Raw genomic sequence first — 55,159 nt, forward strand, 5'->3', positions numbered from 1 at the left:
ATGCTGTACTGCTGCCAGGTCCTCGCCGAGGTCGGCGACGATCCCCAGCCGTGGCTGGCCGAGGCGGCGCGGCACACCCACCTGCTGTCGCTCGGACGCCCCGGGCGCGTCCTGCTCGGCCGGTCGGCGCAACGCCGCAACGTGCCGCTGCCGCGGGGCCGTTCGGCGCGCGAGGGCCTGAGCGAGGCGGACGTACGGCTGATCGGCATGGTCAGCGAAGGCGCGACCAATCGGCAGATCGCGGCCCGCCTGGCGTGCAGCGAGAAGACGGTGGAGCAGCGACTGGCGCGGCTGTTCCAGCGCACGGGGAGCCGCTCGCGGGTGGAACTGGCGGCGGCCTGGCTGGACGGAAGCCTGGCCGGGCTCAGCCCGGTGCCGGACGGCTCGCCGGGACCGGGGCCACAGTCCGGTCCGGCCGGCGGCTGAACACGCAGGCGGAATCCGCTGTTGTACCGGCAGGGTCACCACGCCGAAGCTGCCAGGCGTCCTGGTACCGGGTGACCAGCCGCCGACCGCCAAGGAGGAGGTAGCGGAGACCTGCGCGGTCACTTCGAACACCACCCGCGGCGGTGAGCCTGGTCTGCCAGAGGTCCGACGCCGCAGGTACCACTCGGGCCGCGCTGCCCCGGCAGTTGCCCAACTGGGTCGTCGTGGACCGCACGGACCTGACCGTCAAGCCCCGTGTGCCAAGGCCGAGACCTCGCGCATGCTCACCGCCTACCGCACTTACGGCTACCGATCCGTCGCCGATGAGATCGGAATCGCCATGCTGGGCAAACCTGCGTAGCGAGTCGTCGCCCCGCTACGGCGATCGCACACCGGGCGAGGAGGACGTCGGTCGGGCCCAAGGCATTCAGTAACGAGACTCTTACGTGGGCACGCATTGGGCACACCGGGTACGCCGCCACCGTTTTGATGATCGGAGCGGCTCCACAGGGGAGGACAGAGGCTCCCTTCCTCACGCAGAGGCACCAGCCGTGCTCGGAACGAGCAATCGCCGGCCAAAAAACAGGAAGTGGGTGCGCCGTGAACGGCGAGGTACGACGGCCGGCTTTTCTTTGGCTCGCCCGGAACGCGGACTCGGTGGACTTCGCCAAGCTCTCCGGAGCCTTTGGGATCTCCAAGGAGACCGTCCGCCGGCATTTTGCGTTCTGGCGGAGCAGGCACTTCTACGCCGCAATCACGGCCGCGCGTACGCCCTGGAAAGGGCGGGCTTCGAGACCAACCTCGACGTCCGCACGCCCCGGAACGGCACGCAGAAATCGCGGATCGCCGCGAGCGGGCCGGCGACCTCCGAGCGGACCATCGTCCCGCTCCTGTGCGGCCGACTTCGCTGCGGACCAGCGGAAACACCCATCCACTCGCGGGCATGAAAGGACACCATTCCGTCCGGGAAAAGCTGGTCACGCGGCATGGCCGCGAGCATAAGGAATTTCGGTGCCCGAGTGGAGATCACACCCGGGCCGGGAACAGGGAAGTGTGCCGTGTACGCCGAGGAACGCCAACGAGGGATTCTTGAGCGTGTCCCAGAAGGGCATACGCGTCAGGTGGCGCCCGTGGAAGAAGTCCGGGTGGCCCTACACACCACGGACGCCGTCGTCCGTACCGGGCTGATCAGCTGTCTGCGGCAGGACCGGCGACTGTCGGAGATCGATACCGCCAAAGCCGGGGAAGCGGATGTCGTGGTGGTGGCCGTGGAGACCGCGGATGGCTCCACCCTGAAGATGCTGCGCGGCCTGCGTGCGGACCCCACCGCACGTTTCCTCGTCATCGTCAAACGGCAGTGGAGGATTGAGATCTCGATAGCGGTCGATTGCGGAGTGCGCGCGGTGCTGTGGCACTCGGGCTTCTCCCCCAAGGGGCTCGCCCTGACGATCCTGACCGTCGCACAAGGAGGCGGATCGTTCCCTTACACACTCCAGGGCGACCTGATGGAGCAGGTCCAGAAAACCCAGCGCGAGATCCTTGCCCCGATGGGTCTGACCCGTTCCGGGACCACCGAGCGGGAACAGCACGTCTTGCGCATGGTCGCCGAGGGCCGCGAGCTGGCTGACATTGCGCAGGAGTTGTCCTATTCCGAGCGCACCGTCAAGAACATCCTCTACGGAGTCATGAAACGCTTCGGGCTCCGCAACCGCGCCCACGCCGTCTCGTACGCGATTCGCACCGGCCTCATCTGACGGGCCGGGCCGCCTGTGCCTCGTCGCGGACACCGTAGCGATCGAGGAACAGGGCGATTCAGTCTTCGGCGACGACGTCGAACGGCGGGATGCTCCCAGGGGTACAACAGCGGCGGCAGTCGTTCACTGCATCGGCCGACTCGGCTTGGGTGAAGCACGCTTTGCCGACGGCACGGGCAAAGACTCTCGTTCGCCTCCACGCCCTCGCGGTACCCAGATCGCGCTTCTCGGCGTCTTCCTGCGGCCGTGAAATTTCCGGTGGTCCGCACCGCATACGGCACCGACTTTTCCTCACGGCCCGTCACAGGACATCGTTGACTGAATAACAGGCCGTCACAGCCCAGAACGGCTGCTGCGCGTCGCCTGTGCCACTTGGGGTTGGAAGAACTGTCCGATCACGGCGCCCTTGTGCTGAGCTGGTCTGCGTGGGGCCCTGACCTGGGCCCCACGGCTGCCGCAGCCCTCAGGTGTCACCGGAGCCGGCCGGTGCGCCCTACGGCACGGGCGGCACGGTGTCCGAGAGGTCGCGCTGGTGCGGTATCGCTATCTCCTCCGGCTTCTGCAACGCCACGGTCCGGGCCGGGGAGGGAATCCTGATGCCCTCGGTCCGGTAGCGCTGGTGCAGGCGCTTGATGAACTCGTGCTTGATCCGGTACTGGTCGCTGAACTCGCCGACGCCGAGGATCACGGTGAAGCTGATCCGGGAGTCACCGAAGGTGTGGAAGCGGACGGCCGGTTCGTGGTCGGGGACGCCGCCGCTGATGTCGGTCATCACGCTCTCGACGACCTCGGTGGTGACCCGCTCGACATGTTCGAGGTCGCTGTCGTAGCCGACCCCCACCTGCACGAGGATCGACAACTTCTGTTCCGGCCGGCTGAAGTTGGTCATGTTGGTGTCGGCCAGCTGGCGGTTGGAGATGATCACCAGGTTGTTGGAGAGCTGACGCACCACGGTGTTACGCCAGTTGACGTCGACGACATAGCCCTCCTCACCGCTGCTGAGCCGGATGTAGTCACCGGGCTGCACGGTCTTCGAGGCGAGGATGTGCACGCCGGCGAAGAGGTTGGCGAGGGTGTCCTGCAGTGCCAGCGCGACCGCGAGGCCACCCACACCCAGCGCCGTCAGCAGCGGGGCGATGGAGATGCCCAGGGTCTGCAGGACGACGAGAAAGCCCATCGCCAGCACCACGATGCGCGTGATGTTGGCGAAGATGGTGGCCGATCCGGCCACGCCGGACCTGGACTGCGCCAGGGTCTTCACCAGACGGGTGATCACCCGGGCCGCGGTGAGCGTGACGACCAGGATGAGCAGCACGGTCAGCGTCCGGTTGACGGTGTGTCCGACCGCCTCCGTCAGCGGCAGAGCGGCGGCCGCCGCCGCCAGACCGGCAGTGATCGCCGCCCAGGGCACCACGGTCCGCAAGGCGTCGACGATGATGTCGTCCCCGCTCCACCGCGTCCTGAGGGCGTGCTTCCCCAGCCACCGCAGGGCCAGGCGCAGCAACAGGCCCGCCGCGATGCCGACGGCGAGCGCGGCCCCTGCGACGATCATGTCGTGCATCGTGAAAGCCCGGTTCACCGGCCGGCTCCCGCTGCCCGGAGGAACGGATCGGCTATCAGCCGGATGTGAAGTGTCGTCACCTGTCACCTGCTTGTCTCTGAGGCTGCGAATGCGCCGGGACCTCCGCGGACACCCCGACGCGAACTGCCATCCTGCCGTATGCGGTTCGGCATGCGGCGGGTGGCTCGGGGAGGAACCCGGCGTGACCGCCTCCCAGGGAGGCGGTCGTTGCCCAGAGTGCTGGTGTGACGGATGAGCAGCGCGAAGGGCGGCTCGCGCGCGTCTCAGTGCGGCTTCTGCGCCAGGCGCAGCAGATGGTCGGCGAGCGCCTGGCCGCCCGCCGGGTCGCGGCTGATGAGCATCAGGGTGTCATCGCCCGCGATGGTGCCGAGGATGTCGTGGAGTTCGGCCTGGTCGATGGCCGAGGCCAGGAACTGGGCGGCGCCCGGCGGGGTGCGCAGGACAACGAGGTTGGCGGAGGCCTCGGCGGAGATGAGGAGCTCGCTGGAGAGACGGCGCATCCGCTCCTCCTTGGCCGACTCCCCCAGCGGTGCCCGCGGCTTGCGGTCGCCGCCCTCGCTGGGCACCGCGTAGATCAGCTCGCCGCCGGTATTGCGGATCTTCACCGCGCCCAGCTCGTCCAGATCGCGGGAGAGCGTCGCCTGGGTGACGGACAGGCCGTCGTCGGCGAGCAGCTTGGCGAGCTGGCTCTGGGACCGGACCGGCAGCCGGTTGAGGATGTCCACGATCCGGCGGTGGCGTGCGGTGCGGGTCTGCGGTACGGCCTGGCCACCGTTGTGCGACTCGTTGTCCTGCAGCTCGGTCATCGTTGTCGTCAGTCTCCGGCTCGTCGTTCCCCGTCGGCCCCTTGGCGGGCCGTGTTCAGGACGGCGGGGAGCTTCCGGAGGAACACTTCCGCTTCGTCGTCGGAGACGATCAGCGGCGGGGCGAGCCGGATGACGTCCGGCGCGACCGCGTTCACCAGGAGACCCGCGTCCTGAGCCGCCTGCTGCACCTGCGGCGCCAGCGGCTCCGTCAAGACGATACCCAGGAGGAGGCCCGCACCGCGGACCTGGCTGACCAATGGGTGCCCCAGGGCCTCGGTCCCGTTCCTCAGCCGCTCGCCGACCCGCTTGACGTTCTCCAGGATGCCGTCCGCCTCGATGGTGTCCAGGACGGCGAGGGCGCCGGCGCAGACGACCGGGTTGCCGCTGAACGTCGAGCCGTGCGAACCCGGCGTGAGCAGCTCGGCGGCCGGGCCGAAGGCCAGCGTCGCGCCGATCGGCAGACCGCCGCCCAGGCCCTTGGCGAGGGTGATGATGTCGGCCTCGACGCCCTGTGCCTGGGACTCCAGCCAGTGTCCGGTCCGGCCGATGCCGGTCTGGATCTCGTCGAGGACCAGCAGGGTGCCGGTGGCGGCGGTGATCTCGCGGGCGGCCTGGAGGTAGCCGGGCGGCGGGACGATGACGCCGCTCTCGCCCTGGACGGGCTCCAGGATGACGAAGGCGGTGTCGGTGGTGACGGCGGCGCGCATTGCCTCGACGTCCCCGTACGGGACGTAGTCGATGTCGCCGGGCAGTGGCGCGAAGGGCGCCTGCTTGGCGGGCTGGCCGGTGAGGGCGAGGGCGCCCATGGTGCGGCCGTGGAAACCGCCGGCCGTGGAGACCATATGGGTGCGTCCGGTCAGCCGGCCGATCTTGAAGGCGGCTTCGTTGGCCTCGGCGCCGGAGTTGGAGAAGTAGACCCGGCCGGGGCGTCCGGCCAGCGCGAGCAGACGCTCGGCAAGGGTCACGGTGGGCTCGGTGACGAAGAAGTTCGAGACGTGGCCGAGGGTGGCGACCTGGTCGGAGACGGCGCGGACCACCGCGGGGTGGGCATGGCCGAGGGCGTTGACCGCGATGCCGCCGAGGAAGTCGAGGTACTCGTTGCCGTCGGCGTCCCACACCGTGGCGCCCTCGCCGCGGACGAGCGGGATACGGGGGGTGCCGAAGTTGTCCATCATGGCGCCCCGCCACCGTCCGGTGAGTCCTGCGTTGGTCACCGGGCCGTGGCTGTGTCCTGCGTCGCTCATGTCGCCCCCTCGATCGTGTTCGCGTCCGGCACGACCATCGTGCCGATTCCTTCGTCGGTGAAGATCTCCAGCAGGATCGAGTGCTGGACCCGCCCGTCGATGACCCGGGCGGTGTGGACGCCGTTGCGGACGGCGTGCAGACAGCCCTGCATCTTGGGGACCATGCCGCTGGCCAGGTCGGGCAGCAGCTTCTCCAGTTCGGTGGCGGTGAGGCGGGAGATCACCTCGTCGCTCTGGGGCCAGTCCTCGTAGAGGCCCTCGACGTCGGTGAGCACCATCAGCGTCTCGGCGCCGAGGGCCGCGGCCAGGGCGGCCGCGGCGGTGTCGGCGTTGACGTTGAAGACGCCGGTGGCCCCGGAGGCAGCGTCCTCCGCGTCGCTGCTGCGGGCGATCGAGGAGATGACCGGGATCCGGCCGTCGTCCAGGAGCGCGTGGACCGCTCCCGGGTCGATGCCGGTGATCTCGCCGACCCTGCCGATGTCCACCCGCTCACCGTCGATGTCGGCGAAGTGCTTGGTCGCGGTCATCAGATGGGCGTCCTCGCCGGTCATGCCGACGGCGAGCGGGCCGTGCTCGTTGAGCAGTCCGACCAGCTCGCGCTGCACCTGGCCGGCCAGCACCATCCGTACGACGTTCATCGCCTCGGGCGTGGTGACCCGCAGGCCGCCCTTGAACTCCGACTCCAGGCCGAGCAGGTCCAGCTGGGCGCTGATCTGCGGGCCGCCGCCGTGCACGACGACGGGGCGCAGTCCGGCGTGCCGCAGGAAGACCACGTCCTGGGCGAAGGCCCGCTTGAGCTCCTCGTCGATCATGGCGTTGCCGCCGAACTTGATGACGACGGTCTTGCCGTTGTGCCGGGTCAGCCAGGGCAGCGCCTCGATGAGGGTGCGGGCCTTGGGGAGCGCGGTGTGCTTGCGGGTGCTCATGCGCGGGCCTCGCTTCTGTCGGCGGGCTGTGAACACAGCACGCGCCTGTGATGGATGCGCTCGCTCATGAGGAGTACGCGCTGTTCTCGTGGACGTAGTCGGCGGTCAGGTCGTTGGCCCAGATGACCGCGGACTCGGTGCCGGCGGAGAGGTCGGCGGTGATGCGTACCTCCCGGTAGCGCATGTCGACCAGCTCGCGGTCCTCGCCCACCGAGCCGTTCTTGCAGACCCAGACGTCGTTGATGGCGACATTGAGCTGGTCGGGCTCGAAGGCGGCGGAGGTGGTGCCGATGGCGGAGAGCACCCGGCCCCAGTTGGGGTCCTCGCCGTGGATGGCGCACTTGAGGAGGTTGTTGCGGGCGATGGAGCGGCCGACCTCGACCGCGTCGTCCTCGCTCGCCGCACCCACGACCTCGATCCGGATGTCCTTGCTGGCGCCCTCGGCGTCCCCGATCAGCTGCCGTGCCAGGTCGTCGCAGACCGTGCGCACCGCCTCGGCGAACGCGGCGGTGTCCGGTACGACGCCGGAGGCGCCGGAGGCGAGCAGCAGCACCGTGTCGTTGGTCGACATACAGCCGTCGGAGTCGACCCGGTCGAAGGTGGTGCGGGTCGCGGCCCGCAGCGCCGTATCGAGTTCGGCGGCCGGCAGCTCGGCGTCGGTGGTCAGGACGACGAGCATGGTGGCCAGGCCCGGGGCGAGCATGCCGGCACCCTTGGCCATTCCGCCGACGGTCCACCCGTCGACGGTGACCTGGGCGGTCTTGTGCACGCTGTCGGTGGTCTTGATCGCGATGGCGGCCTTCTCGCCGCCGTGCTCGGTCAGTTCGGCCGCGGCCCGGTCGATTCCGGGCAGCAGCTTGTCCATGGGGAGCCGCAGGCCGATCAGCCCGGTGGAGGCGACCGCCACCTCACCGGCGCTGTGCCCCAGCGCCTCGGCGGCCTGCTCCGCGGTGGCGTGGGTGTCCTGGAAGCCGAGCGGGCCCGTACAGGCGTTGGCGCCACCGGAGTTGAGGACGACGGCGGAGACCGTGCCGCCCTTGAGGACCTGCTCGGACCAGACGACCGGTGCGGCCTTGACGCGGTTGGAGGTGAAGACACCGGCGGCGGCCAGTCGCGGCCCGTTGTTCACCACGAGGGCGAGGTCCGGGTTGCCGTTCTCCTTGATCCCGGCGGCGATGCCCGCCGCCGTGAACCCTTGTGCTGCCGTGACGCTCACTGCTTCTTCTCCTCCATCGCTTCTCCGGCCCCGCCGGTCACGCCTTGCCGCCCGCTGTCCGCCCGTGTCACGGGGCGACCCCGACCCTCGGGAGCCCGGTCTCCTCGGGGAGGCCCAGGGCGATGTTCATGCTCTGCACCGCGCCGCCCGCGGTCCCCTTGGTGAGGTTGTCGAGGGCGCTGATCGCGATGATCCGACCGGCCGCCGCATCGAGCGTCACCTGGATCTGGGCGGTGTTGGAGCCGTACACGGCGGCGGTCGACGGCCACTGGCCCTCGGGCAGCAGCCGCAGGAACGGCTCGTCGGCCAGCGCCTTCTCGTACGCGGCCCGTACGGCGCCGGCGTCCACGCCGGGCTTCGCCCTGGCCGAGCAGGTGGCGAGGATGCCGCGCGACATGGGAGCCAGGGTCGGGGTGAAGGAGACGCTGATCCGCTCGCCGGCCACCGCGCTCAGGTTCTGGATCATCTCGGGGGTGTGCCGGTGCCCGCCGCCGACGCCGTACGGGCTCATCGAGCCCATGACCTCGGAGCCCAGCAGATGCGGCTTGAGGGCCTTGCCGGCGCCGGAGGTACCGGTGGCCGCGACGATCACGGCCTCGGGCTCGGCGAGCCGGTCCGCGTACGCGGGGAACAGGGCGAGCGAGACGGCGGTGGGGTAGCAGCCCGGGACCGCGATACGCCGGGTTCCCTGGAGCGCGGCGCGGCCCCCGGGCAGCTCCGGGAGGCCGTACGGCCAGGTGCCCGCGTGGGCCGAGCCGTAGAACGCCTCCCAGTCGGCGGAGTCGGTGAGCCGGAAGTCGGCGCCACAGTCCACGACGAGCACCTCGGGACCGAGCTCCTCGGCGACCGCGGCGGACCGGCCGTGCGGCAGCGCGAGGAAGACGACGTCGTGCCCCGCCAGCACCTCGGCAGAGGTCGGCTGGAGCTCCCGGTCGGCCAGCGGCGCCAGATGCGGCTGCAGCCCGCCCAGGCGCTGCCCGGCATTGGAGTGCCCGGTCAGCGCGCCGATCTCCACCTCCGGGTGCCCCAGGAGCAGGCGCAGCACTTCACCACCCGCATACCCGCTCGCACCGGCCACTGCTGCTCGTACCGTCATGGACCTCTCCTCCTTGATGGCATGACTATACGGATAGTGGCAGTTTTATGCAATGACCTGGGGTCGGGCCGGGTCGGGGGGTGAGACTGAGCGGCCGAGTTGGCCCATGAGCGCTTGAGCCGGCCCCGCTGAGGCGCGTTGTTGGCCCGCAGGGTAGCGGTCAGTGCCCTGACCTGCGGAAAGACACACCCTCGTCGATCAGTCGGTGTCCGGTCACCGGGTGCCCCCAGGGTGGTGTCAACCACCGAGACCAGGTGTCACCGTGGGCGAGCCCCGCCCGATGGCTAGTAGCTGAGCGTGGGGAACCAGCTGCCTCGCCCTTGGCGCGTGAGGTCGAGGAGGTGCCACACCGGGCTGAGCAGGTCGATGCCTCGCTGATCGATGTCGTCGGACATCCGGGGGTGCACCGAGTAGAAGTGGCGCACCGACCCGTCGTCGTCGCGGGTGAACACCGACACCGTCGAGTCCTGGTTGCCCTCGGCGTCCTCACTGCCGAGGTCGTACTTGAAGGTGCTGGAACCGGCGCTGAGCAGCCGCAGGTTCGTCCACTGCCGGCTTCGGGCGTGTGCACGGAGTGTCGGCAGGTCGGCCGCGGCGACGATCGCGAAGTCGACGTTCTGCGCGAGGTGGTGGGCGATTCCGTTGAACCCGTCGATCCACATGGTGCACATGGGGCACGCCTGAGCCTGCTGCTTGCCGTACATGAAGTGGTAGATGACCAGGTCGCGTCCGGGCCGCGTGAACAGTTCGCTCATGCGCACGGTCGATACCGGCGCGTCACCGGCCTGCAGATCGGCAGGGCCCTCCTCGAACACATAGTCGTCGACGGCAGGTCCCGGGGGCATTCGGCGGCGCAGGTCGCTGACGCGTTCGCGATGGCGCATCAGCTCGATCTCGGCTTGTCGCAGTTCCTCGCGGGCGTCGGCGTATGCGGCCGGCTCCTCGCTGAGACGGGTTTGCTGCATCGCTACCTCCTGGGCGATGACCGATGTAGCTGACTGGTTTGCCACCCTCTGCAGTGGCCCCCATTGTGTGCTGGTCCACGAGGGCCCGCCAGGCGACGACACGACCGGGCCGGGCCGCGTCTGGGCAGGTCAGGGCCGGTGAGCCGGTGCGGTCTGCAGGCGTGGAGCCCGGCCGGTCCGGGCAGGCGGGTCAGGGAGGACCGCCTGACGTGCCGACGGCGCGGCGGCCGGGCGCCAGAGCGGTCAGGACTTCCTGGGCGGCTCGCTCGCCGGAGCGCACCGCTCCCTCCATCAGGCCGTGCATCAGCGTTGCCGACTCGGTACTGGCCCAGTGGATCCGGCCGACCGGCTTGCGCAGCGCGCTGCCGTAGTTGGTCAGGACGCCGGGCGGGAAGTGGCCCACCATCCCGCCCAGCGACCACTGTTGGGAGGACCAGTCGGTCTCCAGATACTGAGTGGGGTGGCGCGCCTCGGGACCGAACCGCTCGGCCAGCGCGTCCAGCCAGATCTCCCGCCGCGCGGCAGGGGCCAGGCGCTCCAGGCGCAGGGCTCCGGTGCTGAACGCGTAGCTGCTGAGCACTCCGGGGTGTCCCGATCGTGGCGTCTGGTCGATGGTGATCGGGACGGCCGAGTGGGGCGCGAGCGTCTGCCCCGACAGCTGCTGTTCGCGCCAGAACGGCTGGTCATACACCGTGTGGACCCGGATGATCACACCCGGTACGACTCGCTGCAGCAGATGGCTGCACGCGGTGGGAAGCGGCGGGTCGAAGGAGATCCGCCCCGCCAGTACCGGCGGCGTTGCCACGATCACCCGCTGCGCCCGCACGGCGAGCGAGGAGGAAACGATCGTCACAGCGCTGCCGTCGTGGGTGATCCGCTGAACGGGGCTGGACAGGTGCACCCGCTCCCCCAACTGCTCGGCCATGCGCCTCGCCAGTTCGGGGGCTCCGCCGTCCACGAGATGGGATTCGGTTCTGCGCGAGTCGGTGTAGTAGCCGAAACCGCCGCCGCCCCGGGCCAGGGTGAGGGCGCCCAGCAGTGAGACCTCCGCCGGGTCGGCGCAGAACAGCAGATTCATGGTCGCCCTGAGCAGGGTGCGGGCGGTGGGCGAGGGCACGTTGAGCGGGTCGGAAATCCACTGCCCGAGGGTGCGGGCGTCCCACGTACGGGCACCCGGGGCGCGCCACGGGGCGTCCGCCGGGAGGCGCCGCGCCATCAGACGCAGCCGCGACATCGCCAGGCCGAGGGCGATCAGCGTCCGCGGGCCCACGGTGGGGAGGGCACCGTGGTAGCGGTGGTTGACTCCGTCCAGGCGCAGGATCTGATCGCCCCGCTCGTACTGGGGATACACCTCAAGTCCCAGTTCCCGGCAGAGCTGGAACATGCGGTCCTGCCCCTTGCCCAGCCAGGTGCCGCCGGCCGACACCACCGTCCCGTCGGGAAGCTCCCGGTTCCACACCCGGCCGCCCACCCGGTCCCTGGCCTCGACCACCACCACCTCATGGCCGGCTCGGACCAGGCGTCTCGCGGCCGCGAGTCCGGCAAAACCGGCGCCTACCACGCACACGTCCGCCTGCACCTGTTCCATGAGCCACCTCCACGGCTCACCCTCGCCCACCGGGCCCGGCTCCGCCCGGCGTGGTGATCCATAAGGGCGGGCGCGTCCGACAGCGGCGCTGCTGGGCCCCGAGGGCTTGACGCAGACCGATCTCGCGGGCTGCCGATCTTCGACCGTGCGGCGCCGGAGATCGAGCCCGGCGAGGCGAGCGTCTTCAAGCAGTGAGCATTGCAGCGTGGGTTATTCGCCGGCATCGCCGGGCCGGGCGCGAGCGCATCCGCGAAGCCACCCCTTGAAGGGCTCGGAAAACGCTCTGAGCCCGGCTACACCGCCACCGATCTGAACGGGCACACGGGCACGCAGACCGTCGAGGAGGGCGCCGAGATCATCGTCCGCATGGCACAGGTGGCCCTCGACGGGCCGACCGGAGGCTACTTCGACGCCGAGGGCCCCCTCCCCTGGTGAAGGGCCCCCTCTCTGGCGAGCGGAGGGGCACCGGCCCCGGGCGTCCCGCGGTGCCGGCCCCGGGCCGGCGCCCCGTCAGCTGCGGGGCCGTGGCGCCACCGAGCTGTGGGGGGGATGGTTCGGGGTGGCTATCGGGCGGTGGTACGTCCGGCGCGGATCACATGACCGCTGAAACGCATCGGCGTCGGGCGTGGGCTCGCCGAGGTACCGGGCGAGCAGTTGTGGGCCCGCGAGGTCCTCGATGTCGTCCAGCCCCATCGCGCGCAGCTCGTCGGCCATGCGGTCAGGGGTGAAGTAGCTGAGCCAGGGTTCGCCGAGCTCCGCCACCAGCGTTGTTGCGGCCCGGTGCGCGGCGCGCAGCTCTGGTGACATCGCCGGGGACGGTTCGAGGTAGTAGTCGAACACCACATGGACCGGCGCGGTGTGCCCGGCCACGAACCGCAGTGTGGCGAGGACGGCGTCTCGTGTCAGATAGGGCGTGACCCCGAGCCACATGAAGAACGCCGCTCGGGTGCGGTCCAGCCCGGCCGACTCCAAGGCCTCGGCGAGGGTGTCGCGTTCGAAGTCGATCGGGGCGAAGGTCAACGACGGTGGGCGGGCGATGCCGGCCGCTGCCATCTGCTGCCGCTTCCACTCCTGGGTGTCCGGGTGATCCACCTCGAACACCGTCAGGCCGGGGTGGGGGTTGCGGTAGGCGAAGGTGTCCAGGCCGGCGCCGAGGACCACGATCTGCCGGGTGCCGGCGGCCACGGCGGAGGCGAGCGAGTCCTCGGCGAAGCGGCTGCGTGCGGCGACGAACCGGGTGTTGTACCGGGCGACCGGGTCGTCGGGCAGCGGCATCGGCGCATCGGGGCCGAGGTGGAGGATCTTCGACGCCAGCGGGTCGGTGAAGACCCGCCGGGGGTCGGCCTGGTGGCGGGCACGGGCGTGCGCCACCCGCATCGCGGTCCGACTTGGCTGACCGGCTTCCATGAGCCCCCTCAACTTCCTGCGCGGTGACCTGAGTATTTCGTAAGTGACGCCGTCCGTACGGGCTTCGGCCGGATCCGCGCCCGCTGCGGCAGCACGGACGGCAGCCCACTCGGCACGCCCCGAGGGAGCGGGTCAGCCCTCGGGGTGGGAGGCCGCCCAGCCGTGTTCGAGCAGCGCGAAGGCCTCGTCGGCGGCGCGTCGCGGGTCGGGGTGCCGCTGGATGAGCCCGCGGGCTTCCAGGGCGAAACGGGCCAGGGCGGCGCAGGTGATGTCGTCCTCGGGGGCGCCGGCCTCGTCGGCGATGGCCCGTGCCACGGCCGCTTCGTGGCGCATCCACATGCGGTGGGCGTAGTCGCGCAGCGCCGGGGTGTCCGCCACCAGGCGCATGAACGCGGCGAACCGCGGCTCCGCGGCATGGGTCTGCGTCAACAGGACGTGCTCGCGCAGCGCTTGCGGGATCGACTGCCCGGGGGTGCGGTCCCGCACGGCGGCGACGAGCGCTGCCTCGATGTCGTCCTCCTGGTCGAAAACCAGCGCCTCCTTGCTGGGGAAGTGCTTGAACAGGGTGGTCACCGACACATCGGCGGCGTCGGCGACGTCCTTGACGCCGACCCGGTCGTAGCCGCGGTCGAGGAAGAGCTGCAGCGCGGCTTCGGCCAGGGATGTGCGGGTCTGGGCCTTCTTGCGCTCACGGCGCCCGGTCGGTTCGGTCACGGGCACACCGTATCCCGAAGTGGACCCACTGCGAAAGTTTAGTGATTGCGCTTATTTAGTGAGTGTGCTTTCTTGGTGGTGCCGGACATCCCGGCACTCACCCACCTTCCGAGGGGACAGCCCCATGAACTCCGCTCGTGACCCCCGCGTCGCGGTCGTCGGCGCCGGCCTGGGCGGCCTGGTCTGCGCCCGCGTCCTGCAGCGCCACGGCCGCTCCGTCACCGTCTTCGAACGCGAGACTTCCGCCGCGGCCCGCACTCAGGGCGGGACTCTCGACATGCACGCCGGCACCGGTCAGGCCGCCCTGCGCGCGGCCGGCCTGCTCGACCGGTTCCACACCCTCTCCCGTCCCGAAGGCCAGGAGTGGCGGCTGCTCGACCCCGCCACCGCCACCGCCCTGCCCCTTCAGGGGCCCCCGGCGGACCACGGCGAGGACGACCGGCCGGAGATCGACCGGGGTCAGTTGCGCGGTCTGCTCCTGGAGTCCCTCAGCGCGGGAAGCGTGCGGTGGGACCGCGGCGTCAGCGGGGTCACCCCGCTCGGGGAGGGCACCGGCCGCCTGCTCTTCGGTGACGGCACCTCCGAGGACTTCGACGTGGTGGTCGGCGCCGACGGCGCCTGGTCACGGGTCCGCCCGGCCCTGTCGGACGCGACACCCGACTACACCGGTGTCGCCTTCGTCGAGGCCGGCTTCGACGACTGCGACACCCGCCATGCCGGCCTCGCGCGGATGGTCGGCGCCGGCACGATGGTGGCGAAGGCCGGCGGCAAGGCCCTGTTCGCCCAGCGCAACAGCAACGGCCACATCCGCGCCTACATAGCCTTCCGCGCCCCGGAGAACTGGCACCTGGCCGCCGGCGTGGACCTCGATGACACGGCGGCCGTGCGGACGCACCTGCTGACGATGTTCGACGGCTGGGACGAGAGCCTGCTCCGTCTCCTGCGGTACAACGACGGCGGGTTCACCAACCGGCCGCTGTTCGCGCTGCCCGCCCCGCACACCTGGGAGCACGTCCCCGGCGTCACCCTGCTGGGCGACGCCGCGCACCTGATGCCGCCCCTCGGGCTGGGCGCCAACCTCGCCATGCTCGACGGCGCCGACCTCGCCCACGCCCTCCTCGGCGAACCCACCGTCGACGACGCCGTCCGTGCTTATGAGAGCGTCATGCTGCCGCGCTCGGCCGAGGCCGCGAAGGGCTGCGCGGAGGGGCTGGAGCACCTCATTCCGTCGACGGGCGGCTGAGCACGCCCCGCTACTGCTGCGTACGGACGGCGCTCAGCCGTCCGCGGTGCGGGGCACGGGCCCGCCCGGCCGACGGTCGGGCAGCGAGGTCAGGAACGCGGTCAGCCGGGCTGCTCGCCCTGCGCCGCGTTCTTCTCCTTGATCCGCGCCGCCTCCTTCCGGACCTCGGCCTGGGTGGCGCGCTCCTGCTGCAGCCACTCGGGACCGTCCTGCTTCAACGCGTCGATCTGTTCCGTGGTGAGGGGCTCGGTGACACCACCCCGCGCAAGGCCCGAGATGGAGATGCCCAGCTTCGCCGCGACCACCGGCCGGGGGTGCGGGCCGTTGCGTCGCAGGTCCTGCAGCCACTGGGGCGGATCGGCCTGCAGCGCGTTCAATTCGGTGCGCGAGACGACACCCTCCTGGAACTCGGCGGGGGTGGCCTCGAGGTACACACCCAGCTTCTTCGCCGCGGTCGCGGGCTTCATCGTCTGGGTGCTCTGGTGCGACGTCATGGTGTCAAGGGTATCGATCGTGTGCGCTACCTCCGACCACGACCGGTAACCTGTCCACGTGACTGGCTCGGAAGTATCCCCTTCGTTCCGGCTCGCGTACGTCCCGGGGGTGACGCCCGCGAAGTGGGTGCGGATCTGGAACGAGCGGCTGCCCGACGTCCCCCTGACCCTCGTCGCGGTGTCCGCCGCCGAGGCGTTCGACGTCTTGCGGGGCGGTGGCGCCGACGCGGGTTTCGTGCGGCTGCCGGTCGACCGGACGGACCTCAGCGCGATCCCCCTCTACACCGAGACGACCGTGGTCATGATTCCGAAGGACCACGTCGTCACGGCCGCCGACGAGGTGTCCGCCGAGGACCTGGCCGATGAGATCGTGCTGCATCCCCTCGACGACACCCTCGACTGGGAGCACCGTCCGGGACGGCCCGCGAACGAGCGCCCCGCCACGACGGCGGACGCCGTGGAACTGGTGGCGGCAGGAGTGGGAGTCCTCGTCGTCCCGCAGTCCCTCGCCCGTCTGCACCACCGCAGGGACCTCACGTACCGGCCGGTGTCGGACGCCCCGGCGTCACGTATCGCGCTGTCGTGGCCGCAGGAGGAGACCACCGATCTGGTGGAGGACTTCATCGGGATCGTCCGCGGGCGGACCGTCAACAGCTCGCGAGGGCGCCGCCCGAGCCCGGCCCCGGCGCAGCCGAAGGGCAAGCACCCCGATACGGGCGGTGCGCGGCGCAAGCCCGCGGCCGGCACGTCGGCCGGCAAGAGCCCCCGGAGCGGTGCCGGTGCTAAGGGCGGCAAACGCGGCAAGCCTCGCCGCCGTTCGTAGCCCGCACCCGCCGCGGTACGTGCGCTCGGCCGCACCCGGACACCACGGGGCCGCCGCCCCGGGTCAGGGGCGGCGTGCCGCTGTCCCGCGCCTCAGGCGTGCTGCGGTACCTCGTCCTTCATGGACGCCCTGATCTGTTGCCGCAGCTCCGGGCTGTCCTCGTGCCCGTGGACGGATATGGCGTGCTCGCTGGCGGCGCGGACCACTTCCTCCTCCTCGCCGGCGATGACGAGGGTGCAGTTCATTTCACTGGGGTAATCCCGGCAGTCGACCTTCTTGCGCATGGTGCACCTCCTTCCCTCCAGTGTCGGCCGGTGCCGTCACCTCGCCGTATACGGCGAATCCCGTATGGCGCGCGGGGCGGCCGTCCTGCTGCAGTAAGAGGACGAGGAAGTGGAGAGGGAGGTGAGAGCCATGACGACCTCCGCCGATGTCACACCCGGCGTGGTGGACGAAGACCGGGTGCAGCAGTTCCTGGAGAAAGTGATCACCGACAGCGGCGCCGCGGTCGCCGGCCTGTGCACCTCGCTCGGCGACCGGCTCGGCCTCTACAAAGCCATGGCGGGCGCCGGTCCGCTCACCTCCGCACAGCTCGCCGCCCGCACCGGGCTGAACGAGCGCTACGTCCGCGAATGGCTCGCCGCCCAGGTCGCCGGCGAGTACCTCGACTACGCGCCCGGCACCGACACCTATCTGCTGCCCGACGAGCACGCCGCCGTGCTGGCGGACCCGGAACGGGCGACGTACGCGGCGGGCTTCTTCACCATGCTGCAGGCGCTCTATGCCACCGAGGACACCCTCATGGAGGCCTTCCGCACCGGCGAGGGCGTCGGCTGGGAGGAACACGGCCCGGCGCTGTTCGCCGGCACCGCGAAGTTCTTCCGCCCCGGTTACTCGGCCGCGCTGGTACCGGAGTGGCTGACCGCACTGGACGGCATGGTGGAGAAGCTGGAGCGTGGCGCGCGCGTCGCGGACGTCGGATGCGGCTACGGCTACTCCACGACGCTCATGGCACAGGCCTTCCCCCGCTCGCACTTCGAGGGCTTCGACTTCCACCGCCCGTCGATCGAAGCGGCCCGCGACATCGTGGCCGAGCAGGGACTGGACGACCGGGTCAGCTTCCGGGTCGCCACCGCCCAGGACTTCCCCGGCGAGGACTTCGACCTGATCACGTTCTTCGACTGCCTGCACGACACCGGCGATCCGGGCGGCGCACTGCACCACGCCGAGCAGGCACTGGCCGACGGCGGAACATGCATGGTCGTCGAGCCGAACGCCTCGGCGAACGCCCAGGAGAACGCCAACCCCATCGGCCGGGCGGTGACCGCCTCCTCGGTCGCGATCTGTCTGCCGTCGGCGCTGGCCCAACACGGTCCGCAGGCACTGGGAAACCACGCGGGTGAGGAGGCGATGCGGCAGATCGCCGAGGAAGCCGGGCTCCACCACTGGCGACTCGCCGCAGAGAGCCCCGTCAACCGCGTCTATGCCGTCGGGCGTTAACGCGCCTGACGCGCCCCCGGCCGGTCTTCCCCCGGCCGGCCGGGCGGCTCTCGCTTGACTGGCCCGGGCCCCCTCGGCACGCTGGATGTATGAGCGCGGCCGCGGAGGCCGGCCTGCGACGCATTCTCGCCGTCGTGGACCTCCTGATCGATGCCGTCGACGAGGACACCCTTGTCCCGGCACTGCTGCCGCTGTTGCTCGGTGCGGTTCCCGGCGACAGCATCATCTGGTCCCCCCGCGCCGGCTCCGCCGACCGGCCGCTCACCCTGCCCGCAGACCTCCTGACCCAGGACGTACGGGACGCCTTCGCCCGCGAATCGGCGGCCGACTCCCTCGTCACCCACACCACCCTCGGCTCCGGCACCCCGATGCGCCGCTCGACACTGCAGACCCGCGGCGAATTCCACGCCCTCGCCGCCTATACCGATGTCTACCGGCCGCTGGACGCCGAGCAGCAGCTCGCGATGTCGTTCCCGGCGGGCTACGCCGCCGGCGTTCCGCGGAAGGTGTGTGTGGCGATCAGCCGCAGCGGCAGCGACTTCTCCGACGACGATGTGGCGGCCGCTGCCCTGCTGCGCACCCGGCTCAGCCACGTCCTCAACCGGCTCGCTCCGCCGACGTCTCCGCCGTCCCCCGTCACCCACCGCGAATCCGCCGTACTCGCCCTGCTCGCCCGCGGCCTGACGAACCAGCAGATCGCCAGCCGACTGGCGATCAGCCCGCGCACCGTCGACAAGCATCTGGAACACGCCTACGCAAAGCTGCAGGTGGGCGGCCGGGTCGAGGCGGCGAACGCCTGGCTGACCCGGGGACCGGCGGCGGTGCGGCTCGCGCCGTAGGGCTGGCCCCGCGGCGCGCGCGGTTCCGCCAAGGCCCGTGCGCTCCCGCCGATGATTTTCCGTAGGCGCAGGCGTCTACCCGTTGCACGGAGATTCCGGGCGCTGCGGCGCCATCCGACGGGAGGACCCCTCATGACCACCGACATCGCACGTAAAGCGGACGAGGCGCAGATCCGGGAGCTGCTGGAGGACCGGGCGGCCGCAACCACGGAGCGGGACGCGCGGCGGTTCCTCTCCTCCTGCGCGCCGGACATGGTGGACTTCAACCTCGCTCCTCCGCTGCAGTTCACGGGCCCGGAGGCGCTGGACCGACATGCCGTCGAGGCCTGGTACGCGACCTGGAAGGGTCCGATCGAGGTGTCGCTGACCCAGGTCGAGATCACGGTCGGCGACGATGTCGCGTTCAGCCACAGCATCAACCGGATGCACGGGACGAAGACGGACGGCTTCGAGGTGGAGCTGTGGAGCCGGGCCACCGTCGGACTCCGCAAGATCGACGGCACCTGGAAGATCACGCATACGCACAGCTCGGTGCCGTTCCTGATGGACGGGTCGGGGCTGGCTGCCCTGGACCTCACGCCGTAGGGCGCCCGGGGCCTCCTCGCCCCGGCGGCCGCCACCGCTCAGCGCGGCAGCGAGTGGCGCCGGTAGGTGACCTGGTTGTGGCGGACGCGGGTGACCTCGACGGTCAGGTGGCGGTCCTGGCCGAGCGGGAAGTGCGCCGTACAGCGCACCTCGGCATACGGCACGGGCCGGAGGTCGTCGGAGCAGTGCACCGCGTCGGGCCCGTTGCGGAAGGGCAGGGTGAGCTGGCCGCTGAGCGTTCTGGCGATCTCGGTGCGCAGCACGGTGTGGGTGCCGCCGTCGAGTTCACTGGTGGCGTCGCGGTCGCGGAGACGGACGGCGGCGAACGCGAGCACGCCCGCCATGGCGAGGGCCGTGACGAGGCCGAAGACGAGGCCGCGCCGTGGTGGATCTGCGAACACCGCCGTCAGCTCCGGGTGCCGCGGGTGCGCCCCCGGCGGGCGAGGGCTCCCCAGCCGGCCGCGGCCAGCAACAGCACACCGCCCAGGGTCGTGGCGGCCCGGCCGGTGCCGGCCGCGCCGCCGAGGCCGGTGTCCGCGCCGCCCTGGGGCACGACCTCCTCGGCACCGGAGACCATCATGGTGCCGGTGAGGGTCTTCCGGCCGTCGCCGGATTCCTGCCCGTGCCCCTCGTCGCGTCCGCTGCCGTGGTCGTCGCCGTCCGCGTTGCCGCGTGCCTCGCCTTGTTCCTCCTCGCCCGCCGGGCCGGTGTCCAGGGCGCTCTGCCGGGCTCCGGAGGCGCTGCCACAGGTAACGGTGACCTGGTAGGAGCCGGGCGCGGTGCCCTCCGGCACGACCGCGGTGCCACCGAGCCGGCTGCTCTGGGCGGAGAGCTGCATCGTGGGGATGTCCGCGTCGTCGAAGGTGACCTCCGCGGTGTCACCGGAGCAACTGCCGCCGTCGGAGACGGAGAAGGCGGCGCCCGGTGCGACCGGGTCGGGCTGGATGACCACCGCATTCGCGGTGACCGGCGCGGGGCCGGCCTCGGCCGCCGTCCCGGTGACGGCCTCGGTGGCGGCGTCGGCACCGTCGCCGTCACCGAAGAGCGTGACGGACAGCGCCAGGGCGCCGGCCGCCAGCGCGTAGAGGGGAATGTGGCGTATGTGCATAACCCGAGACAAGCGCCCGGCCCGGCGGTGCGCACCTCGATGGTGTGCCGCGTCCGGGGCAACTTCCGGGGAAGACGCCGTAGCGCCGACTGTTCCCGCAGGTCACACGGGTGCGTACGCCCCGGACGGCGGAACGTGCGGGATGGGCTTTCCGGGTGGTGCACCGGGGCCGCCCCGGGACGTGCACCTCACACCGCGTGAGGATGCCCCGCCGCTCACGCCTCCAGCTGGAGGTCCCATTTGCCGGACCGGCCGGTGAGCGTGGTCACCGACAGCGACCGGACGTCTATGCGCCAGTACGAGTGCGGTGGCGCCTGGAGCGCATAGACCAGGGCGGCGCGGACGACACCGGGCTCGGCGACCGCGAGCAGCCCGTCGGCGTCCTCGACCGGCCGGGTGTCCAGCCAGCCGCCGACGCGGGTGATGAAGGCCAGCAGTGACTCCCCGCCGTGCGGTGCGGAGCGCGGGTCGGCCAGCCAGGTTTCCACCGCGCGCGGTTCGTCGGCGGCCACCTCACCCAGGGTGCGGCCGTGCCAGCGCCCCATGTCGCAGTCGCGCAGCGACGGCTGGGCCAGCGGGCCCAGGCCGAGGGCCTCGCCGGTGTCCCGGCAACGGGCGGACGGCGAGCGGTAGCGCAGTTCGGCGGCGGCGAGCCGGCACAGGACGGGCGCGGCCCGCTCGGCCTCGTGCCATCCCGCGGCGTCGAGCGGACGGTCATCGCCGAACCGCGTGCCGAGCAGCGAGGAGCTGCGGCCCGCGGCGAGCAGCTTGAATCGGACGCTCATGCGCCGATGGTAAGAGCAGCACCGTCCAAGCGACCCCGGTTGATCAGATCTCGACAGGCCCCGGGTCGATCAGCCCCAGGGTCATCCACTGCTCCGGGGACACCAGGGTCCGGAAGCCGACCTTCTCGTACACGCCGTGGGCGTCCTTGGTGGCGAGCGTCAGCCGGCTCAGCCCGCAGGGCGTCATATGGTCGGCGATGGCCTCGACCAGGGCGGTGCCCAGGCCCTTGCCGCGGTCGTCGCGGCAGATGTAGACGTCGCAGAGCCAGGCGAAGGTGGCATGGTCGGTGACCACCCGGGCGTAGCCGGCCTGACGGCCGGAACCGGCCTCGTACAGACCGAAGTTGAGCGAGCCCGCGACGGCGCGGTCATGCAGCTCCCGGGGCCGGTCCACGGCCCAGTAGGAGTCGGTGGACAGCCAGTCGTGGACCAGGCCGGCGTCCAGGCGCGCCGGGTCGGTGGAGATCTCGAAGCCGTCGAGGGCGTGATCGTTCATGGCGGGAGGTTCGCAGAAGGGCGGGGGCGGCGTCGAGCCGATTGCGGACGGGCACGGTGCCGGTGGCCCGCCGCGCCCGCGCACCGCCGCCTCCTCCCCGCCCGGCCCGTCAGCGCGCGGGAACGCCCAGCTCCTCGCACGCCGTACGGAGCCTGCGGACGCCTTCGGTGATCTCGCCGGTGCCGGACGCGGCCGCGAAGCTCAGCCGCAGATGCGCGGCCGGCGGCTCGGCGGCGAAGTACGGCCGCCCGGCCGCGACCGCGACGCCCGCCCGCAGCGCCGCACCGGTCAGCGCCGCCTCGTCGGTGCCGTCCGGCAGCCGCAGCCAGAGGTGGTAGCCGCCCGGCGGGAGGTAGGGGCCGCCGGGCGCGGGGTCGTGCCCGTATGCCGCCCCGTGCGCCGGACCCCGCTCGGCGAGCGCGGGCAGCTGCTGGTGCAGGGCCGCGGTCAGGGCATTCCGGCGGGCGGTCAACTCGGCGGCGATCAGCCGCAGATGACGGGCCCAGGCGGGCGATCCGACGAGTTCCAGGGCGGCTTCCTGGAGCGGGCCCGGCACGAAGAAGCTGTCGACGACCTGGATGGCGCGGAGCCGGTCGAGAACCGGGCCGCGGGCGGCCAGGGCACCCACCCGCAGGTTGGGCGAGGTCGCCTTGGTGAGCGAGCGGACATGGACGACCGTGCCGTCCCGGTCGTCCGCGCTCAGGGTCGGCGGCAGCACGGGAGCGTCGTCGTGGACCAGCAGCCGCGCGAAGTCGTCCTCGATCACGAAGGCGCCGGCCGCGCGCGCCACTCGCAGCACCTCGCGGCGCCGCTCGGCGGCCAGCACCGCGCCGGTCGGGTTCTGGAACAGCGGCTGGCAGACGAACACTCGCGCGCCGCTGGCACGGAAGGCGTCGGCGAGCAGATCCGTACGGACCCCGTCCGCGTCCACCGGTACGGGCACCGGCCGCAGCCCGGAGGCGCGGGCCACGGCCAGCATGCCCGGGTAGGTCGGGGACTCGACGAGCACCGGGGCGCCGGGCGCGGCCAGGGCGCGCAGCGCGGCGGTCAGCGCGCTCTGGCCGCCCGCGGTGATCAGGACGTCGCTGGCCGCCAGCGGGCCACCGGGGCCGGTGATCTCCCGTGCGAACCAGGCGCGCAGCGCGGGCACGCCCCCGACCGGTGGCCGCGCCCAGGCACCCGGCCGGCGTCCGGCCCGTGCCAGTGCGGCGGCGAGGGCGCGTTCGGGCTGCAGATCGGGGTGCAGATAGCCGCCGTTGAGTTCGATGACACCGGGGGCGGGGGTGGCGAGCGTGGCCAGCACTCCCGAGGCGTCGACGCTGCGTGGCACCTGGTCGCCGGCCGGCTCCGCGCTCAGCGCGATCTCCTGCCAGGAGGTGTCGGCCGGCCGGGGTGCCTCGCTGCGCGGCTCGGCCCGGAAGGCCCCCGCGCCGGGCCGGGTCACGACCAGGCCCTCCGCCGTCAGCTCGGCGAGCGCCCGGGAGACGGTCACCGGGCTGACGCGATGCCGCTCCACGAGGACACGACTCGAGGGCAGCTTCTCTCCTGGAGAGTAGCGGTCCAGCTCTCTGCGGAGAGTCGCGGCCAGTTCTGCCCCACTGCTACGCTCTTGCATGAGAGACAACGATAGCGCTACTGCTCCGGTCGCGATAGCGGTCAGCACCCCGGGCGCCCCGGTAACTCCCGCCCCGTGCACCCCGCGGACCGCCGCCACCGCCCGCAGCGCCCTCGTCGGCCGTGGCGCCCTGCTCGCCGCACTCGGCGTCGCCGCCTTCTCCCTCACGTTCCCCGCGACCGCATGGGCGCTGGAGGGCATGGGCCCCTGGACGGTGGTGATGCTGCGCAGCGTGCTGGCCACCATGCTGGCCGGCGGCGCACTGGCCGCGTTCCGGGTACGCCTTCCCGAGCGGCGCCACTGGTCGGGCATCGCGGTCGTCGCGGGCGGTGTGGTCCTCGGTTTTCCGCTGCTGACCACCCTCGCGCTGCAGACCTCCACCACCTCGCACGCGGCCGTCGTCGTCGGCCTGCTGCCGCTGACCACCGCCGCCTTCTCGGCCGTACGGACCGGCGCCCGGCCCTCCCGTACATTCTGGGTCGCCTCGCTGGTCGGCGCCGTCGTCGTCATCGGTTTTGCGGTGCAGCAGAGCGGCGGGACGCCGGGCCGCGGCGATCTGCTGCTGTTCGCGGCCCTGCTGGTGTGTGCGGCCGGCTACACGGAGGGCGGCCGGCTCGCCCGCCATATGCCGGGCTGGCAGGTGATCGGCTGGGCGCTGGTGCTGGCGCTTCCGGTGACGGTGGCGTGCGCGGCGCTCGCACTGTCCACGGAGCCGCTGCGGCTCACGGTGCACTCGGTGGGCGGGCTGCTGTGGCTGGCGTTCGGCTCGCAGTTCCTCGGGATGGTCGCCTGGTACCGCGGGATGGCCGCGATCGGCATCTCCAAGGCGAGTCAGCTGCAGCTCGCCCAGCCGCTGCTGACCCTGGTCTGGTCCGTGCTGCTGCTCGGCGAGCGGCTGCCCCCGGCCGCCCCCGCGGCGGCGCTGGCGGTCCTGGCGTGCATCGCGGTCACCCAGCGAGCCCGTGGCTGACCGGCCGCCGGGAGGGGATGAGACTGCCGTTACCGGGTGCGGGCGCGGCCCGCGGACGTAAACTTGCCGCGACGGCAGGTACCGCCGTCCGGGTCACGCCAGGCCCGCGAACCATGGAAATCGTTGGCCGTTCAACCGTCGGCCGTCGCAGTGTCGGCTACCGGTCGTACGGCCGCCCCGAGGCGGGGAGGACCCTGATGCATGCAAACAGGGGCGACCGGCTGGTGGTGCACGGCAGGACCGTCGGGCATCACGACCGGGTCGTCGAAATAGTCGAAGTCATGGGAACGAACGGCGATCCGCCCTACCGCGTCCGCGCCGAGGACGGACATGAGGCGATCATCTCGCCCGGCCCCGACTCGGTCGTCCGGCACGGCGAGGTCAAGGACATCACCCCTGACCGGTAGCCACCGGAGCCGGCCGCCAGACACCGGCCCCGGCCGGTAACGGAAAACCCAGGCGGACCGTCTCAGCGGCCCGCGCGGATCCTTCCGGCACCCGCGCGGGCCGCCCTATGTCCGCGCCGTGGCGGTGTAGTGGTCGCGCACGATCCTCGCCATGGCCCCCGCCCGGTCCTTGGCCACCTCCTTCGCCGAGAAGTAGACATGGCCGCCCACCTGCGGATAGCCGTGGGCGAAGGTGAGATGGCGGGAGAGTTCGGCCGGGTCCTTCCAGGCGGCGGGCTGTGCTTCACCCGCCTTGTAGAGGGCCTCGCCGATGTAGAGGTCCACATCCGTGCCGTCGACGGTCCGCGCCCACCAGGGCACGAGTTCGGCGTAGTCGGCGGCCGTGAAGCCGAGGGGCCAGTAGACCTGCGGCACGATGTAGTCGAGCCACCCCTCGCGCACCCAGCGGCGGGTGTCGGCGTACAGGTCGTCGTAGGTCTGCACCCCGGCCTGGGTGCGGGAGCCCTGCTGGTCGGTGGTGCGATTGCGCCAGACCGCGAACGGGCTGACACCGAACCGCACCCGGCGCCCGGCCCGCCCGCTCCCGTCATGGAGCCTGGTCGCCATCTCGTACACCAGCCGGTCGATGTTGTCCCGGCGCCAGGCCGCCCGGCTCTCGAAGCCGCTGCCGAACTCGTCGAACGCCGCATCGTCGTCGAACCGCTGGCCCGCGGCCGGATACGGATAGAAGTAGTCGTCGAAGTGCACGCCGTCGACGGGGTAGCGCTGCACCGCGTCGAACATGGCGTCCTGGACGAAGCCACGCACCTCCGGCAGGCCGGGGTTGTAGTAGAGCTTGCCGCCGTACGGGAGGACCCAGCCGGGGTGCCGGCGGGCGGGGTGGTCGGGCGTGAGCCGCTTGGGATCGGTGTGGTTGGCGACCCGGTACGGGTTGAACCAGGCGTGAAGTTCGAGATTGCGCCGGTGGGCCTCGCGGACCGCGAAGTCGAGCGGGTCCCAGCCGGGGTCGCGCCCCTGCTGCCCGGTCAGGTACTGCGCCCATGGCTCGTACCGGGAGGGCCACAGGGCGTCCGCGGTGGGCCGCACCTGGAAGAACACCGTGTTCAGCTTGCGGGCGACGGCCGTGTCGAAGTGGGCGCGCAGTTCGCGCTGTTGCTCGGCGGGCTGGAGCTTCGCGCTGGAGGGCCAGTCCAGGTTGGCGACGGTCGCCAGCCACATGCCCCGCATCTCGCGTCGCGACGCGCCGTCCGCGGGCGTCGCCGCCCCCGTGGTGAGCAGCGAAGAGGCCGCGCCCAGCGCGGCCACCGCGAACCCTCTGCGTGTGATACGCCTCATCAAAAGTCCCCAGGTTGTCTGGTTTGTCCCTTCCTGAGGGCTCAGAATGCCCGCCCCGGCACCCTTAGCACAGCACCGCGCGGAGTAACGTCGGGCCCGAGGCGGGCGCCGGACCCTTACGGCGTACCGCCGGTCCTGAAGATCAGCGAAAGGCACGATGTGACCGACATCGAACGCGTCGGAGTGGTCGGTTGCGGCCAGATGGGCGCAGGCATTGCCGAGGTGTGCGCCCGCGCCGGACTGGACGTCATGGTCGCGGAGACCACCGGCGAAGCTCTGGAGCTGGGTCGCACCCGTTTGACCAACTCTCTCGGCAAGGCCGCCGAGCGCGGCAAGATCACTGCCGCGGAGCGCGACGCGACGCTCGACCGGCTCAGTTTCACCACCGACCTCGGTGAGTTCGCCGACCGCGATCTCGTCATCGAGGCCGTGGTCGAGAACGAGCAGGTCAAGACCGAGATCTTCCAGGTCCTCGACCAGGTGATCACCCGGCCGGACGCCATCCTGGCGTCCAACACCTCGTCGATCCCGCTGGTGAAGCTGGCGGTCGCCACCTCCCGCCCCGACCAGGTCATCGGGATCCACTTCTTCAACCCGGCACCGGTACAGAAGCTCGTCGAGCTGATCCCCGCCCTGACCACCGGCGAGGAGACCATCAAGCGCGCCGAGGCCCTGGTGCAGGACGTGCTGGGCAAGCATGCGATCCGCGCCCAGGACCGCTCGGGCTTCGTCGTCAATGCCCTGCTCATCCCGTATCTGCTCTCCGCGATCCGGATGTTCGAGTCGGGCATCGCCAGCCGCGAGGACATCGACAACGGTATGGAGCTGGGCTGCGCCCACCCGATGGGCCCGCTCAAGCTGACCGACCTGATCGGTCTGGACACCGTGGCCTCGGTCGCCGCCTCCATGTACGAGGAGTACAAGGAGCCCCTGTACGCCGCTCCCCCGCTGCTCGCGCGGATGGTCGACGCGGGACGTCTGGGGCGGAAGTCGGGGTCGGGGTTCTACTCGTACTAGGAAGTGCACTGACGCGCCAACTGAACCTGTTCAAGGCCGAGTTCACCGGGCGCAGCGCTGACAGCAGCGCCGCGTCCGGGCGGCTTTCGCAGCCCTTGCCGGGCTCTCAACTACGCAACGTTGCCTGGTAGGTGCGGTCTGCGCGGCCGAGCGTCGTCGACGGACAAGAAGCAGGCCCTGACGTGGGACTTTGCGCCTTTCAGAGCTGTCGGGTCCTTCCCCTCTTACTCAGCGGAAAATCCCTGGAAAGTCCCTGAGACAGAGCTGAAAGTCCCTGAAAAGTCCCTGCTGAGGGACCTGGCTCGGAGCTGCCTGACCAACGATGCTGAGCCTGCGCCGGCGGCCCCGGGCGATGGACGACGGTAGCCGTCCGCCCCCATCCCTGAGGCCTGGACGTCCTCGCGAACGCACGGGGTCACTGGCGACCTCTGGCGTGCTGCAGTGGCTGGCGCTGTTGGTAGCGGATCCGGCCTCACGCCTTGTCGATGGTGTGGAGCGCCGCAAGGCGGACATGCCGGACCGAGCCCCTGGTTTCTGTGTCCTCTCGCTTCTCTCCCTCTCCGACTTAGTACTGCAGTGAGAATTCGTGTCCTGAGCTGCTTCTTCTTCGGTAGTGGCAGTGGCGGGCGGTGGCTTGGTGGTGCCTGCGCCAGCGGGACCAGTTCAGTGTGTGAATTCTCTTGTCCTGGTGGGTCCTTGGGTGGGGGAGGAGAGTGTCCAGCAGGCGCCGGATCTCTGCCACGGTGAGCGGGACAAGGCTGGTGGTGTCGCTTCTGCATCCCCCTTTTCGGCGTCCTGGGCCTGGGCCGCGAGGACTGCGAGGAAGGCATGGGCGAGCATCGCGAGGGTGATGTGCCGATACCAGCCCACGTAGCGGCGAACCTCGTATTCGTCGAGGCCGCACTCATTCTTCGCGGCCTGGAAACACTCTTCGACGGCCCAGCGGGAGCCGGCGACCCGGGCCAGTTCGCTCACGTCCGCATCGACAGGTGCGTAAGCGAGGTAGTAGGCGAGGTCGCTGGCGTCGGACAGGCTGCGGCGGGCCAGGATCCAGCGGTGGTGGGTGGGCGGGTCCGGGTCGAAGACAAGGTTGACGGGCAGCTTGGCCGCCGCCCAGTCGTAGACGCGCGGGCCCTTGGCTCCGTCGCCGCAGGACAGGGTCTGCCAGGCGTCGGCCGGGCCTTCGTCAATGAGCTGGTCGATGCGCCAGGCGCCGGCCAGGGACTTGATCTGCTGGGACTTGGGGACTGCCACGACGTAGCCCAGGCCGTGCTGTTCAAGCATGCGACGGAAGGACCAGTCCTGCCCGTAGGCCTCGTCCGCGGTCACCCAGGACGCCGGCAGGTCGGCAGCCAGGCAGCGGCGGACTACAGAGCGGGCGAGCTCCCCCTTGGTGGCGAAGCCCCGCTCGTCGGGGATCTTCGCGGCCCGGCACCGCTCACGGTCCTTCGTCCAGCACTTGGGCAGGTAGAGCTCGCGGTCTACCAGGGCCCGGCCGCGTGCGGTGGCGTAAGCGGCGAACACTCCGATCTGACAGTTGTCGATCTTCCCGGAGGGGCCGGTGTACTGCCTCGACACACCTGCCGACGTGGTGCCCTTCTTGATGAAGCCGGTGTCATCGATGATCAGCACCCCACCCGGGCCAAGGTGCTCGGCGACGTACGCGCGCACGTCGTCCCGCACCGCATCCGCGTCCCACCGGGCGCCGTTCAGCAGGTGCTGCAGCCCCGCAGGATCACGATGGCCGGCGTACTCCGCCAGCTGCCAGCCGTTCTTCCGGCCCACCGGCGCCAGCAGGCCCCGCACATAGTCCCGCATCCGCCACCGCAGATCCGCCCGCCCGAACCGGCCCGCCACCCGCACGAACACCGACTGCAACTCCCCAGCCCAGCAAGCGACTTCACCCAACCCCTCCATGACTGGACAACGAGAACGACTAGCTCAGGACACGAATTCTCACTGGAGTATTACTTGTGGATGGCGGCGGACGGCTCTGACAACGCCGGTTGTATTCCGAGCCGCGAGCAGGGGTATCGCGCCATCAACGCGCTTGTCTTCTGGATCGAGCGGATGCGGGAGGCGAAGGCGCGCGGTTTGACGCCAGAGCAGGCACTGAACTGGCTGTTGGACTCCCAGGTGGGAGGTATGCCTTTCCCGGGCCGAGTGCTCCCCAGGTCGGGCGGAGAGGTGGAGAGCCTGGATACACTCCGTGCCCAGATCAAGGCACTGCCGGAGGTCAAAGAGCCGCCGTATCTGTGCACTTACGCCTATTCGAGGCGGATTGTCGAATCGGATGGACGGCAAAGGCTGCTCGTACCGAAGATCACCGACGACATGCGGAAGTCGACCGTGCTCGCTCCGGGCACGCGGATGATCGCCGTCGATCCGGAGTACCCACTCTTCAGTAGCGTCCCCGTCCCCCGCGAAGGGATCGTCGGGGACTGGCAGATCGACCAGGACGGCGGGTTCGGCGACTTCGTCCGTAACCGGCACTACCGCCCCACCCCGACGGCGGTCGGAATGCTTCGGGCAGAGAACACGGTGGAGCGGGCCGTCCAGCTCAGGCTGCTCGGCCGCATTACGGAGGACGAACTTCTGAAGGAGCTGCGCTCCGCTCAGGTCCTGGTCCCCGTGGAGGACGACGGCAGTACGCCGCGCCTCCGGGAGCGCGGCCCCGGAGAGCGCCCATTCTTGCTGATGTACACCGGAGCGCGCCACGCACCGCAGGGCGGGGAGCATTGCCGCTGGATGAACGCCGCGGAGGTGGCGGGTCGCATGATTAATCTCGACATCGAGATCGACGAGGGGAGCGCGGCATGCCTCGACATTGCGGCTTCCAAGGTGGCGGTGAGCCCTTTCGGCTGACCCTGAGACGCTATCCGCTTACCGAACGTGATCCTTCGATTCGGCTTGGGCGGGCATGAACTCCGGCTGGCGGCGGGGGAGATAGGGCGGTTCGTCCCGACCGGGTTCCGTCCCAGTGTCCCGTCGTACCCGCACATCGCACACGCGAAGGCATAGGCGCACAGTACTTCTTCGGCGAATCCTGACCTAGGGCATGGCACTGACAGTGGGGCCGACGCACCGGCTGAGTAAGGTGAGCGATCACGGGAGCAGCCGGAGTGGAGGGCGTGGTGGCGCCATGCTGGAGCCAGGACTGGGGACGCCGGATCCGTTCGTCTCGATGCCCGCACCGAGTGTGAAAGGGCGTCTCTTCGGCGGCCTCTTCTTCTTTCTGGCGCTCCTCTGCGCCGGCTTCTCGCTGTACAACTCGACGCACGCAGCGGGCCTCGTCGGTCGTCACGGCACGCTCACGGTCGAGCGCTGCTGGATCGACCACGGAAGCCGTCACCACAGCGACAAGACGGTGTGCGCCGGCACCTTCCGCGCAGACGACGGAACGACCGTCGATCACGAGGCGACCATCACGGCAGACCGCGAACGGGGCGACCGCATCCCCGTCCAGCAGACCGTGAGCGGCTACCTCGCCACCGGCTTCGGCGAGATCTGGCGCTGGTGCGCGCTGTTCTTCCTCGGCTGGATCGTCGCCGCGCTGGGGATCCCGTTCGCCGCGACCGGCATCATGCCGAGCAGGGGACAGGCCGTGGCCGTGGGCCGGTTGATCGCCGGAACCCGCGCGAGTGCCTGGATGAAGCGGCTGGTCCTGGGCGGCGCCGGTGGTGCGGCGCTCAGCCTCTACCTGGCCTGGATCTTCTGAGCCGGAAGGCTCCGACCACGCGACCGATCGACGCAATGACCATGAGCACAACCATCAAGTGAGGGAACCGGCTTGAACAGTCAGTCGTGGGGCGACATCGTCGCCCGCCGTGCCCGTGTCCGTGGCTGTCTTCTGGGCGGGGCGATAGGCGACGCCCTGGGATACCCGATCGAGTTCCATCCGCTGGCCTCGATCCGCAACGGCTACGGGCCGTCCGGGGTCACCGGCTTCCTGCCGGTCGGCGGCGTCGTCCTCGGCCAGGTCTCCGATGACACCCAGATGACCCTCTTCACCGCGGAAGGCCTCATCCGCGCCTACGCCCGCTACGGCCCCGCCACCGACAACGGCATCAGCTCCGCCGGGCCCGTCCTCGTGCGGAACGCCTATCTGCGCTGGCTCGACACCCAGAACCACCCCGCGCCCCCGCCGCCGGCCGAACTCGCCCTTCGACGCACCGGCTGGCTGCGCCAGCAGACCTGGCTCTACGCCCGCCGTGCCCCCGGCAACGCCTGCGTCTCCGGCCTCCGCTACGAGCACATCCCCGACACGCTCGGCGAGCTCGGAGCGCCGGGGCCGGTCAACCCCGACTCCAAGGGCTGCGGCACGGTCATGCGCTCGGCTCCCTTCGGCCTCACCGGCATGCCCGTTCGCCGAGCCTTCGAATTCGCCGCCCGCTGCGCCCAGATCACCCATGGCCATCCCACCGGCTACTACGCGGCCGGTGCCTTCGCCGCCATGATCGGACACCTACTGGACGGCGACTCCCTCGAAGGCGCCGTGCTGCGCTCGATGGAACTCCTCGCCCGCTATCCCGGCCACGAGGAGACGACGGCCGCCCTCCGCAAGGCGGTCGACCTGGCTGCCGACGGCACAGCGACCCCCGAGAAGGTCGAAACCCTCGGCGGAGGCTGGATCGCCGAGGAGGCCCTGGCCATCGCCGTCTACTGTGCCCTCGCCCGCCCCGCCGACCCGGCACCCCGGCGCACGCGCGTTGAGTCAGCCTTCCTGCTCTCCGTCAACCACTCCGGTGACAGCGACTCCACGGGATCCATCTGCGGCAACCTCCTCGGCGCCCACCACGGCGACCTCGCCCTCCCCCCGTCCTGGCTCACCGCCGTCGAGGGCCGTGGCACGATCACCGAGCTGGCCGACGACTTCTCGGCGGCGTTCCACCCCCTCACCCACCAGCCGTACAACGAGTCGTTCTTCGCCCCCGGGCGCTACCCGAGCAGCTGACGCCGCTCGGCCACGGGCGCCCACCCGGCACCGTACGGCAGTGCCCGGGCATGATGGAGGGATGCGGCTGGAAGCGATCTCCTGGGAGCGGCTGACCGATGCGCGCGCTGACCGGATCGGAAAGCTGACGGCGGCGGACGGCGGTCCGTGGCTGCGCGTCGCGATCGACGGGGCGCCGACCGCCCATCCGGAAGGGCTGGCGGCGCGCTTGGCGGATGTCCTGCGGATCCGCGGACGCTCGGTGCAGACCGTCGGGACGGGCGGCTTCCTGCGACCCGCCTCGCTCCGGTACCAATTCGGGCCCGAGGACCCCGACGCGTACTACGACCAATGGCTCGATACGGGTGCGCTGTGGCGCGAGGTCTTCAACCCCCTGGAGGCGGACGGCAGCGGGCGCATCCTGCCCGACCTGTGGGACAGGCCCGCATCGAGATCGGATAGAAGCTCCGCGATCCAGCTGGCGAGCACGTCGTCTGCCACATCGAGCGGCTGCACACAGGGGGCCTCTGGGAAGAACAAAGGCACGGCCTCGCCCTCGGAGCAACTCTGCTGCCAGAGCAGTACAGATGGGAGTAAGACGCCGTTTTCTGATGGTGTGATCGCTCGTTGAGCCGTGCATGACGGATCTGGTTGAGCGGTTGGTGCCGGACGAGTTGTGGGTGCTGTTCCGGCGGGTGGTTCCGCCGACGGAGGTCATACGCCCGCAAGGCGGCGGCCGCCGACGGGCCGGTGACCGCGCCTGTCTGGCAGCGATCATCTTCGTGGCCACCTCGGGCTGCACGTGGCGGCAACTGCCGCCGGTGTTCGGGCCGGCCTGACCCACCGTCTACCGGCGCTTCGCCCAGTGGAGCCGGGACCGGGTGTGGGCCAGGCTGCACCGCGTCATCCTCGACGAGCTCGGCGCCCGCGGAGCGTTGGACTGGTCACGGTGTGCGATTGACTCCGTCAGCGTCAGGGCGGCAAAAGGGGGCCACTGACCGGACCGAATCCGACCGATCGACCGGCTGACTGAACATTCAAGGGCGGTTGTGTCATCGGGTTTTCGATGACACAACCGCCCTTGTTCTGTTTTCTGGCCAGGTCTGCCGGGGTGTGCTGTTCTCATTCCTCGGGCCCGGCGAGTGCGAAGTCGTCCTGGGTGAGGACACTGCGGAGGCGCTGTTCGGCCACGTCGGCATAGTGGCTGGAAAGCTCGACGCCGACGAAATTGCGCCCCTCGTTCAGAGCTGCGATGCCTCTGGAGCCGCTGCCGGTGAAGGGATCGAGGACGGTGCCGCCGGGCGGGCAGACCTGGACGAGCTGCTGCATAACCTCCACTGGCTTCTGCGTGATGTGGACGCGGCCCTTGCGGGGCTGGGAGGCGATGAAATGGCCGGGCAGGTAGAGGTCGCGGGTGTTGTCCAGGGTGCCCTTGACGCCTGGGTCACCGCCGATTGCGCCTACGGGAAGGGCTCGCGTCCTCTCCCGATTCGCGGGGATCGCAGACGTCGATCTAGTATCGCCATGCTCATGCCATGTGGTTACTGACGTACCGAGCTGCCTGGCATGCGCTGAAGTCGTGACAGGTCGACACAAGCAGGGGTGCGGAGCGGGATGGGCAGCGAGCTGTCGACAGGGACGGCGGAACTGCGCGCGCAGATGGCCGCGTTCCTACGAGGTGAAGGGGATCCGCAGGCGCTGGTCGAGGCCGCGCAGGGCGCGGAGCTTCTGCTCCCCCTGCTCGGTGAGGGCGCCGTGTGGAGTGGCGAGTTGGATGACATGCGCTGGCTGTTCGTATTCACCAGCACAGGTGAGATGCACGCCTTTCTGCAGCAGAAGTGGGAGGCGGCCAAGCCCGACGAGCTGCCCGCCGAACTGGTCCGGTACGTACGCTACCTGCGCGTGGGCGGTGAGGAGCTGTTGCAGGAGCTGCTTCCTGAGCTGGTGGAGCGCGACCGGGTTCCGATGGGGGTCGTGGTGGACGTGTCCTCTGGACTTCGCGCCTTCCTGCCACCCGTGTCCGGCATCGTGCCGGATGGGATTGCGCTCGATAAGGAATCCGTCTAAGGGGGTGCTTGCCACGTGGTGAGCGGTGGTGATTTCGGGGTCGATCCGCAGATCCTGAAGCAGGTGTCCAAGGGCATCAACGATGCGCTGGACGAGCTGAAGAAGATCACGGACGCGACTGAGGCGACCACGGGTCAGGGCTTCTCCGATCTGTCGGTGTCGCCGACCGTGATGGGGCACTCCGATGCTTCCCAGATGCTGGACAACTTCGCCGAGCGTTGGGGCTGGGAGGTCCAGGCGCTCCTGGACGAGGGCGACGACGTGGCCGGGACGTTGGATCTGAACGCGGGCTACTACGAGGAGGCGGAAGAGTACGGCACGGGCGTCCTCAAGGACGTTGTGCTGTCCGCGACTGCGGACCCGACGCTGACCTCGGAGAAGGCGGAGAAGATGTCCTGGAGCCAGGTGGGCGGCAAGATCGAGGACGCCTACACCCCCGACTACTCCATGGACAGTTTCAAGGACGCTGCCAAGGAGAGCCGGAAGAACCTCTCCCACACCTGGACGGACGTCACTGAGACCGGAGTGGCCGGGACCCACATCCAGGTGGCGAAGGCCGTCGTCTCCGCACCCTTCGGCGGTGACGAGGACGGGCACGACGCCGGCACTTCGGCGAAGGAGAAGTGATGGGCTTCTTCGACGATGTGGACCGCGTCACCCAGTCGGCCCGCGACACGTTCGCCGACGGGGTGCAGACCGTCGCCCACGGCACTTCGATGCTGCTTGATGACGTGGGCGCACACGACTGGGCGGACAAGGCCGACGCAGCCGGCTCCTGGGCGGCCGACAAGCTGGGTGCCCAGACCCACGAGCTCGAGCTGAACGAGACCGACGACCCCGCCCTTCTGCTGCACGGGGACGCGAGCAGCATCCGTAAGTCCGCCCGGCAGGTGAAGAAGTTGGGCGCGGCCTTCGAGCGTACCGGCTCTGCGCTGCGGAAGATGGATCCCTCGGACTGGCACGGACAGGCCGCCGACCGCTTCCGCGAGAAGGTGCAGACCCACCCCAAGCGCTGGCTGACCGCCGCCGACTCGTTCGAGGACGCGGCCGCTGCGCTGGATCACTACGCCGACACGGTGGAGTGGGCGGGTAAGCAGGCCCGCGAGGCGGTCGAGCGGTGGAAGCAGGCCCAGAAGCAGACCGTGGCGGCCGTGGAGCAGTACAAGCGCAAGGTCGACCACTACAAGCAGCAGGCCAACGCCGCCGGGAACCAGCCTCCGCAGGAGCCGGGCCCGTTCCACGACCCCGGCGCCGAGGGACGCAAGTCCGCAGAGCACCTGCTCAAGACGGCCCGCAGCCAGCGCGACAGCGCCGGCACCCAACTGGCCGCGAAGCTCGCCCGAGGCACCTGCCGGGCACCTGCCGAGCCACAGGGCTTGGACCGCCTCAAGCGCGAAGCCGGCAACACGGTGAAAAACCAGCTGGTCGGGGCCGAGCACCAGCTGGGCGGCATCATCAAGACCGGCACCTCGCTGCTGCGCCTGGTCCGCACGGTCAACCCGCAGGACCCCTACAACCTGACCCACCCGGCCGCCTACACCACCAACCTCACCAGTGTCGCCGGCGGCCTGATCCACACTGCCAACCACCCCACCGAGCTGGTCAAGGGCTTCATCGGCGAGGGTTGGGGCACCGACCGCAACCAGGCCATCGGCGCCTTCGCGACGAACTTCATCGGCGGCGGAGGCGCCGTGAGCAAGGTCGGAGCCAAAGCCGCCGCCCACGGCATGGAAAGCGCTGCCGCCAAAGACGCCGCCAAGACCGCCGCAAAGGACTCCGCCGGCGTCGCCGGGCACGGCGATGACGCGGCCGACGCAGCTCGGAATGCCGATGATGCGGCAACGCATGCCGATGATGCTGCCGAGCACGCCGATGATGGGGGCGATCACGCCGATGACGCCGCCGGGGCGGGCAGGGATCTGGACCCGGACGACCCTCGCAGCCTTCCCGCAGCCGCGGACAAGAACGTCGACGTCGACAGCATCAGCCACAAGCCGGTGTGGCGCGAAGACCACGAGCCGCTGTATCGCAACGACAACCGCCATCCCCAGGAGATCTTCGACCAGGGCTTCCATCCACGCGACTCGTCCAACACGGACATTCATGGCTATGTGGAGGGCAACCATGCGTCGGCCTTTGTGGGCACCACCAGGAACCCCGATGCCAACTGGGTAACCAATTACCGGTACGAGGTCGACGCCCCCGGCGGCATCGACGTCAACGAGACCTTGCCGAACAACAAGTACCGCGAGATCGACCAGGAGATCGCCTTCGCCGGCGGCATCGACCGCAAGCACATCAAGGGAGCCTGGGAGATCGACCTCCGCACCGGAACCAAGGGAGAGTGGGTACCAAACCCCCACTACGAGCCTCATATCCCCAAAAAACCCGTCGCTCCCGCCCCTGAAGCACCGCCCTCCAGTCAACTGCCCGAAGGATGGACCCAATGAGTGGCCACCAGGTCCCCGACCGTTTCGACGTCCTCGCCTTCAACCGCGACCAGCAGGCCGACGCCGTCCTGCGCTGGGAGGGCGAAAACTACGATTTCACCGTGACCGCCGACGGCCCTTGGGGGCATGTCACCGGCAGAGCGGATGACTGCTTCGAGGCGCTCACCCGCACCCGCGAGCAGATCGAACCCCAGGGGTGGCTCCTGGGTGTCAACGGTTCGCGTCGCGACACCTGGCCCTCCGGGACGTGCCGTGATATGGGGGGTTTCCTCGTCTGCCTACTCAGGCCCGGGCTTCGCCCCACCCGCGCCGATCTCATCCAGACCTTCCATGACGCACCCCGCGAGACGCTGGCCACTGTCGCCGAGCAGATCGCCTTCGAAGAGCAGTGGAGCCAGTCGCTGTGACCACCCCGGCCGGCCCTGCCCCCACCGTTCCCCCGGTCACCGAGGCTCTGCACGCCCAGGCCGCACAGCAGCGCGGCGGCTACGTGTACGCGATCGACCCGTACTTCGACCCCAACGGCGCCGTCCCCCCGTACGGCATCGTCGGCGGCTGGTCCGTCGGCAGCTCCGGCCAGCTCGTTTCCTTCACGCACAACCAGAACTACCGCCCGTCGCCGATGGCGTTGGAGTTCCCGCCCCCTGTCACCGCCCTCGACCAAGCCCTGCAGCGCGCCGTCACCGGTTACGGCAGCGAGCAGGAACTCCTCACGGCCTTCCGCGACGCCACGCTCCTCCTGTTCGCCCAGGAGGGGCAGACCGGCCTCTACACCGTCGTCGAGGACGACGGCAGCCGCTACATCCCGGCCTTCACCCACCCCACCCACACCCCCGACACCTGGCACGAGTGGCAAGAGACCACCGGCCGTCACCTCGCCGCCACCGGCCTCCCGGTCCGCCTCAACCCCGGCCACCGCATCAGCCTGACCATCCCTGGCGAGGCCGGGAATCAAGCCGGTGGTGAGAACGCCGGCCCCAACTCTTCGCCCTCCACCTCGCCCTCCGGCCTCCCCGCGGCCCTCGTGGATGCCCCGCTGCTCGCCGCCGGCCTGCTCGCGGCACTCGGCCGCCGACGCCGCACGACCCTGTGGCAGTCCGCCATGGGCGCCAAGGGCCGCCGCACCCCGGAGCTTCGCCGGCCGACGGGTGTCGCCGCCGATACCCAAGATGCGCTGCTCGTCGGGGCTGACCCGCAGGCCGTACGCGATCTCGACCATGCCCTGAGGGGACTGGCGTCCGCCTTGACCGTCGAATCGCGCACCCTGCCGACCGTCTACGTTGCCTGGCTCACCGACAGCGAGCTGAGCCTCCAGCTCGCCCATCCCGCAGGTAAGCCCCCAGCGCCATGGCAGCTCGGTCAGAACGAGACGATCTGGCGCATCCAACGGGCTGACATCCCGGTGCACGAAGCAGACACCGGCACTGCCGCCCCCTACCCGGGCCTGGTCTGCCTCGGCAGCCTCGCCGGCGCGCGCCTGCTGCTGAACCTCGAAGCCGCCCCCGGACTCGTCTCACTCTCCGGCACGCACACGGACCGGAGTGCCGTCCTCACGTCGGTCGCCGCGGAACTCGCCACCAGCGGCTGGTCGGATCGAATGACAGTCACCCTCGTCGGCTTCGGCACGGAACTCAGCACGCTCGACCCCACCCGCGTCCGCCACTTCGACGACGTCGAAGCCCTCCTGGAAACCATGGACGCTGAAATCCGGCAGCAGCGCGGTGCCCTAGCCATGGCGGGCCACGACTCCGTACTCACCGGCCGCGCCGGCTCCGCACAGCAGACCCAATGGGCGCCCCACCTGGTCCTCCTCGCCGAACAGCCGACCGAGGATCAGGCAGCGAAGATCGCCGAGCTCGTTGCCGACTCCGGCCGACTGGGCATCAGCTACCTGGCCGCCACCGAGGAGAACGGCCTGCCGGGCGCGACCTGGAAACTCGAAATCACCCCCGACGGACGCCTCCTGGCCCCACTCCTCGGCCTGGAACTGCAAGCACAGCTCCTGCCCCAGGCCCCGTACGATGCCGTGGTCCAGCTCTTCGACGGCGCCACACCCGACGACGACCGCGACCCGGACCCCGGCACCCCGCAGTTCATGGTTGACATCACCCCGAGCGGACGACCCGCGGTGTACGCACGGCTGGTCGGCACGTACGAGATCACCGGCCTCGACGCACCTGACGCCGAGCACAGCCCGCTTCTCCACGAGGCGCTGGTCATGCTCCTGCTCCATCGCGAAGGAGTGCACCCGCGCGTTCTGGCCTCCGGGCTGTGGCCCCGCGGCGTAACCGAGGATGTCCGTGACGCCCTCATCGAACGCCTGCGAACCTGGCTGGGGAGCGACCCCGACGGAACCCTGCGGCTCGGCACCGACACCACCGGTCGGCTCACTCTCGCGCCGTCCGTCGTCTCCGACCTCGACGTGCTCCGCACCCTCCACTACGAGGCCACCGCGGGCAGAGGCGCAAGTAACGCACACATGCGGGAACGCCTGCTCAACGACGCCCTGGCACTCGCCCACGGCCCCCTGCTCGCAAACCGCCCACAGGGCCGCTACACCTGGCTTCCCCACGAGATCAGCGAGGCCCAGCTGCCCCTACTGGTGGCAGACGTCGCACTGGCCCTGTCCGCCCACCACTTGGAGGCCGGCAACCCGACACCAGCGCTCAACGCCCTCAACACGGCCTTGACCACCACGCCGACGGACGAGCGACTCTGGAACGAACTGCTACGCGCCGCACACGCCACAGGCGATGCGGCCAAGCTCGAATCAACAGCAGCATCGCTCATTGCCCGCAATCACGAGCACAGCGGCGGCGCCCGTAGCCTCCCTCCCCGCACCGAGGCCCTCCTCGACGAGCTCTTGCCGTCCTGGCGTGACGCCCAGTCTGCTGCGGACTGACGCCCAATCTGCAGCAGACCCGCACAACACGTACGAGGAGTACAAGGAGCCCCTGTACGCCGCTCCCCCGCTGCTCGCGCGGATGGTCGACGCGGGCCGGCTGGGCCGTAAGTCCGGGTCGGGCTTCTACTCGTACTGAGCCCCGGGGCCGTCCGCCCGCCGCTCGGGGGAAAACCGGCGGGCGGACCCCGGGCCGGCGGGCGCCCGTCCGCCGGCGTCGGCCCCCGTGGCACCTTCGAGTCAACTCCCGTGCGGGCGCGTACGGGAGCGTGTGAACCGCCCCGGCCGGAGTGCGCTTTTCACACCCCGTACGAATGAGGCCCGTCCGTCACCCCGCGTCACTTCACACGGGGTGCGAACCGCAGACCCGCATATCCCCGCCGCACACGCTCCCGTCCTTCACCGCAGCGCAGTTGACTGATGCCCGTACGGACAACGAAGTCGCTGACTGAAGGAATGAGGAGCGGACCGTGACCGCCCACCCCGAACCCGATCTGGTCACCGCCGACTTAGCGGAGCTGAGGCGTCTCATGGACGTCCGCACCGCCCGGGTCGACGGCCAACTCGCGCTGCTTGCCCAGCGCTCCGAGCAGAACACACGTGACGCGGACGACGTGCAGGTCCGCGTCACACGTCTGGAGACCACCCGCTGGCCACTGCCGTCCCTCGCCGCGCTCACGGGGCTCGCGGCGCTGGTGGTCGCATTGTGGCAGGCCATGGGCCGATGACCGCCGGCCGCAGTCACCGGCCAGGTCCGCTCAGCCCAGCCGGATGTGATGCAGCATCAGCAATGCGGCGGCCATGTTGGCGGCCGGCACCTCCCCTCGGGCCACCATGTCGGGTACCAGCTTCAGTGACACCCACTCCCGTCGCTCGGATTCGAAACCGTCCTGGGGCGGGCCGGTGTACGCGCCCTCCTCGGACCAGTAGATGTGATGCCGTGCATCGGTGAGGCCGTTGGAGGGCTCCACCGTCAGGAGATGGTGGAGGGGTCCCGGGCGCCACCCGGTCTCCTCCTCCATCTCCCGGGCGGCCGCCGCCGCGATGTCCTCGCCGTCCTCGACGACACCGGCGGCCAGCTCCCAGCCCCAGGTGTCGGTGATGAACCGGTGCCGCCACAGCAGCAGCACCTCGTTGGCCTCATTGACCACCGTGGCCACGGCGACCGGCCGCATCCGGATCAGATAGTGATCCAGGTGACGGCCGTCGGGCAGTTCCACATCGGCCAGATTGACCCGGAACCAGGGATTCTTGTAGACGGGCTTTTCGCTGAGATTGTTCCAACGCACGTAACTGCCACCTTCCGCTGAGGAGCCGGCAAGGTGACACGAGCCCGGTCACAGCGGAACGCGCAGCACCTCGTCGATGAGATCGGCAGCCTCGTCCGTCGCGGAGCTCCCGGTCTCCGCCAGATGCTCGCGCACCGCCCGCAGCCGGTCCCGCAGCCGTTGCGACTCCATGCCCCGAGCCTGCTCCGTCATCTGCGCGGCATTGGCCACGGCCCGGTCCGCATCGCCTTGGCGCAGCTCGATATGGGTGAGCATGGCCAGCCGGTGGACCCGGCCGCGGTCGTGTGCGGGGGTGTCGACGGCGGCGTCCGCCTGCTCCCGTGCGGCCCGCAGGTCACCGAGGCTGAGCAGCGCCTCCGCCACTTGTACGTTCACCAGGCCGGGCTGGACATAGCCCGTCTCGGCCGGCTCCAGTCCGGGCCGGATGCGCTCCGCGGCCGCCTCCGCACGCCGGATGCACGACAGCGCGCTGGCGCCGTCGCCGAGCCGGGCGTAGGACTTGGCCTGCATCGCGTAGAGGTCCGCGGAGAGCGCCGGGGTGATCTGCGGACCCGCGGCCCGCAGCGCCGCTTCCGCGAAGGCGACCGCCTGGCGGTATTCCCGTACGAAGAGGGACTGGTTGACCAGCAGCGCGATGACATACGCGCCGAGGCCGCGGTCCCCGCTGGCCTTGGCCAGCCGTAACGCCTGGTGTAAATAGCGCTGGGCCAGCCCGAGAGCGTCCGAGTCGTACGCGCAGATGCCCGCGACCGCGACCAGCCCGCCGGTCGCCCGGTGGAGCTGACGCCCCGTCGCATCGCTGTAGCTGCCCCGCAGCAGCGGCGCCGCCTCGGCATTGAGGAACCCCACGATGCGTGCTCTGGTAGCGATACCACCCGCCTTCCGGTACATCGTCTCGTAGTGCGTCCGCGCGGCGCGCAGCATCTCGATGTCGGCCATACCGACCCTCGTCAGCCCGTCGCGCGACACATCGGCGTCCTCGGGAGGGTTCTCCCACTCCCACACGGGGATGACCGCCGACGTGCCGGTGAGCGCGGGGGCGTCGAGGATATGCGGCCGTTGCTGCTCATCGGACCGCCACAGCGCGGTGGCCCGCTCGACGAAACCGGACAGCGGGGTATCGGCGGCACGCCGCGACCCCGGACCGCTGAACCCGATGTCGTCGAGCCCGACCGGCCGGTGCAGCCGTTCGCCGAGGATCTCGCAGATGAGGTCCGGCACCTGCCCGCGGGGCCGCTGCCCCTTCAACCACCGAGCCACCGCCGTGTGTTCGTACCGCAGTGCCAGACCACGACACCGGCCGAGCTGGTTGATACGCGCGGCGAGCCCGGCATGCGAGATACCGGCCTCGTCGAGAATCGCGTCGAGCAGGGTATTGGGCTCCATACCGGCCTCCCGGTGAGCCGGGCCCGCCCACGGACCATCAGCTCATGGCCTTGTCGACTTCACCACTCCGTCAGATGAGCGTAGTCAAGCGCCCCTCACACGGGGTGTGAAGGGCGTCGGCGTCTCAACGCGGCGCGCAGCCCCGCAACATGTACGCGATCACCGCATCGAGGCCGGACTCGACCTCCTCGGCGGAGAACACACTGCTCACCGCGAAGCTGGCGAAGCCGTGCAGGGTGGTGAACACCGGCATCCCGATGCTCTCGACGGGCCCTTCCCGCACCTCACCGCTGCGCTGCCCTTCGGCCACCAGCTCCGCCGCCATCGCCCCCAGCCGCTGCGCCGCCGTGATCAGCGCCTCGGACGCCGCCGGGTCGTGCTTGACCGTGTACATGAGGTCGAGCAGCTCGGCGTTGGCGATGGCGAAGTCCACATAGGCGCGGACGAAGCCGCCGAGCCGGTCGGCGAACGTCTCGCCCGCCGACGCCCCGGACGCGGCCAGGGCCTCGTCCAGCCGCTCGAACCCGGCCAGCGCCAGCGCGTCGAGCAGCGCCTGCTTGTCCTTGAAGTGCCGGCTCGGCGCGGCATGGCTGACGCCGAGGTCACGGGCCAACTCCCGCAGGGACAGGGCGCCCGGTCCCTTCTCGCGGAGCGTCTGCTCGGCGCGGGTGAGCAGCGCGGCGCGCAGGTCTCCGTGGTGGTAACGACGAGTCTGCATGACCGCCATCCTATCCCCCGTGTATGCACTGGCTACATTGTTGGCATTGACAGCATTGTTGGCGTTGCCTACATTGGGCCCATGACTCACACCCCGAAATGGAACGCAACCGACATTCCCGACCAGACCGGCCGCACCGCGGTAGTGACCGGCGCCAACAGCGGCCTCGGCATCGCCACCGTCGACGCCCTCGCCCGGGCCGGCGCCCATGTCGTCCTCGCCGTACGGGACACCGCACGCGGGCAGGCCGCCGCCGGCACCGTGCGGGGCGCCCGGGGCAGCGTCGAGGTCCGCCGCCTCGACCTGGCCGACCTCGCCTCCGTACGCGAGTTCGCCGCCTCCTGGCAGCGCCCGCTCGATCTGCTGATCAACAACGCCGGCGTCATGAACGTCCCGGAGTCCCGGACCAAGGACGGCTTCGAGATGCAGTTCGGCACCAACCACCTCGGCCACTTCGCGCTCACCGGCCTGCTGCTGCCCTACGTCACCGACCGCGTGGTGACCGTGGCCTCCGGAGCCCACCGGATGCCCGGCAACCGCATCCACTTCGAGAACCTGAACCTGACCGGCGCCTACCGTGCCGTCACCGCCTACAGCCAGTCCAAGCTGGCCAACCTGCTCTTCACCCTGGAGCTGCAACGCCGTCTCACCGCCGCGGGATCGCCGGTGCGCGCCCTCGCCGCGCACCCGGGCTGGGCCGCCACCAACCTCCAGGGCGCCGACGTCAGCGTGCTGCGGCGCGCGGTGATGCGGGTGGGCAACCGCGTGGTCGCCCAGGACAACAAGGCCGGTGCGCTCCCCACGCTCTACGCCGCCACCGAGGACCTGCCCGGCGCCTCCTACCTCGGCCCCGACGGGCTCGGCGAGATGCGCGGCGCACCGACGATGGTCGGCAGGACGGCCGCGGCCGCCGACCCGGTGAGCGCCAGGCGCCTGTGGCAGGCGTCCGAGGAGCTGACCGACGTCACCTTCCCCCCGTCGGTCGGCCGGGAGGTCACCGCGGAAGGCGCACGCCAGTAGGCGGGGCGCCGGCCGGCTGCGCCGGCACCCGGTCATTGCTCAGCATCACCAACGCCACGTCATCGGTGAGGCGCCCGCCCGCATGCCGCAGCAGCGCCTCCCGTACCTCCCCGACCACCCCCGCCGGCGAGGGTCCGCACGGCGCCGCGACCGCCTCGACACTGCTGCGCAGCTGCTGCGCCAGCGGGAAGAACTCCCCCGTCGCATCCCGGGCGTCGGCCGCCCCGTCGGTGTGCAGAAACAGCCCCTCACCGGGACGCAGCCGCCCGCACCGCACCGTGGACAGCTCCTCGGGCAGCGGAAACAGCCCCAGCGGCGGCATCGGCTCGGCCGGTGCGACCGGGGCGACGGCCTGGCAGGCGACCCGGTAGGGCCATGGATGACCGCAGTTCAGCGCCGTGACGGACCCGTCCCCCGCCACCTCCAGGAGCAACAGGGTCACGAACTCCTCCGCGAGCACGCCCGCCGGCTCCCCGCCGCCGGCCGCCGGCCACCCGACGAGCGCCCGCTCCCGCAGATGCCGCTGGTGCGACCGCTCCAACCGGCGCAGCACCTCGCCCAGTTCGGGCTCGTCGTGCACCACCTCGCGAAAGCTGCCGAGTATCGCCGCGACCGTACCTATGGCCTCCAGGCCGTGCCCGCGCACATCTCCGATCACCGCCCGGACCCCGTGCCGGGTCCCCACCACCTCGTACAGATCCCCGCCGACCATGGCCCCCTCGCTCGCGGACAGGTGGTCGGCCGCCAGCAGCACACCGTCGATGCGCCGGGGTAACGGCCGCAGCACCACCCGCTGCGCGGCAACGGCGACCTCCCGGGTGCGCTCCAACTCCCGTACCAGCCGCAGCCGCCGCCCGGCCGTCAGATAGCTGGCACCGATCACCGCGAGGATCGCACCGCAGGTCATCATCCGCGTCCCCGCCCCGGCCCCGGGCTCCACCTCGCCGAACGGCACCAGCGCGAGCAGCGCACACAGCCCGCCGAGCAGCACACACTGGCGACGGCCGGTGCCCGCGCAGGCGATGGCCGGTGCGGCGGCGAGCAGTTGCAGCAGCTGGCCGCTGGTCGGACGGCACAGCTCCCAGGCCACCACACCGAGTACCCAGAGGCCGGGCAGGACGAAGACGAAGGCGCGCCGGGCGGTTGCCGCTCCGGCGCGTGCTCCGCCCCTCGCCCAGGTTCGGATCATGCCGATGGTCCCCCTAGCCGGTGGTCCCTAGCAGGCGTTGAGCGGGTCGGTCGGGCCCACTGCCGCGCTCACGCGGGCCGCCTCGACCGGGTTGATTCTTGCGACGTTACGTGTCCATCCGACGACGATCCGTACACCATCACCCGATTGAGTGATGGTGTACGGATCTGATCGTCTGGCTGGGGCCGGCGGGCACGCCCACGGTGGCCACGAGGGCCCCTGAGCGCACCCGGCCCGCCCCCACCGTGCTCACCGGACCCGCCCGCCGCACAGCGAAAAGGGTGCGGGCGCGAACGGTCTCACCGTCCGCGCCCGCACCCTTCCGGCACGCCGTCGCGGGCCACGCCCACGCTCAGCCGCGCAGCGCCGCCCCCGTCCGCTCCACGGCCGCCGCGACCGCCGCGTCACGGGCCGCCGAGGCCTCCTCAGCCGTCAGCGTCCGGTCGGCGGCGCGGAAGCGCAGCGCATACGCCAGCGACTTCTTGCCCGCGCCGATCTGCTCACCGGTGAAGACGTCGAACAGCCGCAGCGACTCCAGCAGTTCACCCGCACCCTCGCGCAGCGCGCCCTCCACCTCCGCGGCCGGAACGGTGTCGTCGACCACGAGGGCGACATCCTGGGTCGCGACCGGGAACGCCGAGATCTGCGGGGCGCGCAGCGGTCCGGCGCCGGCCCGCTCCAGACGGTCCAGGTCGATCTCCATCGCGCAGGTGCGCTCGGGCAGGGCAAGCGTCTTGATGACCCGCGGGTGCAGCTCACCGGCGTTGCCCACGAGGATCTCCTCACCGTCGGCGACGGCGAGCAGCGCCGCGCAGCGGCCCGGGTGGAACGGCGCATGCTGATCCTGACGGATGATCAGCTCGACGCCCGCCTCCCGCGCGACCGTACGGCCCGCCTCGACGGCGTCCGCCCAGGTCGCCGGGTATCCGCCGCCCCACCAGCCGGCCTGCTCACGGGCTCCGGCGAGCACCACGGCGGCGCGCCGCGGCTGCTGCGGAAGAGAGGCGTCCAGCGAGGCGATCTCGTCGTCGGTCGGCCGGCGGTCGACGACCAGCCGGCTGGCCGGCTGCTCGTCACCGGTCGCCCGGAAGACCGGTCCGGTCTCGAAGAGCGCCAGATCGTGCGTGCCCCGGCCGTAGTTGCGGCGCAGCGCGTTCAGCAGGCCCGGGATCAGTGTCGTGCGGAGGTCGGGCTCCTCGTCGGAGAGCGGGTTGACGAGGGTGACGGCCGCGCGGCGCGGGTCGTCGGGCTCGATGCCGAGCTGGTCGAGGACGTGCGAGCCGGTGAACGGGTAGTTCAGCGCCTCGACGTAGCCCGCGCCGGCCAGCACCCGGCCGACCCTGCGGTGCAGCCGCTGACGCTCGGTCAGCCCCCGGCCGGCCGGCGGCTTCGGGAGGGTGGCGGGCAGATTCTCGTAACCCTCCAGCCGGATGACCTCTTCGGCCAGGTCGTTCGGCTCGCTGAGGTCCGGCCGCCAGGACGGCACGGTCACGACCAGCTCGTCCTGCCCGTAGACGTCGCAGCCGACCTGCTGGAGGCGTCGGACGACGGTCTCCCGGCCGTAGGCGACACCGGCGACCTTGTCCGGGTGGTCGGCGGAGACGGTGATCGTGCGCGGCCCGCGGGGCGTGACGATCTCGGTGACGCCTTCCTCGGCGGTGCCGCCCGCGAGCAGCACCAGCAGGTCGACGGTGCGCTGCGCCGCGGCGGAAGCGGCCTCCGGGTCCACCCCGCGCTCGAAGCGCTTGGCGGCCTCCGAGGAGAGCTTGTGCCGACGCGCCGTACGGGCGATGGAGAGCGCGTCGAAGTGCGCGGCCTCGATCACAACGTCGGTGGTGCCGCTGAGCCGGCCGGTCTCGGAGTCGGTGGCCGCACCCGCGATCTCGGTGTTGGCGCCGCCCATGACACCCGCGAGGCCGATGGGGCCGCGGTTGTCGGTGATGACCAGGTCCGCGGCGTCGAGCACCCGCTTGCTGCCGTCCAGGGTGGTCAGCTTCTCGCCGGGGTTCGCCCGCCGGACGCCGATCGGGCCGTCCACGCTGGTGCGGTCGTAGGCGTGCAGCGGCTGGCCGAGCTCCAGCATCACGTAGTTGGTGATGTCGACGGCCAGCGAGACCGGACGCATCCCGGCCTTCTGCAGCCGGCGCTGCATCCACAGCGGGGTGCGCGCGCCGGGCTCCAGGCCGGTGACCGTACGGGCGGTGAAGCGGTCGCAGCCCATCGGGTCGGAGACCTGGACGGGGTAGCCGGCCGAGTTGGGCGGCGGCACGTCAAGCAGCGCCGGGTCGCGCAGCGGCAGGCCGTAGGCGGTGGCGGTCTCACGGGCGACACCGCGCATCGACAGACAGTAGCCGCGGTCCGGGGTGACGGCGATGTCCAGCACCTCGTCGACGAGCTCCAGCAGCTCGATGGCGTCGGTGCCCACCTCGTGCTCGGGCGGCAGCACGATGATGCCGCCCGAGCCGTCGTCGCCCATGCCCAGCTCGTCGCCGGAGCAGATCATGCCGTGCGAGGTCTTGCCGTACGTCTTGCGCGCGGCGATCTTGAAGTCGCCGGGCAGCACGGCGCCGGGGAGCACCACCACGACCTTGTCGCCGACGGAGAAGTTGCGGGCGCCACAGACGATCTCCTGCGGCTCACCGGTGCCGTTGGCGTCACCGACGTCGACGGTGCAGAAGCGGATGGGCTTCTTGAAGCCCTCCAGCTCCTCGATGGTCAGCACCTGGCCGACGACGAGCGGGCCCTTGAGGCCGTCGCCCACCCGCTCGACGGTCTCGACCTCCAGGCCGACAGCAATGAGCTTGGTCTGTACGTCACGGCCGGACTCGGTCGTCGGCAGGTCGACGTACTCCCGCAGCCAGGAAAGCGGGACCCGCATCAGATCTCCATCCCGAACGGCCGGGTGAACCGGACGTCGCCTTCGAACATGTCACGCATGTCTTCCACGTTGTGCCGGAACATCAGCATCCGGTCGATGCCGAACCCGAAGGCGAAGCCGCTGTACTTCTCCGGGTCGACGCCGCAGGCGATGAGCACCTTGGGGTTGACCATTCCGCAGCCGCCGAGCTCGATCCAGCCCTCGCTGGAACAGGTGCGGCAGGGACGGTCGGGGTTGCCCACGGACGCGCCACGGCAGACGTAGCAGACCATGTCCATCTCGGCGGACGGCTCGGTGAACGGGAAGAAGTTCGGCCGCAGCCGGGTCTTCATGTCCGGGCCGAACAGCGCCCGGACCATGTGGTCGAGGGTGCCCTTGAGGTCGGCCATGGTCAGGCCCTCGTCGACGGCGAGCAGCTCGATCTGGTGGAAGACCGGGGAGTGCGTGGCGTCCAGCTCGTCGGTGCGGTAGACCCGCCCCGGGCAGACGACGTACACCGGCGGCTCGCGGTCGACGAGCGTACGGGCCTGGACCGGCGAGGTGTGGGTACGCAGCACGACGCCGGACTCGTCGTCGGTGCCGTTGCCCTGGACGAAGAAGGTGTCCTGCATCTGGCGCGCCGGGTGGTCGGGCACGAAGTTGAGGGCGTCGAAGTTGAACCACTCCGCCTCGACCTCGGGGCCCTCGGCGACCTCGTAGCCCATGGCCACGAAGACGTCCGCGACCCGCTCCATGAACGTGGTCAGCGGGTGCCGGGCGCCGGCCGGGGTGCGGTCGTAGGGCAGCGTGACATCCACCGCCTCCTCGACCAGCACACGGGCGTCGCGCTCCGCCTCCAGCTCCTCCTGGCGGGCCTTGAGCGCCTGGTTCACCCGGCCACGGGCCTGGCCGACGCGCTTGCCGGCGTCCGCCTTGGCGTGTGGCGGCAGGGCGCCGATCTCACGGTTGGCGAGCGCGAGCGGCGAGCGGTCGCCGGTGTGCGCGACCTTCACCTCACGCAGCTCCTCGAGATCGGCCGCGGCGGCGATGGCGGCCAGCGCCTCGTCCAGCCGTGCGGTGATCTCTTCCGGTTTCAGGGCTTCGACCTCGACAGGGTCGTACGACTTATTGGGTGCGGACATCTCTTCCCGTGCTTCCGGTGGACTGGCTTGGCTTGGCTCGCGTCGCCTCGGCTCCTCGATCGCAAAGGCCGGAGGCCGAGCCCGCGCTGTGCCCGCGATGCCTGTGCGCCAAAGGTGCCAAAGGTCAAGTCTAAGGGGGACGGGCCGCGCGGCCGGTCCGCACCCCGTGCGGGGCGCCCGCCGCGTTCTCCTCAGGCCATGAAGGCCGGGGCCGCGACGGGCAGGCTAAATCGGAACTGCGCGCCGCCGGCCGGCGCCCGGCCGACCGTGATCGTCCCGCCGTGGGCCTCGACGATGCCCTTGACGATATAGAGGCCCAGGCCCGTGCCGCCGCGCTTGCTGCCCCGCCAGAAGCGGGTGAACACGCGGCTCATCGATTCCTCCGGGATGCCGGGGCCCTCGTCGCTCACGGTGACGCTCGTCCCCTCCGTGCTGGTCGCATCCGATACCGGTCCGACCTCGATGGTGACGGTTCCCTCGCCGTGGCGCACCGCATTTTCCAGCAGGTTGCCCAGTACCTGGTCGACCTTGTCCGGGTCCGCCCACAGATCGGGCAGCGGTTCCAGCATCCGGATCAGGAAGCGGTCCGGGCGCTGGCCCGCGGTGGTCTGCGCCTGGACGTGCCGGCGGACCGCGGCGCTCATGTCGACCCGCTGGCGGCGCACCTCCAGCCGACCGGAGTCGATCCGGGAGATGTCCAGCAGCTCGGCGATCAGGCGGGTGACGCGGTTGGCGTCGGCGTCCACCGTCTCCAGCATCAGCCGCTTCTGGTCGTCGGTGAAGCGTTCCCACTTCTGGAGGAGGGTGGCGGTGAAGCCCTTGACGGAGGTCAGCGGCGAGCGCAGTTCATGGGCGACGGTGGCGATCAGCTCGGCGTGGCTGAGCTCCGTACGGCGCCGGGCCTCGGTGCCGCGCAGCGCGATCACCAGCCGCTGGACGGGACCCGTCGGCCGGCTGCGGACGTAGCGGGCGGAGACCAGCACCTCGCGGCCGCCGAGCAGCAGATTGCGCTCGGGCTGGCCGCGGCGGATGGCGAGCCCGCCGTAGGGATCGGTGAGCCGCCACCAGCGGCGGCCCTCGATGTCCTGCAGCGGCAGGGCGTGCTCCAGGGGGCGGCCGAGCGCGTCTTCGGGGGTGATGTCGGTGATCTTGGCGGCCGCGGAGTTGAAGCAGATCACCCGGCCGGTCTCGTCGGCGACGACCAGACCGTCGGGGAGATCGTCGGGATCCAGTCCCAGACCGGCTCCCAGGGCGTCCGGACCCGCGGCGGTGGCGGGCGACGCCCCCCGTTCCGGTCCGTCGGACGGGCAGCTGTCAGCCGTCACTGCGGTGCCGGAAGTCCTCACACTCATCCCCGTTACCCCCTTCCGGGCCCCCGAGCACGCAAGCCTACTAGCTCGGATCGGAAGTGCCGCGGAGTTCCGGAGGACGCCCCTCAGGCGGGTGACACCGCGCGGCATCCGCCGGGGGTGCGCTGTGCCCGGGCGGAGGCGTAGAGGCAGACCGCGGCGGCCGTCGCGAGGTTGAGGCTCTCGGCCCTGCCGTGGATGGGGACCCGTACCACCGCGTCCGCCAGCGCCCGGGTCTCCTCCGGCAGCCCCCATGCCTCGTTGCCGAAGACCCAGGCGGTGGGCCCGCCCATCGAGCCGGTGTCCAGCTCGGCGTCCAGGTCGCGGTCGCCCGCACCGTCGGCGGCGAGGATCCGTACGCCGGCGGCCTGGAGCCCGCCCACCACCCGCTCGACCGGGACGCCCACCGCGACCGGGAGGTGGAAGAGCGAACCCACCGAGGCCCGTACGGACTTGGGGTTGTACAGGTCCACGGAGGCGTCGGTCAGCACGACGGCGTCCGCGCCCGCGGCATCCGCGCAGCGCAGCACCGTGCCGGCGTTGCCGGGGTCGCGGACGTTGGCCAGCACCGCGATCAACTGCGGGCGGGCGGCGAGGATTTCCTCGAACGGCGAGTCGAGGAACTCGCAGACGCCGAGCAGGCCCTGCGGGGTGACGGTCTGGGAGATGTCGGCGACGGTCCTGTCATCGGCGAAGTGGACCCGCACCCCGGCCGCGCGGGCCGCCTCGACGATCTCGGTGTGCCGCTCGGCGGCCTCGACGGTGGCGAACAGCTCGATGAGCGTGGGCACGCCGCCCGTGCGGTGCGCGATCGCCTCGCGTACGGCCTGCGGGCCCTCGGCGATGAACCGGCGCTCCTTGCCGCGGAAGGCGCGGCGGGCCAGCCGCCGGGCGGCGGTGACACGCGGGGAACGCGGGGAGATCAGCTCGGGGGTGCCCATGGGCGGCGGCTCGCTTCTGTGGTTCGGTGCGTGGGGGCCCGGCCCGTCGGGAGCGACGTGGCCGGTCCGGAAAAGCGGCGGACCCGCAGGCCGGGGCCTGCGGGTCCGCACCACTACGTCGTCAGACCGAAGTTCAGGCAGCCTTCGGGGCGTTGATGTCGCTCGGAAGCGCCTTCTGGGCCACCTCGATGAGCGCGGCGAACGCGTTGGCGTCCGTCACCGCGAGGTCGGCCAGGATCTTGCGGTCCACCTCGACGTTGGCGGCCTTCAGACCCTGGATGAAGCGGTTGTACGTCATGCCGTTGGCGCGGGCAGCGGCGTTGATGCGCTGGATCCACAGCTGACGGAAGTCGCCCTTGCGCTTCTTGCGGTCGTTGTAGTTGTAGACGAGGGAGTGGGTGACCTGCTCCTTCGCCTTGCGGTACAGGCGGGAGCGCTGGCCACGGTAGCCGCTGGCCTGCTCGAGGATCGCCCGGCGCTTCTTGTGGGCGTTGACTGCCCGCTTGACGCGTGCCACTTGTTAACTCCTTGTAGCGGGGCCGTGGTTGTCGTCACACGGCCCGAATCGATTGAGTCCCGGTCCGAGTCGCGCGCCCCCTCTTGTCAGTGGGGCGCGGCGGCTCACTTGCCGAGAAGCTTCTTGATCTTCGCGGCGTCGCCCGGGGCCATCTCGGCGTTGCCGGTGAGGCGACGCGTCACGCGGGACGACTTGTGCTCGAGCAGGTGGCGCTTGCCGGCGCGCTCACGCAGCACCTTGCCGGAGCCGGTGACCTTGAAACGCTTGCTGGCACCGCTGTGCGTCTTGTTCTTCGGCATGCGCCGTTCTCTCCTCGTCAGTGGCGCTCCCGCAGGCACGAACCGGCAAGCGGGAGCGTCAGATGTATCGGTTGGTGTCCGGGGCGAGGTGCCCCGGATGGAATCCGGGGCGCACGCCTCGGGGATCACGCCTGGGCGTGCTCCTCGGTGGGCTCCTCGGCGGGCTCGTCCACGGACTGGTCCGCGGCAACTCCGCCCTGGCGCTCCGCCTTGCGGGCGGCCTGCGCCTCACGGGCTTCGGCCATCGCCTCGGTCTTCTTCTTGTGCGGACCGAGAACCATGATCATGTTTCGGCCGTCCTGCTTCGGATTCGACTCGATGAAGCCGAGGTCCTCCACGTCGGACGCGAGCCGCTGCAGCAGCCGGAAGCCCAGCTCGGGGCGGGACTGCTCGCGACCACGGAACATGATCGTGATCTTGACCTTGTCACCCTGCTTGAGGAACCGGACGACGTGACCCTTTTTGGTGTCGTAGTCGTGCGGGTCGATCTTCGGCCGGAGCTTCATCTCCTTGATGACCGTGTGCGCCTGGTTCTTGCGCGCCTCACGGGCCTTCATGGCCGACTCGTACTTGAACTTCCCGTAGTCCATGAGCTTGCAGACGGGCGGGCGAGCGTTCGCCGCCACCTCGACCAGGTCGAGGTCGTACTCCTGAGCAAGCTCAAGGGCCTTGGCAAGCGGAACAATCCCGACCTGCTCGCCGCTGGGACCGACAAGTCGCACTTCGGGAACGCGAATCCGGTCGTTGATGCGGGGCTCGGCGCTGATGGATCCTCCTCGGTAGCACCACGCGACGGCCTGGCGGACTGCCGCGTAACGTCTTATTCGGTGTGACCAACCGCGCCGGTACATGAAAAACGCCCCGGACGGGACACAGGCGGGGCTCCACATAGATCTGGAGCACCGTCGCGAAGTCTCCGCGGGGCGCAGCCGGACCGTTGACCCGCCAACCTGAGGTCGGCCGGGTGGGAGATCGGAGCCTCCACTTGTGGGCCGGTCACATGCGTGTCCGGCCGGTCGGAACACCAGAATACACGAGTCAAGGGGGTGGCACCCACTCCTGTGCTGACGCGGCCGCGCCCCGCGTCCAGGATGACACTCCCGGACGCGGGGCCCGGTCCCCCTGCCCATAGGCTGGAGCCGACCCCTCAGCAGGAAGAAGCCCGAAGACATGAGCGACCAGACACCGCAGCAGCCCGACGTACCGAACGCGGCGAACCCTGACTTCGACTCCATGACCCGTGACATCGCCGAGGTGCCCGCGGTCGAGGTGATCACCACGGTCGCGGTGCATCTGATGAGTTCGGCGGCGGTCAACCTCGGGCTCGCCGAGGAGGGCGCGGCGCACAAGGACCTGGACGAGGCGCGCAAGCTCATCCAGGCGCTGGCCGGGCTGGTCACCGCCAGCGCCACCGAGATCGGCTCGTACCACGCGGCGCCGCTGCGGGACGGTCTGAAGTCGCTGCAGCTGGCGTTCCGCGAGGCCTCGGTGGTGCCGGACGAGCCGGGTCAGGGCCCCGGGGAGAAGTTCACCGGCCCGGTCCACGGCTGAGCCGCGCGCCGGGATCGGCGGACGACGAGCCCCGGCCGGGGAACGGCCGGGGCTCGTCGTGTGTGGGGCGTCCGTCGGGCGTGCCCGTCAGTCGGATTCCGTCGTGGGTTGGTGCGGCATCGAGTCGTCGGCGACGAGGACCGGCTCGTGCGGCGGGTGGGTGATCTGGTGGACCACCGCCGCGATGGCGCCGCCGATCAGTGGCGCGATGATGAACAGCCACAGCTGGGTGATGGCCGCGCCGCCCGCGAACAGCGCCGGGCCGATGGAGCGTGCCGGGTTCACGGAGGTGCCGTCCAGGGGGATGCCGATGAGGTGGACGGTGGACAGGGCCAGGCCGATCGCCAGACCGTTGAAGCCGATCACGGCCACCTTGTGGGTGACCGACAGCCACACGTAGACCAGCAGGAAGGTCATCACTATCTCGGCGACGAAGGCACCGCCGAGGTTGAGGTGCACCGCCGAGCGGTCGCCCCAGCCGTTCGTGCCGAAGGAGGCATGGGTCTGCAGTCCCGGGACCTGCCGGGCCACCAGGAAGAGCAGCGCCGAGCCGACGATGGCGCCGACCACCTGGGCGATCCAGTACTCGGCGGCCGTCCGCAGCGTGAGCCGGCGGGCCAGCAGCATGCCGAGCGTCACGGCGGGGTTGAGGTGGCAGCCCGAGATCGGGCCGAGGGCGTAGGCAAGCGCCACCAAGGTGAAGCCGAAAGCCAGGGCGATGCCGAAGGTGCCGATGTATTCGCCCGCCAGCACGGCCGAGCCGACGGCGAAGAACACCAGGAGCAGCGTGCCGAGGAACTCGGATACGACCGTGCGGGTCAATACCCTCGAGATCTCCGTTTTCTCCATGGGGGGGGGCTCTCCTCGCGTGGATCTTGAGCTCTCCTCGCATTGTGCGGCCCTGGAGACGAACCCGCCCGTCGGCGGACGCGAGCCCGGCCGTCGCACCCGCGCCCCGGCCGTGGTGGGTCAGCGCCGGTAGAGCGGTTCACCGGCCGTCGTGGCACCGGGCGGCAGCAGGGCCAGATCCAGGCCCCGTACGAGCCGGGCGCGCAGGACCTCGTCGGCGGCCAGTACCCGGGCGAGGCGCTGGGCGACCTCGGCGGCCGGGGCGTCGGGGGCGAGGCCGAGGGCGAGGGTGGCGTCGGTTTCGGCGGACGGCGCGAGACGGGCGACGAGCACACCGGGCTCGGCGTCGAGCAGGGCGCGCAGGGCGTCGGTGACGGCCGGGTCGGCGAGCGGGTCGGCGCTCGTACGGCCCTCGGCCAGTGCGCGCAGGGCCGGTCCGGTGAGCTGGTAGGTGACCGGGCCCGCCAGGTCGACGACGACGGTGTCGGCCTGCTCGTGGGAGGCGGCGAGCAGGGCCTGCGGCAGCGGGACCGCGACGGGGCGGGCGTCGGCGCGCCAGCGCTGCAGGGTCTCCATGGAGGTGAAGGCGGGGAGGGCGCGGCGGCCGTCCGGGGCCTGGAGGGTGGGGACGGCCATATCGCTGGTCTTCTCGCGGCGCAGGCCGTCGGGTCCGGTCTCGACCTCGCCGAGGACGGCCACCACGGGCACGAGGACGCGTGCGCCGGCCAGCGCCGACAGGAGCCGGGGCTCGGTGCTCCG

General features: G+C 70.8%; 54 protein-coding genes and 5 pseudogenes (1 of these 59 cut by a window edge). 25 read left to right on the forward strand and 34 right to left on the reverse strand.

Annotation, left to right across the window (positions count from 1 at the left end; all coding sequences use genetic code 11):
• Both ACGFWI_RS31485 and ACGFWI_RS31490 read left to right on the forward strand, forming a co-directional pair.
• The coding region (locus ACGFWI_RS31485; RefSeq protein ID WP_393909447.1) for a helix-turn-helix transcriptional regulator at positions 1-426 on the forward strand (426 nt) is incomplete at its 5' end.
• Between the two features lie 1,058 nt (positions 427-1,484).
• Entirely contained in the window at positions 1,485-2,180 is a 696-nt protein-coding gene (locus tag ACGFWI_RS31490; protein WP_393909448.1) for a response regulator transcription factor, read from the forward strand.
• Positions 2,181-2,673: 493 nt separating this feature from the next.
• Here ACGFWI_RS31490 and ACGFWI_RS31495 read toward each other — a convergent pair whose 3' ends face one another.
• The 8 genes from ACGFWI_RS31495 to ACGFWI_RS31530 form a co-directional block, all read right to left on the reverse strand.
• Positions 2,674-3,759, reverse strand: coding sequence for a mechanosensitive ion channel family protein (locus ACGFWI_RS31495; protein ID WP_393909449.1), 1,086 nt, complete (start codon positions 3,757-3,759; stop codon positions 2,674-2,676).
• Positions 3,760-4,025: 266 nt separating this feature from the next.
• Entirely contained in the window at positions 4,026-4,568 is a 543-nt protein-coding gene (locus ACGFWI_RS31500) for an arginine repressor (RefSeq protein ID WP_393909450.1), read from the reverse strand.
• 8 nt (positions 4,569-4,576) lie between these two features.
• A complete protein-coding gene (locus ACGFWI_RS31505; protein WP_393909451.1) occupies positions 4,577-5,812 on the reverse strand; it encodes an acetylornithine transaminase in 1,236 nt (411 codons plus the stop codon).
• On the reverse strand, positions 5,809-6,738 hold the full coding sequence (gene argB / locus ACGFWI_RS31510) for an acetylglutamate kinase (protein ID WP_393909452.1): 930 nt from the start codon (positions 6,736-6,738) through the stop codon (positions 5,809-5,811). The genes ACGFWI_RS31505 and argB overlap by 4 nt, the downstream gene beginning before the upstream one ends.
• Positions 6,739-6,802: 64 nt before the next feature.
• The gene (argJ, locus tag ACGFWI_RS31515) at positions 6,803-7,954 is read right to left on the reverse strand and encodes a bifunctional glutamate N-acetyltransferase/amino-acid acetyltransferase ArgJ (protein ID WP_393909453.1); all 1,152 of its coding nucleotides are present in this window, start codon (positions 7,952-7,954) and stop codon (positions 6,803-6,805) included.
• Positions 7,955-8,021: 67 nt separating this feature from the next.
• A complete protein-coding gene (argC, locus tag ACGFWI_RS31520) occupies positions 8,022-9,050 on the reverse strand; it encodes an N-acetyl-gamma-glutamyl-phosphate reductase (RefSeq protein WP_393909454.1) in 1,029 nt (342 codons plus the stop codon).
• 284 nt (positions 9,051-9,334) lie between these two features.
• Positions 9,335-10,015: a DUF899 family protein gene (locus tag ACGFWI_RS31525; RefSeq protein WP_393909455.1), complete on the reverse strand. Its 681-nt coding sequence runs from the start codon at positions 10,013-10,015 to the stop codon at positions 9,335-9,337.
• A gap of 190 nt (positions 10,016-10,205) precedes the next feature.
• Positions 10,206-11,603 carry a flavin monoamine oxidase family protein gene (locus tag ACGFWI_RS31530; RefSeq protein WP_393909456.1) on the reverse strand — a complete coding sequence of 466 codons (1,398 nt, stop codon included), beginning with the start codon at positions 11,601-11,603 and terminating at the stop codon, positions 10,206-10,208.
• A gap of 285 nt (positions 11,604-11,888) precedes the next feature.
• Here ACGFWI_RS31530 and ACGFWI_RS31535 point away from each other — a divergent pair.
• A pseudogene (locus tag ACGFWI_RS31535) lies at positions 11,889-12,038 on the forward strand (short-chain dehydrogenase/reductase SDR); the annotation flags it as partial.
• Between the two features lie 75 nt (positions 12,039-12,113).
• On the opposite strand, the gene ACGFWI_RS31540 reads toward ACGFWI_RS31535, so the two are convergent.
• Complete coding sequence (locus ACGFWI_RS31540) at positions 12,114-13,010, reverse strand: class I SAM-dependent methyltransferase (protein WP_393909457.1); 897 nt, start codon at positions 13,008-13,010, stop codon at positions 12,114-12,116.
• Positions 13,011-13,142: 132 nt separating this feature from the next.
• Positions 13,143-13,724, reverse strand: a complete 582-nt coding sequence (locus tag ACGFWI_RS31545) for a TetR/AcrR family transcriptional regulator (protein ID WP_393909458.1) — start codon at positions 13,722-13,724, stop codon at positions 13,143-13,145.
• A 124-nt stretch (positions 13,725-13,848) separates the two neighbouring features.
• Between ACGFWI_RS31545 and ACGFWI_RS31550 the strand changes: the two genes are divergently transcribed.
• Positions 13,849-14,967 (forward strand): FAD-dependent oxidoreductase, encoded by a 1,119-nt coding sequence (locus ACGFWI_RS31550; protein WP_393909459.1) that lies wholly within the window; start codon positions 13,849-13,851, stop codon positions 14,965-14,967.
• A gap of 101 nt (positions 14,968-15,068) precedes the next feature.
• On the opposite strand, the gene ACGFWI_RS31555 is transcribed toward ACGFWI_RS31550, so the two are convergent.
• Positions 15,069-15,461, reverse strand: coding sequence for a DUF5997 family protein (locus ACGFWI_RS31555; RefSeq protein WP_393909460.1), 393 nt, complete (start codon positions 15,459-15,461; stop codon positions 15,069-15,071).
• A gap of 58 nt (positions 15,462-15,519) precedes the next feature.
• Here ACGFWI_RS31555 and ACGFWI_RS31560 point away from each other — a divergent pair, with 58 nt between their 5' ends.
• Positions 15,520-16,284 carry a LysR substrate-binding domain-containing protein gene (locus ACGFWI_RS31560; protein ID WP_393909461.1) on the forward strand — a complete coding sequence of 255 codons (765 nt, stop codon included), beginning with the start codon at positions 15,520-15,522 and terminating at the stop codon, positions 16,282-16,284.
• Between the two features lie 92 nt (positions 16,285-16,376).
• Here ACGFWI_RS31560 and ACGFWI_RS31565 read toward each other — a convergent pair whose 3' ends face one another.
• The gene (locus ACGFWI_RS31565) at positions 16,377-16,568 is read right to left on the reverse strand and encodes a DUF1059 domain-containing protein (RefSeq protein ID WP_393909462.1); all 192 of its coding nucleotides are present in this window, start codon (positions 16,566-16,568) and stop codon (positions 16,377-16,379) included.
• A gap of 130 nt (positions 16,569-16,698) precedes the next feature.
• Between ACGFWI_RS31565 and ACGFWI_RS31570 the strand changes: the two genes are divergently transcribed.
• From ACGFWI_RS31570 to ACGFWI_RS31580, 3 genes are all read left to right on the forward strand, one after another.
• Positions 16,699-17,784, forward strand: a complete 1,086-nt coding sequence (locus ACGFWI_RS31570) for a class I SAM-dependent methyltransferase (protein ID WP_393909463.1) — start codon at positions 16,699-16,701, stop codon at positions 17,782-17,784.
• 89 nt (positions 17,785-17,873) lie between these two features.
• The gene (locus ACGFWI_RS31575; protein ID WP_393909464.1) at positions 17,874-18,623 is read left to right on the forward strand and encodes a response regulator transcription factor; all 750 of its coding nucleotides are present in this window, start codon (positions 17,874-17,876) and stop codon (positions 18,621-18,623) included.
• A gap of 132 nt (positions 18,624-18,755) precedes the next feature.
• A complete protein-coding gene (locus ACGFWI_RS31580; RefSeq protein ID WP_393909465.1) occupies positions 18,756-19,208 on the forward strand; it encodes a YybH family protein in 453 nt (150 codons plus the stop codon).
• Between the two features lie 38 nt (positions 19,209-19,246).
• On the opposite strand, the gene ACGFWI_RS31585 is transcribed toward ACGFWI_RS31580, so the two are convergent.
• The 5 genes from ACGFWI_RS31585 to ACGFWI_RS31605 form a co-directional block, all read right to left on the reverse strand.
• Complete coding sequence (locus ACGFWI_RS31585) at positions 19,247-19,609, reverse strand: DUF4333 domain-containing protein (RefSeq protein ID WP_393909466.1); 363 nt, start codon at positions 19,607-19,609, stop codon at positions 19,247-19,249.
• A gap of 5 nt (positions 19,610-19,614) precedes the next feature.
• Positions 19,615-20,316: a hypothetical protein gene (locus ACGFWI_RS31590; RefSeq protein WP_393909467.1), complete on the reverse strand. Its 702-nt coding sequence runs from the start codon at positions 20,314-20,316 to the stop codon at positions 19,615-19,617.
• Positions 20,317-20,531: 215 nt separating this feature from the next.
• A complete protein-coding gene (locus ACGFWI_RS31595; protein WP_393909468.1) occupies positions 20,532-21,101 on the reverse strand; it encodes a histidine phosphatase family protein in 570 nt (189 codons plus the stop codon).
• 43 nt (positions 21,102-21,144) lie between these two features.
• Positions 21,145-21,597, reverse strand: coding sequence for a GNAT family N-acetyltransferase (locus tag ACGFWI_RS31600; protein WP_393909469.1), 453 nt, complete (start codon positions 21,595-21,597; stop codon positions 21,145-21,147).
• A gap of 109 nt (positions 21,598-21,706) precedes the next feature.
• Positions 21,707-23,212: a PLP-dependent aminotransferase family protein gene (locus ACGFWI_RS31605; RefSeq protein ID WP_393909470.1), complete on the reverse strand. Its 1,506-nt coding sequence runs from the start codon at positions 23,210-23,212 to the stop codon at positions 21,707-21,709.
• Between ACGFWI_RS31605 and ACGFWI_RS31610 the strand changes: the two genes are divergently transcribed.
• Both ACGFWI_RS31610 and ACGFWI_RS31615 read left to right on the forward strand, forming a co-directional pair.
• Entirely contained in the window at positions 23,211-24,182 is a 972-nt protein-coding gene (locus ACGFWI_RS31610) for a DMT family transporter (protein WP_393909471.1), read from the forward strand. The two genes, ACGFWI_RS31605 and ACGFWI_RS31610, sit on opposite strands and share 2 nt — an antisense overlap.
• Positions 24,183-24,379: 197 nt before the next feature.
• The gene (locus ACGFWI_RS31615) at positions 24,380-24,589 is read left to right on the forward strand and encodes a DUF1918 domain-containing protein (protein ID WP_393909472.1); all 210 of its coding nucleotides are present in this window, start codon (positions 24,380-24,382) and stop codon (positions 24,587-24,589) included.
• 105 nt (positions 24,590-24,694) lie between these two features.
• Here the strand turns inward: ACGFWI_RS31615 and ACGFWI_RS31620 are convergent, their stop codons facing one another.
• Positions 24,695-25,924 (reverse strand): glycoside hydrolase family 10 protein, encoded by a 1,230-nt coding sequence (locus ACGFWI_RS31620; protein WP_393909473.1) that lies wholly within the window; start codon positions 25,922-25,924, stop codon positions 24,695-24,697.
• Positions 25,925-26,083: 159 nt separating this feature from the next.
• Here ACGFWI_RS31620 and ACGFWI_RS31625 point away from each other — a divergent pair, with 159 nt between their 5' ends.
• Positions 26,084-26,941, forward strand: coding sequence for a 3-hydroxybutyryl-CoA dehydrogenase (locus ACGFWI_RS31625; RefSeq protein WP_393909474.1), 858 nt, complete (start codon positions 26,084-26,086; stop codon positions 26,939-26,941).
• Positions 26,942-27,604: 663 nt separating this feature from the next.
• On the opposite strand, the gene ACGFWI_RS31630 is transcribed toward ACGFWI_RS31625, so the two are convergent.
• A complete protein-coding gene (locus tag ACGFWI_RS31630; RefSeq protein WP_393909475.1) occupies positions 27,605-28,858 on the reverse strand; it encodes an IS701 family transposase in 1,254 nt (417 codons plus the stop codon).
• Positions 28,859-28,918: 60 nt separating this feature from the next.
• Here ACGFWI_RS31630 and ACGFWI_RS31635 point away from each other — a divergent pair, with 60 nt between their 5' ends.
• A complete protein-coding gene (locus tag ACGFWI_RS31635) occupies positions 28,919-29,806 on the forward strand; it encodes a hypothetical protein (RefSeq protein ID WP_393909546.1) in 888 nt (295 codons plus the stop codon).
• Positions 29,807-29,901: 95 nt separating this feature from the next.
• Here the strand turns inward: ACGFWI_RS31635 and ACGFWI_RS31640 are convergent.
• A pseudogene (locus ACGFWI_RS31640) lies at positions 29,902-29,994 on the reverse strand (restriction endonuclease); the annotation flags it as partial.
• 89 nt (positions 29,995-30,083) lie between these two features.
• Here ACGFWI_RS31640 and ACGFWI_RS31645 point away from each other — a divergent pair.
• The 4 genes and pseudogenes from ACGFWI_RS31645 to ACGFWI_RS31660 all read left to right on the forward strand — a co-directional run.
• On the forward strand, positions 30,084-30,659 hold the full coding sequence (locus ACGFWI_RS31645) for a hypothetical protein (protein ID WP_327227848.1): 576 nt from the start codon (positions 30,084-30,086) through the stop codon (positions 30,657-30,659).
• Positions 30,660-30,731: 72 nt separating this feature from the next.
• Complete coding sequence (locus ACGFWI_RS31650; RefSeq protein ID WP_393909476.1) at positions 30,732-31,895, forward strand: ADP-ribosylglycohydrolase family protein; 1,164 nt, start codon at positions 30,732-30,734, stop codon at positions 31,893-31,895.
• A 61-nt stretch (positions 31,896-31,956) separates the two neighbouring features.
• Positions 31,957-32,505 (forward strand): hypothetical protein, encoded by a 549-nt coding sequence (locus tag ACGFWI_RS31655; protein WP_393909477.1) that lies wholly within the window; start codon positions 31,957-31,959, stop codon positions 32,503-32,505.
• A 7-nt stretch (positions 32,506-32,512) separates the two neighbouring features.
• Positions 32,513-32,895 (forward strand): annotated as a pseudogene (locus ACGFWI_RS31660) (transposase); the annotation flags it as partial.
• Positions 32,896-32,996: 101 nt separating this feature from the next.
• On the opposite strand, the pseudogene ACGFWI_RS31665 reads toward ACGFWI_RS31660, so the two are convergent.
• Positions 32,997-33,314 (reverse strand): annotated as a pseudogene (locus ACGFWI_RS31665) (DNA methyltransferase); the annotation flags it as partial.
• Between the two features lie 174 nt (positions 33,315-33,488).
• Here ACGFWI_RS31665 and ACGFWI_RS31670 point away from each other — a divergent pair.
• The 7 genes and pseudogenes from ACGFWI_RS31670 (at position 33,489) to ACGFWI_RS31700 (ending at position 40,021) form a co-directional block, all read left to right on the forward strand.
• The gene (locus tag ACGFWI_RS31670; protein WP_393909478.1) at positions 33,489-33,941 is read left to right on the forward strand and encodes a hypothetical protein; all 453 of its coding nucleotides are present in this window, start codon (positions 33,489-33,491) and stop codon (positions 33,939-33,941) included.
• Between the two features lie 18 nt (positions 33,942-33,959).
• Positions 33,960-34,568, forward strand: coding sequence for a hypothetical protein (locus ACGFWI_RS31675; RefSeq protein ID WP_393909479.1), 609 nt, complete (start codon positions 33,960-33,962; stop codon positions 34,566-34,568).
• Positions 34,568-36,391, forward strand: coding sequence for a WXG100 family type VII secretion target (locus ACGFWI_RS31680; protein ID WP_393909480.1), 1,824 nt, complete (start codon positions 34,568-34,570; stop codon positions 36,389-36,391). The genes ACGFWI_RS31675 and ACGFWI_RS31680 overlap by 1 nt, the downstream gene beginning before the upstream one ends.
• A complete protein-coding gene (locus tag ACGFWI_RS31685) occupies positions 36,388-36,798 on the forward strand; it encodes a hypothetical protein (RefSeq protein ID WP_393909481.1) in 411 nt (136 codons plus the stop codon). Before ACGFWI_RS31680 ends, ACGFWI_RS31685 begins: the two co-directional genes overlap by 4 nt.
• On the forward strand, positions 36,795-39,293 hold the full coding sequence (locus tag ACGFWI_RS31690) for a type VII secretion system-associated protein (protein ID WP_393909482.1): 2,499 nt from the start codon (positions 36,795-36,797) through the stop codon (positions 39,291-39,293). The genes ACGFWI_RS31685 and ACGFWI_RS31690 overlap by 4 nt, the downstream gene beginning before the upstream one ends.
• A gap of 31 nt (positions 39,294-39,324) precedes the next feature.
• A pseudogene (locus tag ACGFWI_RS31695) lies at positions 39,325-39,432 on the forward strand (3-hydroxyacyl-CoA dehydrogenase family protein); the annotation flags it as partial.
• A gap of 331 nt (positions 39,433-39,763) precedes the next feature.
• Positions 39,764-40,021, forward strand: coding sequence for a hypothetical protein (locus ACGFWI_RS31700; protein WP_393909483.1), 258 nt, complete (start codon positions 39,764-39,766; stop codon positions 40,019-40,021).
• Between the two features lie 30 nt (positions 40,022-40,051).
• Here the strand turns inward: ACGFWI_RS31700 and ACGFWI_RS31705 are convergent, their stop codons facing one another.
• The 3 genes from ACGFWI_RS31705 to ACGFWI_RS31715 all read right to left on the reverse strand — a co-directional run bounded on the left by ACGFWI_RS31705 (position 40,052) and on the right by ACGFWI_RS31715 (position 42,686).
• The gene (locus ACGFWI_RS31705; RefSeq protein WP_393909484.1) at positions 40,052-40,582 is read right to left on the reverse strand and encodes an NUDIX domain-containing protein; all 531 of its coding nucleotides are present in this window, start codon (positions 40,580-40,582) and stop codon (positions 40,052-40,054) included.
• A 48-nt stretch (positions 40,583-40,630) separates the two neighbouring features.
• On the reverse strand, positions 40,631-41,968 hold the full coding sequence (locus tag ACGFWI_RS31710) for a transcriptional regulator (RefSeq protein WP_393909485.1): 1,338 nt from the start codon (positions 41,966-41,968) through the stop codon (positions 40,631-40,633).
• A 124-nt stretch (positions 41,969-42,092) separates the two neighbouring features.
• Positions 42,093-42,686 (reverse strand): TetR/AcrR family transcriptional regulator, encoded by a 594-nt coding sequence (locus ACGFWI_RS31715; RefSeq protein ID WP_393909486.1) that lies wholly within the window; start codon positions 42,684-42,686, stop codon positions 42,093-42,095.
• Positions 42,687-42,767: 81 nt separating this feature from the next.
• Between ACGFWI_RS31715 and ACGFWI_RS31720 the strand changes: the two genes are divergently transcribed.
• Complete coding sequence (locus ACGFWI_RS31720) at positions 42,768-43,706, forward strand: oxidoreductase (protein ID WP_393909487.1); 939 nt, start codon at positions 42,768-42,770, stop codon at positions 43,704-43,706.
• On the opposite strand, the gene ACGFWI_RS31725 is transcribed toward ACGFWI_RS31720, so the two are convergent.
• The 8 genes from ACGFWI_RS31725 to infC form a co-directional block, all read right to left on the reverse strand.
• Positions 43,681-44,895: a PP2C family protein-serine/threonine phosphatase gene (locus tag ACGFWI_RS31725; protein ID WP_393909488.1), complete on the reverse strand. Its 1,215-nt coding sequence runs from the start codon at positions 44,893-44,895 to the stop codon at positions 43,681-43,683. The two genes, ACGFWI_RS31720 and ACGFWI_RS31725, sit on opposite strands and share 26 nt — an antisense overlap.
• A gap of 352 nt (positions 44,896-45,247) precedes the next feature.
• Entirely contained in the window at positions 45,248-47,773 is a 2,526-nt protein-coding gene (pheT, locus tag ACGFWI_RS31730; RefSeq protein WP_393909489.1) for a phenylalanine--tRNA ligase subunit beta, read from the reverse strand.
• The gene (gene pheS, locus ACGFWI_RS31735) at positions 47,773-48,894 is read right to left on the reverse strand and encodes a phenylalanine--tRNA ligase subunit alpha (protein WP_393909490.1); all 1,122 of its coding nucleotides are present in this window, start codon (positions 48,892-48,894) and stop codon (positions 47,773-47,775) included. Before pheS ends, pheT begins: the two co-directional genes overlap by 1 nt.
• Positions 48,895-49,085: 191 nt before the next feature.
• Positions 49,086-50,246, reverse strand: a complete 1,161-nt coding sequence (locus ACGFWI_RS31740; protein ID WP_393909491.1) for an ATP-binding protein — start codon at positions 50,244-50,246, stop codon at positions 49,086-49,088.
• Between the two features lie 83 nt (positions 50,247-50,329).
• A complete protein-coding gene (locus tag ACGFWI_RS31745; RefSeq protein ID WP_393909492.1) occupies positions 50,330-51,184 on the reverse strand; it encodes a TrmH family RNA methyltransferase in 855 nt (284 codons plus the stop codon).
• Positions 51,185-51,317: 133 nt separating this feature from the next.
• The gene (rplT, locus tag ACGFWI_RS31750) at positions 51,318-51,701 is read right to left on the reverse strand and encodes a 50S ribosomal protein L20 (protein ID WP_393909493.1); all 384 of its coding nucleotides are present in this window, start codon (positions 51,699-51,701) and stop codon (positions 51,318-51,320) included.
• 104 nt (positions 51,702-51,805) lie between these two features.
• A complete protein-coding gene (gene rpmI, locus ACGFWI_RS31755; protein WP_016576627.1) occupies positions 51,806-52,000 on the reverse strand; it encodes a 50S ribosomal protein L35 in 195 nt (64 codons plus the stop codon).
• Between the two features lie 125 nt (positions 52,001-52,125).
• Complete coding sequence (gene infC / locus ACGFWI_RS31760; protein ID WP_393909494.1) at positions 52,126-52,851, reverse strand: translation initiation factor IF-3; 726 nt, start codon at positions 52,849-52,851, stop codon at positions 52,126-52,128.
• Between the two features lie 319 nt (positions 52,852-53,170).
• On the opposite strand from infC, the gene ACGFWI_RS31765 reads away from it, so the two are divergent.
• Complete coding sequence (locus ACGFWI_RS31765; RefSeq protein WP_393321909.1) at positions 53,171-53,551, forward strand: DUF1844 domain-containing protein; 381 nt, start codon at positions 53,171-53,173, stop codon at positions 53,549-53,551.
• Positions 53,552-53,638: 87 nt separating this feature from the next.
• On the opposite strand, the gene ACGFWI_RS31770 is transcribed toward ACGFWI_RS31765, so the two are convergent.
• Together ACGFWI_RS31770 and ACGFWI_RS31775 are read right to left on the reverse strand one after the other, a co-directional pair.
• A complete protein-coding gene (locus tag ACGFWI_RS31770) occupies positions 53,639-54,400 on the reverse strand; it encodes an MIP family channel protein (protein WP_393909495.1) in 762 nt (253 codons plus the stop codon).
• Between the two features lie 120 nt (positions 54,401-54,520).
• Positions 54,521-55,159: the 3' portion of an SseB family protein gene (locus ACGFWI_RS31775; RefSeq protein ID WP_393909496.1), read on the reverse strand. Its footprint extends 93 nt past the window's final position; 639 of the gene's 732 nt are visible here — the last part of the coding sequence; its start codon lies beyond the right edge, outside the window; the stop codon is at positions 54,521-54,523.

The sequence above is a fragment of the Streptomyces sp. NPDC048434 genome, assembly GCF_043200375.1.
Lineage (GTDB): Bacteria > Actinomycetota > Actinomycetes > Streptomycetales > Streptomycetaceae > Streptomyces.

Coding starts and splice junctions, on each gene's coding strand:
- ACGFWI_RS31630 (WP_393909475.1), bottom strand. CDS start 28,858: ATGGAGGGGTTGGGTGAAGTCGCTTGCTGGGCTGGGGAGTTGCAGTCG.
- ACGFWI_RS31530 (WP_393909456.1), bottom strand. CDS start 11,603: ATGGAACAGGTGCAGGCGGACGTGTGCGTGGTAGGCGCCGGTTTTGCC.
- pheT (WP_393909489.1), bottom strand. CDS start 47,773: ATGCGGGTCCCGCTTTCCTGGCTGCGGGAGTACGTCGACCTGCCGACG.
- ACGFWI_RS31615 (WP_393909472.1), top strand. CDS start 24,380: ATGCATGCAAACAGGGGCGACCGGCTGGTGGTGCACGGCAGGACCGTC.
- ACGFWI_RS31590 (WP_393909467.1), bottom strand. CDS start 20,316: ATGCACATACGCCACATTCCCCTCTACGCGCTGGCGGCCGGCGCCCTG.
- ACGFWI_RS31740 (WP_393909491.1), bottom strand. CDS start 50,246: ATGAGTGTGAGGACTTCCGGCACCGCAGTGACGGCTGACAGCTGCCCG.
- ACGFWI_RS31600 (WP_393909469.1), bottom strand. CDS start 21,597: ATGAACGATCACGCCCTCGACGGCTTCGAGATCTCCACCGACCCGGCG.
- ACGFWI_RS31555 (WP_393909460.1), bottom strand. CDS start 15,461: ATGACGTCGCACCAGAGCACCCAGACGATGAAGCCCGCGACCGCGGCG.
- ACGFWI_RS31620 (WP_393909473.1), bottom strand. CDS start 25,924: ATGAGGCGTATCACACGCAGAGGGTTCGCGGTGGCCGCGCTGGGCGCG.
- ACGFWI_RS31565 (WP_393909462.1), bottom strand. CDS start 16,568: ATGCGCAAGAAGGTCGACTGCCGGGATTACCCCAGTGAAATGAACTGC.
- ACGFWI_RS31680 (WP_393909480.1), top strand. CDS start 34,568: ATGGGCTTCTTCGACGATGTGGACCGCGTCACCCAGTCGGCCCGCGAC.
- ACGFWI_RS31500 (WP_393909450.1), bottom strand. CDS start 4,568: ATGACCGAGCTGCAGGACAACGAGTCGCACAACGGTGGCCAGGCCGTA.
- ACGFWI_RS31670 (WP_393909478.1), top strand. CDS start 33,489: ATGGGCAGCGAGCTGTCGACAGGGACGGCGGAACTGCGCGCGCAGATG.
- ACGFWI_RS31720 (WP_393909487.1), top strand. CDS start 42,768: ATGACTCACACCCCGAAATGGAACGCAACCGACATTCCCGACCAGACC.
- argB (WP_393909452.1), bottom strand. CDS start 6,738: ATGAGCACCCGCAAGCACACCGCGCTCCCCAAGGCCCGCACCCTCATC.
- ACGFWI_RS31605 (WP_393909470.1), bottom strand. CDS start 23,212: ATGCAAGAGCGTAGCAGTGGGGCAGAACTGGCCGCGACTCTCCGCAGA.
- ACGFWI_RS31580 (WP_393909465.1), top strand. CDS start 18,756: ATGACCACCGACATCGCACGTAAAGCGGACGAGGCGCAGATCCGGGAG.
- ACGFWI_RS31685 (WP_393909481.1), top strand. CDS start 36,388: ATGAGTGGCCACCAGGTCCCCGACCGTTTCGACGTCCTCGCCTTCAAC.
- pheS (WP_393909490.1), bottom strand. CDS start 48,894: ATGTCCGCACCCAATAAGTCGTACGACCCTGTCGAGGTCGAAGCCCTG.
- ACGFWI_RS31770 (WP_393909495.1), bottom strand. CDS start 54,400: ATGGAGAAAACGGAGATCTCGAGGGTATTGACCCGCACGGTCGTATCC.
- ACGFWI_RS31635 (WP_393909546.1), top strand. CDS start 28,919: ATGGCGGCGGACGGCTCTGACAACGCCGGTTGTATTCCGAGCCGCGAG.
- ACGFWI_RS31570 (WP_393909463.1), top strand. CDS start 16,699: ATGACGACCTCCGCCGATGTCACACCCGGCGTGGTGGACGAAGACCGG.
- ACGFWI_RS31540 (WP_393909457.1), bottom strand. CDS start 13,010: ATGGAAGCCGGTCAGCCAAGTCGGACCGCGATGCGGGTGGCGCACGCC.
- ACGFWI_RS31595 (WP_393909468.1), bottom strand. CDS start 21,101: ATGAGCGTCCGATTCAAGCTGCTCGCCGCGGGCCGCAGCTCCTCGCTG.
- ACGFWI_RS31505 (WP_393909451.1), bottom strand. CDS start 5,812: ATGAGCGACGCAGGACACAGCCACGGCCCGGTGACCAACGCAGGACTC.
- ACGFWI_RS31765 (WP_393321909.1), top strand. CDS start 53,171: ATGAGCGACCAGACACCGCAGCAGCCCGACGTACCGAACGCGGCGAAC.
- ACGFWI_RS31710 (WP_393909485.1), bottom strand. CDS start 41,968: ATGGAGCCCAATACCCTGCTCGACGCGATTCTCGACGAGGCCGGTATC.
- ACGFWI_RS31655 (WP_393909477.1), top strand. CDS start 31,957: ATGCGGCTGGAAGCGATCTCCTGGGAGCGGCTGACCGATGCGCGCGCT.
- argC (WP_393909454.1), bottom strand. CDS start 9,050: ATGACGGTACGAGCAGCAGTGGCCGGTGCGAGCGGGTATGCGGGTGGT.
- ACGFWI_RS31725 (WP_393909488.1), bottom strand. CDS start 44,895: ATGATCCGAACCTGGGCGAGGGGCGGAGCACGCGCCGGAGCGGCAACC.
- rpmI (WP_016576627.1), bottom strand. CDS start 52,000: ATGCCGAAGAACAAGACGCACAGCGGTGCCAGCAAGCGTTTCAAGGTC.
- ACGFWI_RS31645 (WP_327227848.1), top strand. CDS start 30,084: ATGCTGGAGCCAGGACTGGGGACGCCGGATCCGTTCGTCTCGATGCCC.
- ACGFWI_RS31550 (WP_393909459.1), top strand. CDS start 13,849: ATGAACTCCGCTCGTGACCCCCGCGTCGCGGTCGTCGGCGCCGGCCTG.
- ACGFWI_RS31715 (WP_393909486.1), bottom strand. CDS start 42,686: ATGCAGACTCGTCGTTACCACCACGGAGACCTGCGCGCCGCGCTGCTC.
- ACGFWI_RS31745 (WP_393909492.1), bottom strand. CDS start 51,184: ATGGGCACCCCCGAGCTGATCTCCCCGCGTTCCCCGCGTGTCACCGCC.
- ACGFWI_RS31525 (WP_393909455.1), bottom strand. CDS start 10,015: ATGCAGCAAACCCGTCTCAGCGAGGAGCCGGCCGCATACGCCGACGCC.
- ACGFWI_RS31610 (WP_393909471.1), top strand. CDS start 23,211: ATGAGAGACAACGATAGCGCTACTGCTCCGGTCGCGATAGCGGTCAGC.
- ACGFWI_RS31575 (WP_393909464.1), top strand. CDS start 17,874: ATGAGCGCGGCCGCGGAGGCCGGCCTGCGACGCATTCTCGCCGTCGTG.
- infC (WP_393909494.1), bottom strand. CDS start 52,851: ATGTACCGGCGCGGTTGGTCACACCGAATAAGACGTTACGCGGCAGTC.